We start from the raw sequence: 57671 nt of genomic DNA on the forward strand, positions 1-57671 counted from the left end.
GGCACAGATCGTCATCAATCATTGGCTTAAGCAGTACAACCACACACGTCCGCACCAGGCTCTGAACATGCGACCACCAGTGCCAGAAACTCTAATCAGAAATGGCACAGAACTTGGGGGCTAGACAGTTATGCTGTCCTCATTAGGCGGCGCTATTTTTTACGCCTTAAAAACATGGCCTTTGAAGGTGTGCCCCAGAGGGGTGCTAGGCGGGGTGCTGCCCCGGGAATTTGGGTGTAAGCGGACATTCGCTGCGCAGAGCACCGAGGTCTGCTTTGCGGACGAAGCCGCCATTGGCCAGAGAGCGTTTGATGACTGTCGAGCGGGAAAAGGCGGTCGTCCACCGGCTGAAATTTCCAAGCTTACAATGGAGTCGGCGGACCAGACACAAACCGAACTCGCTTGGGCGTGCATTGGATGTGACGGGTGTCCTGATTGACTGGTGACCGAGGCGCATTGAGCGCCCCGATATCTTCATTTGTATCTTTGATGGGGTTCAGCTCTTGGCATGCTCGCAGGTTACGTTTGGGTTGAACGGCATCAAAACCCCCATAGGGTTCTCTCGGAACAGCCAAACGTGTTGGTCGTAGTGCGGCATGAAGCCATGGGCTTCATCACCCGCCGTGTTCGGATCATCTGCCATGTGATCCCACGCTCGGCCGTTGAGCATTGGCACATCACCCATTCCTGCGGCCTTCCATGCGGCCTCGAAGACAAGGTTCTCAACAGCAACGAGTTCGAGTGATCCGTCGGCCTGCGGCTCGTAGATCAAGATCGACGGCTGCGACCAGTCGGTGTAGGTCGACTCGCCATTCACACGCGGTTCAGTCCCTGTGATCTTTAGCATTGCCGGGTGAATATAGTGGATGCCCATTGCGCCAAGTTCAGCGGGTAAGCCCTCTGCTTCCGCTGAGACACAGTGGTTGTCTGGCGTGATGTAGCCTTCTGCTAGAGCCACGTTGATATCACTGTATTTCTCGACGCTCGCACGCATCGCATCAAGATCGACTTCATCAGCCAAGACCGACATTGGTGCCAAGGCAGCGAGCAGCGTCAGGATTGATGTCTTCTTCATTTTTCCCTCCAAGTTACCTGATTGGCCGAGCATCAGTCTTGAGTCGGCACAACCAGAGTACCACGAAAACGAACAATCTGCTTCGTTTGCCAGTTCAGCCGACAATTCTGCTAGGGTTGATTGAAAGTCATGGGTTGCACGCAAGGCTCTGGATATATGATTAGGAGGTCCATCATCTCAACACGTTCGACATTGATGACCGTAGCGCTTCTGGCACCGATCGCAGCGTATGCTGAAGATGCGGTCCCTCCTGATTGGGCCGATGTGAGTGCGATTTTCAAAGAACGATGTGTAATGTGTCACTCGAAGGTCGCTGGTGCCTCCAAAGGCCTTCGGTTGGACGAATATGATGCCGTGCTTGCTGGAAGCGAGCGAGGTGCGGTTCTTGTTCCTAGGAATGCCGTAGGCAGTGAGTTGGTCCGTAGATTGCGTGGTGAGACCACTCCCCGCATGCCGTTTCTAAGTCGCCCTCTTCCAGACGATCAGATCGCTTTGATCGAAAGTTGGATTGCCGCCGGCATGCCGCACTAGAGCGAGGTTAGTTAGTCCGAAACTGCAGCTCGGCGATAGGTTCCAACTAACTGCGTGATGGGCACCCCTTTTGGGCTCCTAGCCGCCGTTCGCTGCACTTTGCACCAATGACCGCTTTGGGTCGTTGCTCACTTCACTCCACCCACACCCTCTCCAAAGCCTCCCGCATCACGTCAATCGCATAGCCTGACCCATAGTTTGCCGCCACAGTGTTGGCGCTGTGTCCCAGGATGGCCATTGAGAGGTGCTCAGGACAGCCAGAGTTGCGCAGCTTGTCCTTCATGCGGTGCCGGAGGGAGTGCATGGTAATCTTCTTGTCCGCGATGACGGTCCGCAGCCGCTTCATCAGCATGGCTGAGGCACTGTCGTTGCCACGAGGTTTGGCGTAGGCGGGGAAGATGGGGTCGGTATCGGAGAGCCCAACCTGATGCTCTCTGAGGCACTCTGCAGCTCTCTGGGACAGCGGGATACTTCTGCTGGAGGTCTTAGTCTTGAGGCCTCGGCGGTCATTGGGCCGGATGTGCAGGATGGCGTTATCTAGGTCCACATCTTTGGCCTCCAGCCCTGTGATCTCCGCCAAGCGGGCCCCTGTGTCTGTCAGGAGGAGAAGCAGAGCCTTGGCAGTGTCGTTACTGGCAAAGGCAGGTCCCATGAGTGTGAGTTGTTCATCCGTAATGGGAAGCCGATCAGTGCTACTGCTTCCCGCCCCCTTGATCTTGATCGCCTGGAACACATTCCTGAAGTCCAGGTCATGTTCCAGCAGAGCGTGATTGATGGCCGCCTTCACCACACCAAGGTTCCGCTGCACAGAGTTGGGGGACATACGCGCCAGCAAGACGTCACGATAGGTGTTGGCATCAGCGCGGGTGAGGTCTTGTAGCTCTGTCCACTCATAGCGGTTCTTGCCGAGGCTCAGGATGAGGTCTTTACGGATACGGTCCAGCCGTGTGCCCAGGCCATTGTCTGCATCCTCTGCTTTATAGGCATAGTATTCATCGAGGACCCGAGAGAGCGACATGGGTGCTGCCTTGGAGGTGGCGGCTCGGATCTGCTGTGTGACACCTTTGGGCACAGCGTGCTCGACATCCTCAGCAAGGTCCTGGAAGTCGTCGTACTCTGGCCACTCAGGGTCGACAGCTCCTTCGATGAACATGGACTGGTGCCGTTCTCCCAGCCGCTCCCGCACCAACTCTCTGGCTCGTTGCTCATCTGTGGTGCGCCGTTCTCGATCAAAAAGGGCCTCAATATCCGCGTGAACCTTGGGCAAAGCACGAAGGGCATCTTGATAGGTGTTGCCCAGCTGGCGGTACACGGTGGCCTTAGAAATCACCTTCCGCAGGTCTTTGGGAACATTCCTTTTATACCGGAAAGAGCCGTTGGCCCGGCGGAACATGTAGCGTGGGAGCTTGAGCGGCATTGCCTGATCCATGCTGAGTAATCTCAGCCGCAGGATCACCCGGCGCAACCTAAATCGACCCGCCAGACCCGACAAATCTCAGACCAAACCTGACGAAAGTGGTCCTAAAAGCGGTCCCGAAAATGGTCCCACAAAACGCCAATCGCCAAGTTTTGCTTGGTTTTCTTCAAGTTATCGGGGGGTTGCTGGTGCCCAGGAGAGGACTCGAACCTCCACATCGTTGCCAATACTAGCACCTGAAGCTAGCGCGTCTACCAATTCCGCCACCTGGGCAGGTGTCGTGAGCGGGGGAAATACGCCGCGATCCCGTGCCTGTCAACGGCCAATCACACGGCGAAATGCGCCTTGTCCGTAGGACGGTGCGGCGTTACACCAAAGGACGAATTGATAAGGACCGGACGCATGTCGAAACTTGTAACAATATATGGCGGATCAGGCTTTGTGGGCCGGTATATTGCGCAGCGGATGGCGCGTCAGGGGTGGCGCGTGCGTGTTGCGGTCAGACGACCGAATGATGCGCATTTCGTAAAGCCATACGGCGTCGTCGGTCAGGTCGAGCCGGTGTTTTGCAACATTCGCGATGACGATAGCGTGCGGGCCGTTATGTCGGGCGCGGAGGCCGTGATTAACTGCGTCGGTACATTTGATGCCAAGGGAAAGAACAATTTCGACGCCGTGCAGGACGAAGGGGCCGAGCGAATCGCTCGAATTGCTGCGGAAACGGGCGTTGCGCGGATGGTGCATATCTCGGCCATTGGGGCCAAAACGGATGCGCCAAGTCGCTACGGCCAGACGAAGGGTCTAGGAGAAGACGGCGTCCTGGCGGCCATGCCAAACGCCGTTATCCTGCGGCCTTCGGTTGTCTTTGGACCCGAGGATCAGTTCTTCAATCGGTTTGCGGCCATGGCGCGGATGTCGCCGATTGTGCCGTTGTTCGGTGCGGATACGAGATTTCAGCCGGTCTATGTCGATGACGTGGCGGCGGCGGCGGAGCTGGGTGCGACCGGCAAAGCAGCGCCGGGGGTTTACGAGCTTGGTGGCCCCGAGGTCGCGACATTCCGTGCGTTGATTGAAACAATGCTGCAAGTGATCCGCCGCCGTCGCCTTGTCGTCGGTTTTCCATTCTGGCTGGGCCGGTTTCTGGCGACCGTGACCGGAGCGGTGTCCGCTTTGACGGGTGGTCTGGCACCTCAGCCCGTGACCGACGATCAACTGAAAGAGTTGACGCGCGACAATGTCGTTGGTGGGAATGCTCAAGGTTTTGAAGCACTTGGGATCACTCCAAAATCGCTTGATGCGATCCTGCCAAGCTATTTGTGGATGTTCCGCCCGTCGGGCCAGTATGCTGAACTGAAAGAAAGCGCGCGTAACCTGAAGGGTTAGGCGTAGGCGATCCATAGCAACACAAGACCGAGAATGACGCGGTAGATCACGTATGGCGTGAAGCTGATGCTGCGCAAAAGGCGCATCATCATCGCGAGGGCCGCAAGCGCCATTATGAATGCAAAAACCACTGCGATTGTGGCGTCTTTGGCGGCGGCAGCGTCCATTGTGAAGGCAACTTCTGCCCCGAGCAGGACGCCCGAAGCAAGGATCGTTGGGATCGACATGAGCATGGCGAGACGGGCGGCGTCCCCGCGCGCGTAGCCGAGGCGACGCGCGGCCGTTATGGTAATGCCCGAACGGGATGTGCCGGGGATCAGAGCGAGGGTTTGGGCCAACCCCATGGTGATTGCGTCTTTGATGCCCCAGTGTTCAGCGGTTTTTTCGGTTGGCCCCGTTTGGTCTGCCCAGTAAAGCACCAACCCGAAAATCAGGGTCATCCAGCCGACGACCATCACCGAGCGGAGCGTGTCGTCAAAACCGGTAAGCTTGAAGATGAGCCCAACGAGAATGACGGGAATCGTCGCGATGATTAGGCAAAGTGCCAGCCAGGCGTTCTGGTCGTCGATCTGACGACGGACGACTTTGGGAAGGCCAAGAAGGACACGCTTCACGTCCGTCCAGAAGTAGAGCACGACCGCGCCGAGCGTACCGACGTGAACGGCGACATCAATGACCTGACCCTGATCGTCCATTCCTGTCAGGTTGGGCAACAGAATGAGGTGCCCTGAACTGGAGACGGGCAGGAATTCGGTGATACCCTGGATTACGGCGACAAGGATAAGATGGAGTATGGGCATAGGGCTCGCTGCGGTGCGGAATTTTGCGCCACTCTAACTCACTGAGATTCGTTGAAAAGAATCCATTTAGGTCACGTACCGGACCTAAAATTACGCGACTGCGGCATAAAACCATACAATACCGTGTCGAAAAACGCTATTTAGGTCAGCACTACTGCCTTTTCTTTTTACAGAACTGCGAATATCAGGGCGTTCTGGAATTTTTGGAAGAGGTCCGGGTCATGGCCGAGAATGCGATGCTTAAGTTTGTCTCAACACCACGCGACATGCCTGAAAAGCGTGATGCCACGGTACGCCGTGAGGATTTCCATGAGATTTACGCCGAGTACGCGGACCAGAAGGCCAAAGAGCAGGCAAGCCGGTGCAGCCAGTGTGGCGTGCCCTATTGTCAGACGCATTGCCCGCTGCACAACAATATCCCGGACTGGTTGAAACTGACGGCCGAAGGGCGACTGCGCGAAGCCTATGAGTTGTCGCAGGAAACCAACGCTTTCCCCGAAATTTGTGGGCGGATTTGCCCTCAGGACCGGCTTTGCGAGGGCAATTGCGTGATTGAGCAATCCGGCCACGGCACAGTGACGATCGGGTCGGTCGAAAAATACATCACCGATACGGCATGGGAAAACGGCTGGGTGCAGCCAATTGCTCCGCGCGCCGAGCGGAGCGAGAGCGTTGGGATTATCGGCGCGGGTCCAGGCGGATTGGCAGCGGCGGATCGACTGCGCCGCGCGGGCGTGCAGGTCACGATCTATGATCGCTATGACCGCGCCGGCGGCTTGCTAACCTACGGTATTCCGGGCTTCAAGCTGGAGAAGGACGTCGTGATGCGGCGCAACGAGCAGCTTGAAAAGGGCGGCGTTGAATTCGTGCTGAACTGCAATGTCGGCGAGGACATCACTTTTGACGAATTGCAGGCCAAACACGACGCAATCCTCATTGCTACAGGCGTTTACAAGTCCCGCGAGCTGGACGCGCCGGGTGTTGGAGCGGAAGGAATTGTGCGGGCGATCGACTATCTGACGGCCTCGAACCGCAAGTCCTTTGGCGATGAAGTGCCGGAATTTGACGCAGGCTTGCTGGATGCGGAAGACAAGCGCGTCGTCGTGATCGGCGGCGGCGACACGGCAATGGACTGTGTTCGCACGGCGATCCGTCAGGGCGCGGAAAGCGTGAAATGCCTCTATCGCCGCGACAAGGCGAACATGCCAGGCTCGCAGCGCGAGGTGCAGAACGCGGAAGAAGAAGGTGTGGAATTCGTCTGGCTATCGGCGCCCAAAGGGTTCACTGGCGATGAGGTCGAGGGCGTGATGGTGCAGAAGATGCGCCTTGGCGCGCCGGATGCGACGGGCCGTCAGGTGCCGGAGCTGATCGAAGGGTCGGATTACGTCGAAGGCGCAGATCTGGTGATCAAGGCGCTGGGGTTCGAGCCCGAGGACCTGCCGAAACTGTGGGGCGTAGATGGTCTTGAAGTGACGCGCTGGGGCACGATCAAGGCCGACTACAAAACGCACGTAACCAACATTCCAGGTGTCTATGCGGCGGGCGACATTGTGCGTGGCGCGTCATTGGTTGTCTGGGCGATCCGCGATGGTCGCGAAGCCGCAGACGCGATTTTGGATCAGTTCAGCGGGGCGGCTCAGGTGGCCGCAGAGTGACGTCGGTACAACGTCGGTATGACGTCGGTGCGCCCGTTCGCAGGGTTAGGGATTTGGAAACCACATGGGACAGCATCGCTGACCGTTCGGGTTAAAGGGAAGTGAAGATGGCTCGGAAGACCGGACAGTGTCTGTGTGGCGCGGTGACGTTCACCGCTGTCGTCGGCGATGCTATCCAGGCTTGCCATTGCGTCCAGTGTCAGCGCTGGACCGGCGGCGGTCCCTACTTTGCCGTCGAGGTCGAGGCACTTGAATTGTCGGGTGGAGACGTGCTGCGCGAATATCACGCAAGCACCTGGGGCGAGCGCGTGGTTTGCGGCACCTGTGGGTCGACCGTTTACTGGAAGATGCAAGGCAAGGCCCCGCGCACGATTGCGGCGGGTCTTTTGGACGATCAGTCCGGCCTGCGCGTGACAGAAGAGATTTTCGTCGATTACCGGCCGGGGTGGCTGCCGCCTTTTGAAGGTGCGGCACAATCCACTGAAGCGCAGGAAATGGCGAAACTGGAAGAATTTCTGGCCGGTCAAACTTGATGAGACAGGCCGCAAGACACCTCCAAATTGCAGGAGATTTGACATGACGACATATGATGCAAACTGGGCCGCCGCCGAAGAAGAGCGTCGCAGGTGGATGAGCGAGCATTCTCTGTTTCGCGCGGACGACGAACATGCGTCGTGCGGCGTGGGCCTTGTGGTTGCGATCGACGGCAAGCGGTCACGCAAGGTCGTTCAGAACGGTATCGATGCGCTGAAAGCTGTCTGGCACCGGGGTGCGGTCGATGCCGACGGCAAGACTGGCGACGGTGCGGGCATTCACGTGCAGATCCCTTATGCGTTTTTCGGCGACATGATCGAACGCACCGGCCATGCGCCGCGCGAAGGTGAGATGCTGGCCGTGGGTCAGGTGTTCCTGCCCCGCACGAATTTCGGCGCGCAGGAAACCTGCCGGACGATCATCGAAACCGAAATTCTGCGGATGGGCTATTACATTTATGGCTGGCGTCACGTGCCGGTGAAGATCGATGTGCTGGGTGAGAAAGCCAACGCGACGCGGCCCGAGATCGAGCAGATCCTGATTTCCAACTCGAAGGGCGTGGATGAGGAGACGTTCGAGCGCGAGCTTTACGTGATCCGTCGTCGGGTTGAGAAAGCGGCGGCGGCGGCGCAGGTACCGACTTTGTATCTGGCATCGCTGTCGTGCCGGTCGATCATCTACAAGGGCATGATGCTGGCGCAGGATGTGGCCGAGTTTTATCCCGACCTGAAAGACGAACGTTTCGAGAGTGCCTTTGCGATCTATCACCAGCGGTACTCGACGAACACCTTCCCTCAGTGGTGGCTGGCGCAGCCGTTCCGCATGTTGGCGCACAACGGCGAGATCAACACTCTGAAGGGCAACGTGAACTGGATGAAGTCTCACGAGATCCGCATGGCGTCGAGCGCGTTCGGCGATATGGCCGAGGACATCAAGCCGATCATTCCGCAAGGTTCGAGCGACTCGGCAGCGTTGGATTCAGTGTTTGAGGTGTTGGTGCGCGCGGGGCGGACTGCGCCGATGGCCAAGACGATGCTGGTGCCGGAAAGCTGGTCGAAGCAGGCGGTGGAACTGCCGCAGTCGTGGATCGACATGTATTCCTATTGCAACGCGGTGATGGAACCGTGGGACGGGCCTGCCGCCTTGGCGATGACGGACGGGCGCTGGGTTTGTGCAGGACTGGATCGCAACGGATTGCGCCCGATGCGGTATACGGTGACAGGTGATGGTCTGCTGATTGCGGGGTCCGAGACAGGGATGGTGCCTACGAACGAAGGCACGGTCGTCGAGAAGGGCGCGCTTGGTCCCGGACAGATGATCGCCGTCGATATGGCGACCGGCAAGCTGTTCCACGACACTGAAATGAAGGAGGTTCTGGCCGAAGCGGCGCCATTCAGCGAGTGGATTTCCAAGGTTGCCGAGATGGACGAGGTTCTGGCCAGTGTGACGGAGAAGCCCGTGTTCACGGGCAACGAGTTGCGGCGGCGTCAGGTGGCTGCAGGTTATTCGATCGAGGAGCTGGAGCAAATTCTTGCGCCGATGGCGGAGGATGGCAAAGAGACGCTGGCCTCGATGGGTGATGACACGCCGTCCGCAGTCTTGTCCAAGATGTACCGGCCGTTGAGCCATTACTTCCGGCAGAACTTTAGCCAGGTGACGAACCCGCCAATCGACAGCTTGCGGGAATTCCGGGTGATGAGTCTGAAGACCCGTTTCGGGAACCTGAAGAACGTGCTGGATCAGGACAGCAGTCAGACCGAAATCATCGTGCTGGACAGCCCTTTCCTTGGGAATGCGCAGTTTGACCGCCTGAAAGAAGCGTTTGACGATGGCATGGTCGAGATCGACTGCACCTTCCCTTCTGGTGGCTCGCAAGGCGCGCTTCAAGCCGCTCTGGAGCGTATTCGCGCCGAAGCCGAGGACGCGGTGCGTTCGGGGGCCGGGCATCTGGTTCTGACGGATCAGGCATCGGGCGATGGCAAAGTCGCGACGCCGATGATCCTTGCGACCAGCGCGGTGCATTCGTGGCTGACCCGCAAGGGTCTTCGCACCTTCTGTTCGCTGAACGTGCGATCTGCTGAGTGCATTGACCCGCATTACTTCGCGGTGCTGATCGGCTGCGGTGCGACTACGGTAAACGCGTATCTGGCCGAAGACAGTATTGCGGATCGGATCGAACGCGGGCTGATCGACGGCACATTGACCGAGGCCGTGGCGCGGTATCGTGCCGCGATCGATGCGGGTCTTTTGAAGATCATGTCAAAGATGGGCATTTCGGTCGTCTCGTCCTATCGCGGTGGTCTGAACTTCGAGGCTGTTGGCCTCAGCCGTGCTTTGGTCGCCGAGTATTTCCCCGGCATGCACTCGCGCATCTCGGGCATTGGTATCGGCGGTTTGCAAAAGAAGGCCGAAGCGGTTCATGCCAAGGGCTTCGCGGGTGACTCTGTCTTGCCAATCGGCGGCTTTTACAAAGCCCGTCGGACGGGCGAAACGCACGCTTGGGAAGCAACGTCGATGCATCTGTTGCAGGCGGCCTGTACCAAAGCGTCCTACGCGATGTGGCAGCAATACTTGGCCAAGATGAAGTCGAACCCACCGATCCATTTGCGCGACCTGCTGGACATCAAGCCGATGGCCAAGCCCGTGCCGATCGAAGAGGTCGAAAGCATCACGTCGATACGCAAGCGGTTCGTGACGCCCGGCATGTCACTTGGGGCGCTCAGCCCTGAGGCGCACAAGACGCTGAACGTCGCGATGAACCGCATAGGTGCGAAATCCGACAGCGGTGAAGGCGGCGAAGATCCGGCGCACTTTGTGCCAGAGCCGAACGGCGACAACCCGTCTGCGAAGATCAAGCAAGTGGCCTCGGGGCGTTTTGGCGTCACGGCGGAATATCTGAACCAGTGCGAAGAGCTTGAGATCAAGGTTGCTCAGGGCGCCAAGCCAGGTGAGGGTGGTCAGCTTCCGGGGATGAAGGTCACCGAATTGATCGCGCGTCTTCGGCACTCTACGCCTGGCGTGACGCTGATCTCGCCACCGCCACACCACGACATCTATTCTATCGAGGATCTGGCGCAGCTGATCTATGACCTGAAGCAGATCAACCCGCGTGCCAAGGTGACCGTGAAGCTGGTCGCGGCATCGGGGGTCGGCACGATTGCCGCTGGTGTTGCCAAGGCAAAGGCGGATGTGATCCTGATTTCCGGCCACAACGGCGGCACGGGTGCCTCGCCCGCGACATCGATCAAATACGCGGGTTTGCCGTGGGAAATGGGCCTGACAGAAGCGCATCAGGTTCTTTCGATGAACAACCTTCGCAGCCGCGTGACATTGCGGACCGACGGTGGTTTGCGCACGGGCCGTGACATCGTCATGGCAGCCATGATGGGGGCCGAGGAATTCGGTATCGGCACCGCCGCGCTAATCGCGATGGGTTGTATCATGGTTCGTCAGTGCCAATCGAACACGTGCCCTGTCGGCGTCTGTACGCAGGACGAGGAGTTGCGCAAGAAGTTCACCGGCGACGCGGACAAGGTGGTGAATCTCATTACCTTCTACGCACAGGAAGTCCGCGAGATTCTGGCGTCGATCGGCGCGCGATCTCTGGCGGATGTGATTGGCCGGGCGGATCTCTTGTCTCAGGTCAGCCGAGGTGCGGCGCATCTCGATGATCTCGACCTGAACCCGCTTCTGATCACGGTCGATGGCGCGGAACAGGTTGACTATGCCACGGCGAAAGAACGCAACCCCGTCGACGACACACTGGACGCCGAGATCGTGCGCGACGCGGCTCGGTTCCTGGATGACGGCGAGAAAATGCAGCTTGGGTATTCTGTACGCAACACGCACCGGACTATTGGCACACGCACGTCCAGTCACATCGTCAAGCGGTTCGGTATGCGGAATTCTCTGCAACCCGACCACCTGTCGATCCGTCTGGCGGGCTCTGCCGGTCAGTCGCTTGGGGCTTTTGCGGCACCAGGCCTAAGGATCGAAGTGTCGGGCGATGCGAATGATTATGTCGGAAAGGGTCTGTCGGGCGGCACTTTGGTCGTGCGGCCACCGAAGATCTCACCTCTGGTAGCGGCGGACAACGTCATCATCGGCAACACGGTGCTTTATGGTGCGACGGACGGCTATCTCTTTGCCGCCGGACGAGCGGGCGAGCGTTTCGCAGTGCGAAATTCGGGCGCGAAAGTTGTGGTCGAGGGCGTCGGCTCGAACGGGTGCGAGTATATGACCGGCGGAGTTGCTGTCATCATCGGCAGCATCGGTCCGAATTTCGGCGCAGGGATGACCGGCGGCATGGCCTATCTTTATGATCCTGACCGGACCGCGCTTTCCATGATGAACCTTGAGACGATTGTCACCGTTCCGGTGAACGAAGGCGTCTATGAAGACGAACTGAAAGGCTTGATCCAACGCCATCATCAGGAGAGCGGCAGCGCACGCGCCGCCGAGATCCTGCAACACTGGGACGAGGAAAAGCTGCACTTCCACCAGATTTGCCCGAAAGAGATGCTGAATAAGCTGAAGGTGCCGCTTCGGGGTCTCGATATGGCGGTTCCGGCGGAATAATCGTTCAAGCGTCAAAGAAAGCATGCGCGGGCCCTCGGGTCCGCGCATTTTGATTCAATTTGTCGGTTTTTTGGGATAGCCCATGGCGGTCATGCCCGTTCAACGAGTCATATTCGCGCATCTGGCGGGCCACCAAAGCTCGGGCGCCAAGATCATGCGCTGCGACCAGTTGGCGGCAATGGCTTCCGAGCATCTGGACATGCGGCGCTGGTCATTCGAAGTGCTGGCGATGCCACGCGACGGACAGCTGCGCAAACAGAGGCTGATGACAGATCACGTCCGTGGCGCAGTTGTCATCTTCCTGAAACGCGCGTGGAAGGTGCTTTCCCCGGACCATCTGATGCATTGGCGCGAAGCCGCAAAGGCGCTGGCGATCGATTATGTCGACGCACGCACCACGCCTCAACCCGGCGTCGAAATCGACGTGCATATCGCGGCCTCCGGCACGCTCGAGCGCTATCTCAAAGCCCAATTCAACGGCGCGCGGGTGATGCGGCTGGACCATCATGCTGATCCAGGTCTGAGACGCGGCCCCCCCGGGCAGTCCTTCCGGCTCGCCTATTTCGGACGTGAAAGTAACAGGACGCTTCCCGCGTCATTGCAGCACAAAGTCGACACTCCTGAATACAACGGTCTTGCACTCCCAAGCGACATCCAAACGGCGATGATGCAATCGAACATGCACTACGCCGTGCGCGACATGGAAAACGCGGACTACCGAACGTCGTTCAAACCCTTCACCAAAGGCTTCAACGCCGCCGCCGTGGGCGCTCACATCCTGGTTAATCGCCAGGTGGATGACTCGATCGACTGGCTCGGAGCCGACTACCCTTTCCTGATCGACGATTGCAGTGTTGAAACCATTGCAACAGCCATCGACGCGGCGGAGAGCCTGTTCGGGACACAACACTGGACCGATGCGCTCGCACCGATCGAGGCCCTAAGGCAGACCGTGCACCCCGAAAAGATAACCCATCAGCTTGAACAGATCCTGGAATCGATCGCGCCGTAACACGTTCTTTTTGGCAAAAATATCCAAACCGCGGCCCCGAAGGGGGCGCAAAACAAGAAAATCGGCGGAACCTTTCGATTCCGCCGACCTTTGAATACGTTTTCGCGCCTTAGTTACGCGGCAGCCGCGCGGCTGACCAAAACGTCGTCAACCTGCTTTTGTGCCTCTAACTCGTCCGAGCCGCCAACAGCTGCGATCTCGCGAGTCAGACGTTCCAAAGCGGCTTCATAAAGCTGACGCTCTGAATAGCTTTGCTCGCGCTGGTCGTCGGCACGGTGCAGATCGCGAACGACCTCAGCAATCGCAATCAGATCACCCGAGTTGATTTTCTGTTCGTATTCCTGCGCGCGACGCGACCACATGGCCTTCTTGACGCGGGCCTTGCCCTTTAGGGTGGTCATCGCCTTGGCCACGACGTCAGGCGACGACAGCGTGCGCATCCCGACATCAGCCGCCTTGTTCGTTGGAACGCGGAGAGTCATTTTGTCCTTCTCGAACGAAATCACGAACAGCTCAAGCGTCAGCCCGGCGATGTCCTGCTCTTCGATCGAGATGATCTGCCCGACCCCATGCGCCGGGTAGACGACGAAATCGTTCGGACGGAATTCCATTTTCTTAGGCTTGGTCATGCAGATTTTTTCCTTATCAGCCCCAAAAGTTACGGCGACAGAAGCACGTCGGGAACACACACATCCTCCCGTCGTTCTGACCCTGTCGATGTCGGTATTTCAGATACAGCTCTTGTCCAGAGCTGCGAAAACCCGCGCTATGTAGAGAGTATATAGCATAAAATTAGGCTTTTTCCAAGGCACATGCGAAAACCCATATACGCCGTTGCGTCACAGCGGTTTTGGACGCCGAATCCGCACAGGCGGACGACCGAATCACCCTTGTCAAAGCTAGCTTAACCGCCCTCGCCCGGGTTCTCCGAGAACAATTCCATCTTACCGGGCTTGCCGTCCATTTCGTCGGCTGCCGGCAGCGGGTCTTTCTTGGTGATGATCACCGGCCAAAGCTCGGAATACTTCCGATTGAATTCGACCCACTTTTCCATGTCGGGTTCGGTATCCGGGCGGATCGCGTCCGCGGGGCACTCAGGCTCGCACACACCGCAGTCAATGCATTCGTCGGGATGGATCACAAGCATGTTTTCGCCCTCGTAGAAGCAATCCACGGGGCAGACTTCGACACAGTCGGTGTATTTGCAGGCGATGCAGCTGTCGTTGACAATATAGGTCATGAATTGGTCTCTTGAAACGAGTTAGGACTGCCTAGCCCAGCAGGAAACCTCATTCAAGCGGGCCGGTTCGGTAAAGACGCTCATTGCGACGATCTTTCCCGCTTGGGCGGCCTTTGCCCTCGAAACGCGGATTCTGCTGGCCTGGCTCTTCGGGCGGCGTGAGGTCGGTGTAAAGCGTTTGCGCTTCTGGCGCCGAGCCGCGTCGGGTTGACAGAGCTACTATGCGGATGATGCGCACACGCTTTGCTTGCGGGAAGGTCAGTGTAAGGCCCGGACGAATGGCGTGACTGGGCTTGGACACGCGGTCTCCGTCGATGCGCACATGCCCTGCCGAAACGAGTTTCGTCGCAAGGCCGCGTGTCTTGAAGAACCGGGCGTGCCAGAGCCATTTGTCGAGGCGTTGAGTCGGTGCGGGGTCACTCATGGAGCGGCGGATGGCGGGCGCTGCCCCCCGGCCCCCCCCGGGATATTTCTGAACAAAAGAAGGATTGGAGCCTCACGGCCTCAGTTGTCTTTCTTCGTGAGCCCCATGAGCGCTGCGGCAAAGGGGTTGTCAGGATCGATGGCTTTTTCCTTGCGCGGTGGTCGTGCTTCGAATCTCCGGGGGCCGTCTGCGCCCGGTTTGCCGCGCGGCTTGCCTTTGCCTTTTGGTTTGCTACCCTGTTTGCCTTGTGGGCGTCCGCCTGAGCGCTGTTGATGGCGACCACGGTTTCCGGCCCAGACGAAGGTGTAGAAGACTTCCACGCGGTCCGCGTCAATTGCCGCGTCGGCGCTGGTGCCCACGGGAACTTCGGTATCTGCGGTTTCCGGTGGAGGCGCGCCTTCGACCTCGGCTTCTTCTCTTGTATCGGCCGATTGCTGTGTCTCGTCGATCGGCGCGCGACCTTCGTCAATCAGGTTTTCGGTACCTTCGGGGATGGACGCGTCCTGAGGCGTGGCAGGCGTTTCGGTGACCGTGCCGAGGGCATCGTCGTGTCTGTCCATCACGGGCGTGTCGGCTGCGTCGTCAGGTGCGGCCGCTTCTGGAACGACGGCATCAACGGGAGCCGGCTTTTCGCGTTCGCCGCGCGTGGCGGTATAGCCGAGGCCCGCCATGAGGTTGGCGAATTGCTCCAGCGTCATGCCGGTGATCGAGAGCATGTCGGGGTTGGCCTCAAAGCCGCCCCGGCTGTCTTCTTTACGCAGCATGTCGGCGAGGCGCTCCAGCATATCGATGCGGATCGAGCGGTCGCCCGCCTGTTTGTAGCCCGCCTTCAGCGCATGTTCGGCGGGTGTGCCGGCGGCTGTCGGGATCGTTACGAGGCCCGGGGGCGGGCTTTCGGGGAATTCGTCGAGGTTCTTCGAGAGCGCCCAGAGGACCAGCCGCAAGCGGGTCGGGGCCGGTTTCAACAGGAGCGGCATGAAGATAGTGAACTGACCGAAACGCACACCGTGTTTGCGCAGGACTGAGCGCGCATCCTGATCGAGGGCTTTTACATCGTCGGCCACATCGCGACGATCAACCACGCCGAAGTTCTCGACCATGCGAAAGCCGAAACCGCGCGCCAGACCCGTGAGCGTTTCATCGCGCTGAATATTCATCAGCGGCTCAAAAAGGGCGGCGATCTTGCGGTCGATGAAGTGTTGCAGGCGGCGTTGGACTTTTTCGGCGACGTCTGTGCCGGCTTCGTCGTCGACAAAGGCCTGCGCGCGCGGTTTCAAAGCGTCATCGCCGGCGACAAGTTTGCCGACAGCGTGCTCGCCCCACATGAGGCCACCTTGTTCGGTGAAGTCAATTTCAGTGTCCGGCGCGTTATAGAAACGGTCGGCGCGCAGGTGAAACTCGGGTTGCAGCGCCTGAATGGCGGCGGCGCGCACAGTTTTGGCTTCGTCTCCGGTCGCAGAAGCGTCCTGATGGAAGCGGAACCCTTCGATACGGCCGATGAACTGATCCTCGACTGTGACTTCACCTTTATCGTTAACTTTGGCCACCAGGCCCTCCTTCTGTTTCAACCGGCGAAGCAAGACGGATGTCCGCCGGTCGACAAATCTTTGTGTGAGCGCCGTGTGAAGCGCATCTGACAGGCGGTCTTCTACAGCGCGCGTGGCCTCGCGCCAATGACTTTCGTCACGGCACCATCCGCTGCGCTGTGCGACATAGGTCCATGTGCGGATATAAGCGAGGCGTTTTGACAGGGCGTCGATGTCGCCGTCGGTGCGGTCGATACGGTTGATTTTCCCGGTGAGCCATTCTTCCGAAACTTCGCCGTGTTCGTGCAGGAACCCGTAGATGGTTTCCAGCAAATGCGCATGCTCCTGGTGGCTGATACCGCGGAAGTCGGGGATGCGGCAGACGTCCCAGAGCAGTTTGACCGATGGCCCGTCACTGGCGCGGGCGCGGACTTCGGCGACTTCGGCGAGGGACTTCAGGGCCATGAGGTCGTCGGCTTCGCGGGCGCGGACCAGCCAGTCATCGCTGGCTGCCTGTTCCAGAGAAGCGATAAGACGGTCGATCGTGCCGAATTCCAACCTGGAATTGCGCCATTGCAGTTTCTTCATTGGCGTGAAGCTGTGGGACGTGATCGCCGCGACGACGTCGTCTTGCAGAGGCGGTGCCTCTCCGGTGACGCCGAAAGTTCCGGGGGTCATGTAGCGCCCTGCGCGGCCTGCGATCTGAGCAAGCTCGTTGGGTTGAAGCTGGCGCATGCGGCGGCCGTCGAATTTTCTCAGGCCCGAGAAGGCGACGTGCGTGATGTCCAGGTTCAGGCCCATGCCGATCGCGTCGGTGGCGACGAGGTAATCCACGTCTCCGTTCTGGTACATCTCGACCTGTGCATTACGCGTGCGTGGACTGAGAGCGCCCATAACGACGGCCGCGCCACCTTTCTGGCGGCGCAGAAGTTCGGCGATGGCATATACGTTATCGACGGAAAACCCAACGATGGCAGCGCGGGCGGGCATACGGCTGATCTTCTTCGAGCCAGTGTAAGTGAGATCGGAGAACCTTTCGCGTCGAGTGAATTGCGCTTTCGGCTCGAGCGCCACAATGGCGCCACGCATTGTGTCTGATCCCATGAACAGGGTCTCATGCTGGCCGCGAGCGCGCAAAAGCCGATCGGTGAAGACATGACCGCGTTCGGGGTCGGCACAAAGCTGGATTTCGTCGACGGCGAGAAAATCGACGCCCATACCCTCGGGCATCGCTTCAACCGTGCAGACCCAGTATTGCGTGCGCTCGGGGACGATGCGTTCCTCACCCGTCACCAGTGCCACAACAGACGGGCCACGCAGTGCAACGATGCGGTCATAGACCTCGCGAGCCAAAAGGCGGAGCGGCAGGCCGATAACGCCCGTGCGATGCGCAAGCATACGCTCGATCGCATAGTGCGTCTTGCCGGTGTTGGTGGGGCCGAGGACCGCGACAATGCGGCCTTGGGATTGAGACATAAGAAAGATTCTCGGGAAATTCGGGTTTGGAGGGTTAAAGCTGATCAATCCCCTTGGGGCAAGCGCGTCTGTTTACCAATCACAAACAATAAAGTTTACTAAACGTTAACCAAGTCCAATTTGGGCCCGATTCGTAGGCTAAGGTGCAAGGGTAGTAAGCATATTGTTGTGTAACCAGTTGAGTGAATTGCCTTATGACATGTGGATTCCGGCACTGTAAGGGAAAGCATGAATGTCTTTTGAAAGACACATCGCCCTGCCCCGAATATGAATGTTCTCAAACCTTGATGGAAGTTGGCCGCACGCGCAGTCGGATGACGTCTTATTCCCGAAAAGGGTTTGTTGACGTGGACGCGCTTGTTGGCGTCGATGCAGGCGTGATGGCCCGCAAACAGTCCCGCCAAACCGTCTTTTAGCACCTGTTAGCCGTCAGTAGCCGGCAGGATTGCTTCCAGAACTGCGTATGCGCTTTCGCTGTTCCACTCGGCGTCACCGCGCATACGTGCGATCTCGCGGCCTTCGGGATCAAGGATCAGGGTGATCGGAAGGCCCAGAACACCCATGTCGCGGGCTAGGCTTGAGCGTGGGTCAAGGTACTTCGGCAGGTTATTAACGCCGATCTCCTCAAAGAAACGGTCAATCGCGACCTGGAGGTTGCGGCCCGTGGCGATTGTCACGACTTCAAACGTATCGCCGCCGAGATTTGTCTGAAGTTCCGACAGCATCGGCATTTCCTTGCGGCACGGCGCGCACCAGGTCGCCCAGAAGTTGACCAGCACATATTTGCCCTCAAAATCAGCCAGCGTGTATTCGCCACCGGACGGATCGGTGAAGCTGTTGGTCGACACCGGCGTCGGGTCGGAGAAGATCAGTTTCTTCATCGTGCCTTCACGGGCCGCTTCTGCCGCCGCAATATCCGCGTGAGCGGTGTTTGCACCAAGGACAAGGGCCGTGTACAGGACGGCAGAGAGTAAACGCATGGGTCCCTCCGAAGGACAATTACCGATGACCGACAACGCAAATTCAATGTGGGGCGGCCGCTTTGCCGCCGGACCGGACGCGATTATGGAGGCGATCAATGCCTCAATCGGGTTCGACAGACGACTGGCCGCGCAAGACATTGAAGGTTCGCGCGCCCATGCCGCCATGCTGGCGTCCACGGGCATCATTGAACCTAGCGACGCCGAGGCGATCCGGGAAGGTCTCCTCACGGTGTTGTCAGAGATTGAAACGGGGACGTTTCAGTTTTCGACCGCTTTGGAAGACATTCATATGAATGTCGAAGCGCGGCTGAAGGATTTGATCGGCGAGCCCGCCGGGCGACTGCACACGGGACGGAGCCGGAACGATCAGGTGGCCCTCGATTTCCGCATGTGGGTGCGCGATCAGTGCGATGCGGCGATTGTCGGGATTGAGGCTTTGCAAAAGGCGCTGTTGGTGCAGGCCGAGGCCGGTGCCGACTGGGTGATGCCGGGTTTCACGCATTTGCAGACGGCGCAGCCGGTGACATGGGGACATCACATGATGGCTTACGTCGAGATGCTGGGCCGGGATGCCTCAAGATTTGCCGATGCGCGGGCCAGGATGAACGAATCGCCTTTGGGCGCAGCTGCGTTGGCGGGAACGTCTTTTCCGATTGATCGTGAAATGACGGCAACGGCGCTGGGCTTTGACCGGCCTGCGGCGAATTCGCTGGATGCGGTGGCGGACCGGGATTTTGCCTTGGAGTTTCTGTCGGCCTCGACGATTTGCGCGATGCACCTCAGCCGGTTTGCCGAGGAATTGGTGATATGGTCGTCAGCTCAGTTCCGGTTTGTCACGATGTCGGACCGGTTTTCGACCGGTTCCAGCATCATGCCGCAAAAGAAGAACCCGGATGCCGCTGAACTGGTGCGCGCCAAGATCGGGCGGATCATGGGCGCGACGGTGGGTCTGTTCACTGTGATGAAGGGGTTACCACTGACCTATTCCAAGGACATGCAGGAAGACAAAGAGCAGGTCTTTGATGCCGCTGACAGTCTGATGCTGGCCTTGGCCGCAATGGAGGGCATGGTCGGCGATATAACTGCGAATGTTGACCCATTGCGCGCCGCCGCCGCGAGCGGGTTTTCGACGGCGACTGATCTTGCTGACTGGCTGGTGCGCGAGGCGGGTTTGCCGTTTCGGGATGCGCATCATGTGACGGGGCGTCTGGTGGCTCTGGCCGAAGCAGAAGGCTGTGATTTGCCGGATCTAACCCTTGATCAGATGAAATCCGCGCACGGCGCGATCACATCAAGCGTGTTTGACGTGCTTGGCGTGGACAATTCGGTGGCAAGTCGCACATCCTATGGCGGAACCGCGCCCGATCAGGTGCGCGCACAAATCAAACGCTGGAAGGAACGTCTTGCATGAAGAAAATCACCCTTTTGATCGCTTTTCTTGGAATGGCGGCTTGTGAGAACCCCCAGCTTGGAATTGGCGCTACCTTTGGCAGCGGCGGCGTCAGCGTCACGCCTTCGGTGTCCGGCAACGTCGGCGGCGCGCGGGTCGAGGTCAGCGGATGAGAGCGCTTCTGGCGCTTGCGTTTCTGGCACTGGCGGCTTGCGGTGCCGATGGTGCGCCTGAACCGGTGCCGGGCGGCATCACTGTAAGTGGCGAGGCGAGAATCGGCGTCAGGGGTTCGCTTTGATGTCGCCGCTTCGAATGGTTTATCTGGCGCTGGCGATCTGGGGTGCGATACATCCCATGTACTATTTCGTGACCTATATGCGCGAGACCGGGACGGGTCTGGGTGGTCTGATTGACGCTTGGTATGTGAATGCCTCAACGCATGGCTTGGTCTGGGATCTGACGATTGCGGCGATAACCTTGACGGTGTGGATCATTGCCGAGACCATTGTGCGCAAGAACTGGCTTGGTCTTGTCGCGATCCCGGCGACTTTTTGCATTGGCGTCAGCTGCGGGCTGCCGCTGTATCTGTTCCTGCGCACGCGTAACCCGGAGTAACGGCATTATGAAGAACACATTGTATCAGGGCGATTTGCCGGATGATCTGGACCTTGGCGACATGGTAGCGATCGACTGCGAGACGATGGGGCTGAACCCGCATCGCGACCGGCTGTGTCTGGTGCAATTGTCGGGTGGTGACGGGAATGCGCATCTGGTGCAGATCGCCAAGGGGCAGACGCGCGCGCCCAATCTTGAGCGGCTTTTGACCGATCCGAAGGTGTTGAAGCTGTTTCATTTCGGACGCTTCGATATTGCCGCGATGTATCATGCGTTTGGCGCGCTGACGGCGCCGGTCTATTGTACCAAGATCGCCTCGAAACTGGTGCGGACTTATACAGACCGGCACGGGTTGAAGAACCTTCTCGATGAATTGTTGAGTGTCGATATCTCGAAATTGCAGCAGATGAGCGACTGGGGTGCGGCCGATTTGAGCGAGGCTCAGTTGGCCTATGCTGCGTCGGATGTTTTGTACCTGCACGGGTTGCGCGACAAGCTGAACGAACGGCTTGAACGGGAAGGTCGGATGGATTTGGCCGAGGCTGCTTTCGCGTTTTTGCCGACGCGCGCGCGGCTAGATCTGGCGGGTTGGCCCGAGATCGATATTTTTTCGCATTAGGGGCTTTCAGCCCCCGGTCCGCTGACGCGGCCCTCCCCCGGTGGTTTTTTGGACCCAAAAAACAGTAAGAATCGGCGGGAAGATGAGCATCGGGGCACTTGCCGGTTTCGGAGGGGTTCGGGCGGGCCTATATGAGCAGGACGATGGCTTCTGTTGATAACGCATATTCAAGGCTGGTGCTTTGGCTGAAGGTGGCTCTGCCGCTTGTGGCGCTGGCGATATTGTCGACGTTGTTTCTGGTGGCAGAGACGCTCGATCCGGAATCTGCAATCCCCTATGCGGACGTGGACGTGGATCAGATTCTGCGCGATCAGGGGATTACGACGCCTTCCTTTGGAGGAGTGACGTCGGATGGGGCGGCGGTGTCCTTGCGGGCGGCCGCGCTGCGACCGGGCGAAAGCCTGCGCGACGAGCTGATCGCGACCGCGCTTGAGGCGACAATTGTTCTGCCCGGCGGCACAACGATCCGCATCTCCAGCCCCAAGGGTACGATAGATATGGCCGCAGACGTCGCGCTCTTGCAGGGCGGGGCGCGATTTGAAAGTTCGATCGGATATACCATCGAAAGTGCGGATATCGTGACCCGTTACACCGAGGTGCGCGTGACGACCGGTGGCACGGTGACCGCAACTGGTCCCGGTGGGCTGATTACTGCCGGGACGATGGGACTGGAACGTGATCCCGACACCGAAGCCTATGTTCTTGTTTTCAAGGACGGCGTTCGCCTGATATACGACCCGCAACCTTGAGGAGCCGCCGCGCGTGACCCGTTTTCTGATCGTTCTCATCTTTGCCGTCGGCTTTCCTGCTGTCTTGATGGCGCAAGGCACTTCACTGGCAATCGGAAGTGGCGCCTTTGACGGCGGCCAGCCCGTGGAAGTGTCAGCGGATGCGCTGAGTGTGGATCAGGCCAGTGGGGCAGCGACTTTCGAAGGTAACGTCCTGGTGGTTCAGGGGGATGTGCGGCTGTCTGCAGGTCAGGTCGTTGTGCTTTACGCCTCGGATGATGCAGGAAGTCCCAGTGGTATTGCCCGTCTCTTAGCTTCGGGCGGCGTGACGTTCGTCACTCCGACAGACGCCGTGGAGGCCGTGACCGCCGAGTATTCGATAGCTGACAGCACGGTGACGCTGACCGGTGACGTGCTTTTGACCCAAGGCGCCACGGCCATTTCCGGCGAGCGTCTGGTAATCGATCTGAACTCTGGCAGTGGCCGGATGGAGGGCCGGGTGCGCACGATCATCGGCGGGAGCAACAACTGATGGCGCCGGAACTGACCGTCGCACAGGGTGATCAGGGGCTGAAAATCCGCAATCTGCGCAAGGCCTATCGCAAACGCGTGGTCATTCGCGACGTCAGTCTGGATCTCAATCGCGGCGAAGTCGTCGCGCTGTTGGGGCCGAACGGCTCGGGGAAGACGACGTGTTTCTATTCGATCGCGGGTCTGGTGATGCCCGATGGCGGACAGGTCCTGATTGATGGTCATGACGTGTCGACCTATCCGATGTATCGTCGCGCGAAGCTGGGCATCGGCTATTTGCCGCAGGAACGCTCGATTTTTCAAGGACTTAACGTAGAGGATAATATCCTAGCCATCCTTGAGATCGTCGAAAAGGATCGTACCAAACGGCGAGAGCGACTGGACGAACTTTTGAATGAATTCTCGATAGCCCATCTGCGCCGCACTCCGTCCGTGGCCCTGTCGGGCGGTGAGCGGCGGCGATGCGAAATCGCGCGCTGTCTGGCTGCGAACCCAAAGTATCTTTTGCTGGACGAGCCATTCCCGGGTATCGATCCTATTGCCGTCGGAGATATTCGCGATCTTGTCATGGACCTTAAGAAGCGCGGGATCGGCGTCCTTATCACCGACCACAACGTTCGCGAGACGCTTGAAATCGTTGATCGCGCCTACATTCTGCACGACGGCGGTGTTTTGATGAGCGGCACCGCGGAAGAGGTCGTAGCGGACGAAAAGGTCAAGCGCGTTTATCTTGGCGACAGCTTTCGAATTGTCTGAAACAGGCAATCCGCCCATTGACACCACCCGTGGATTTATCGCCAAATGGGGGTAATGACGGACCAACTGTCCCTGACCGACTGCCCCAGAAAATCGCCGAAAGCGCGGTTGGCTCTCGGTTATCCTCCAGCCATTAACAACCTGTTTAAGTCCCTGTTCTAGGGTCTTAATCGACTATTAACTGCCCAAAGGGAGACCCATATGCGTTATCAGATCACGGGCAAGCAGATCGACATCGGTGAGGCCCTTCAAACCCATGTGAAGGACAATCTGGCCGAGGTTTTTGAGAAGTATGCAGGTCGTCCAACCGATGCGATGGTCGTATTTTCACGCGACGCCCACGAGTTTGTCTGCGAAGCGACGGTGCATCTTTCGACTGGTCTGACGGCCCAGGCCAAGGCGCATGCTACTGAAATATATGCTTCTTTTGACGGTTGCTCCGAGAAAATGGAAAAGCAGCTCCGCCGATACAAGCGCAGGTTGAAAGATCATCACAAAGATCGCACGACTCCGGTTGAATTAATGCAAGGGTCCTCGTATATCCTCGCGGCATCGGATACGCCGGAAGAACTTGAGCCTGATACACTGCAGCCCATGATCATAGCTGAAATGGAAACGTCCATTCCGACGTTGTCCGTTGGAGAAGCGGTGATGCAAATGGAAATCGCAGGGGCTCCGGTTCTGGTGTTCCGTAACGATAAACAAAAGACAGGCGTCAATATCGTATATCGGCGTGACGACGGGAACATCGGGTGGATTGACCCAAACTGAGTGAATAGCGTATGGGGCGGCGCCATTGGCAAAACCCTAGGAGAAATGTGCGATGATTGATCTGGCGACGATTTTGCGTCCGGACGCGGTAAAAGCCTTGCATGGCGTGACCAGCAAGAAACGCCTGTTCCAGGAGATTGCTGACGTCGCCAGCAGCATCAGCGGTGTCGAACTGACCGATATCTGTTCCGCCCTGCAGGAGCGCGAGAACCTTGGGCCGACCGGCGTCGGCCATGGCATCGCGCTTCCGCATGCGCGCCTTGCTGGGATCACCAGTGTTTTCGGTGTGTTCATTCGTCTTGAAAAGCCGCTGGATTTCGACTCGGTCGACCGGCAGCCGGTTGATCTGGCATTTGCGCTGCTTGCGCCGGAAGATGCCGGTGTCGAACATCTCAAGGCGCTTGCTTTGGTGTCACGGACGATGCGCGATACGAATGTCTGCGGTAAGCTTCGGGCCAATAATAATCCCGCCACGCTGCACACGATCCTGACAGAACGGCAGAACGTTCAGGCCGCCTGAGCCGCATCCCAGCGTTCGAAACCGAACATCATGAAATCGCGCTGGTATGCTGCGCGGATCGCGTCGTCGATCGCTCCGTCCCGGACGTCGGACAGGGAAAAGGGTGCGGGGGCTGCGAATTCGGATTTGATTGCAGGAGCCGGGGTTTTCGCGTCCTTTGCGACTTGCGCCAGTCCGATGGCAAGGTCGGATTCCCGTATGACACGGTCGGGAATCGCAAAATCCGTGATGGCTTGCAGCAATATACCCTGACTGGCCCAGGTGTTGTCGACGCGAAGCGATGTCTGACCGCCTAGATTGCCTTTGAGAAAGGTCAGGAATGCAAGAAATGCCGCGCGCTGGTCTACTGGCGTCCAGAGCGCGTCCGGCCCATTTTGCGGCAGCGGCACGTCGTATCGCTTGATAAGCGCATCGCGCAAATCGGCGTAAGCTTCAGCTCCGGCCGGCAGAAGATAACGGCAGAACGCATCGTAGGCGCGCGGCAAGGGGTGGCGCACAATGGTGAAAGAACGGTGTCCCGGATGCTGGCGCTTCCAGCGGCGCATGTCACGTTGGGTAAGGTTGGACAGGACTTCGCCCTTGGGGTCGACCATTTCAAGCCAGCCGGGCACGGGATCAATCCCTGCGCCACGGATCGGCATATAGAGAAGCGGCGCGTTCGCGCAGGCACGAAAGAACTTCAGGCCCGGCCCACGACCGGGTTCGCGCGATGGCGCGCCTCCGATATCCGGCGCAGCAAGACGTCCAAGAGCGGTTTCTGCTTCGTCCGGATTCGTAAGGCGATCGGAAAGCGGATCCGGGTTCTGTACTTTTGCCCGGATGCGGCCCGGCTCTTTGGGACCTCGGGCGCCCAGGAAATCACCAAGCCCTGAAATCACGTCCTCATCCGCAAGATCGTCGTAATCTATATGAAATGCCGTCTGACCTGTCGTTTGGAGAGACCGCGCAATCTGGCTTTGGAACAGGGCGAGTGTTTCGAGAAATTCGGTGTATTCCTGCGCGTCGAACTGCACTTTTGCGGCGCGGGCGGTGGTCAGGTCTCCAAGCCACCACTGGCCTGTCTTTCGGGCGACCTTCAGCGACACGTAGCTGTCGATCGGGCGGCGGGAGAGGATGATCTTGGCCGCACCCGGATCGTTCAGCACATGAGCAATCACGCGCGGATCATGGTCATGAAACAGGCGGAAACCGGGCAGACCCTTGTCTGACGCAACCATCGCGTCGATCGCGCGCAAGGGGTCCGCTTCGCGCGCGGCCATGGACAGATCGAAGGCCGAGGTCTGCTTGGGACGGCCGAAAAAGTGCGGATTGAACAACTCTCCATGGGCAGTGATGCCCGGAAAGGCGGAGAGGTGCTCTTCAAGGAGGTTCGACCCCGTGCGCATTCCGCCGAGGACGACCCAGTAGCGGAAAGTCTGCGCTGGCATCCTAGCCAAGCTCCTGCGCGTTCCGGCGATCAAGCGGCTCTTGAGGCAGCACAACCGGGCCAGCGGTATGCGGGTCCATTCCGATGTTGCGCAGTTCGGTCAAGAAGGCGGCCAGTGCGTCCATATCATGCAGCGACGGCATGATCGTCAGCGCGGCGGCACCCGGCACCGAGTGATCTTCAAGCACCGCTCGCAGTGGTTCGGCAGGGGCGTTCAGGACGTCGGCAAGGCTCCAGATGCGCACACGGGCGCGCGTGCGTCTCTCGCGCAAAAGCTCCATCATCCGAACTTCGCGCTGTTGCAGACGCGCGGCTTGTCGGCGCAGGGCTTGCACAGGTTTTCCCGAGCGCAAAAGCGGCATCGCCCATGCGCCGCTGATGACCGCAATCGAGGCGTTGGGGTCGCGCGCAAGAAACCCGGTGATCTTCTGGTTGTCGCGCGCGGCGAAAAGGAACGCTGGGTAAGCCTCGTGGGCTGACCAGATGATGTTGGCCAGAAACGCCTCCGGGTTGTAGTCGCGCAATCGCGTCGCGGCGGTTAAACCACCTGCCGAGTGATCGGTTCCGTCTGCGAAATCCGCGCTTTCGGGGGAAAACAGATGCCCTTGCGTCCTGGCACCAAGGTTGGAGGTCACCCAGTCCGGGAAGTCACGGTATATGTCGTCAAAACCGTGGAATACGGCATAAGGTGCGGCGGTCAGCGGACCTTCGAAAGACGCGCTTGGAAAACGTCCGGCATTGTTGAGGCCGGGGCGGCCAGTGGTTCGGCGCGCGACTGCTGCGGCAAAGGTCCGGTCGATTTCGCTTTGGGCTACCCTGCGCCGGGCCTTGGGCTGTTGCGTGCCAAGGAACGCGCCGTAAAGCTTGCGCGCGCCGGGCCAGATCTTGCGCGCAAAGAACGCCGGACTGCTTTGCAACAGCCCCAGATGATCATCGTAAAACAGATGCGGTTTGCCTTGGAAGTCGAACTTCGCCAGAGTCAGGCTTCGGCTTTCGATCTGGCGCGCGTGGCGGCGGACCAGAGTGGCGTAGTAGCTTTCATCGGGGATCCAGACGCGCGAGAAGAACTTGTCATAGTGGGGGGCTTTCTCATCGCCGAGAATACCTTGCAGCGTCTTGCGCGTCAGGCACCACCATTGCGATCCCATATGCGGCGCGATGCCGTCGGGCGTTTTTCTGCGGAAACCGAGGCGGCGCTGCGCCTGGACCCAGAGATCAAACATACGGCGCTGGCGCTTCCAAGCGAAAGGGAACGTCAGTGTGAAACGTTCTTCGCTGAGACCCCCCTTGGTCCATGTAACGTCTTCGATGGTGACGCTTTCGATGTAATCTGTGTCAGGGTTGGCATCGAGGTGCGCCACCAATTCCGACACCGGGCGGATCGGCAGGCAGGCGCCCGAAATCAGGTAGACGTGGCGCACGTCCGGCGCATGCGCCAACAGGTAGGCGCTGGCGCTTCGGCTGGCTTCGACCAGTGACCACTGGCCCCAGTCGCAGGCAATGCGGGGGGCCAGATGGATACGGGGCTGGCCAGAAACGCGGCGCACCAGATCGAAGAAGTCCGCTGCATCAGCCCGTTTGTCGACATGGATCACGACGGGGCAACCCTGATCCGCCAGATGCAACGCCACTTGAGCGGCCCGGTCCAGAGCCGCGTGCGCCATCATGACGAAACCGACGCTCATGCCCAATTGCCTTTCGACATGAGGCCCAGCGTTTCGAGGCTTTGCCAGCCTTCGAACCGTTTGGACCAAGGGGTCCACAGGCCCTCGGTGCCTTCGTCTTTCAGGTAATAAGCGTCGTATTCGCGGCCGCGCGCAAAGTGCTGACGGCGCTCGACCTCCTCGGCGGCTTTGTCGGCAAGCGTGTCAAGAAACTTGGCGTGCAGCAGACAGCCCGTCGCCTTTTCGCCGCCGGCTTCATCGTACACCCGGTTCAGACCGCGCGGCAAAAGCATGTGGGTCGAGCTGACGTAGGCGAACTTGCGGTTCCATTTGACCAGCGGGATTTTATTCAGCGACGGTGCCTGATGTGGGGCATTCTCGAAATAGGCCCGCGCACGCGGGCCGCCCTGGATCCAGAGATTGCCATATTTGTGGTTCTTCGAGATCATGTAATTCGCGGCGTCGAACCATGGCGCTTGCGCGAAGGGGTCGTCGCCTTCGCGGTAGGTTTCAGCCGACAAGGGCCCGCGCGGGTAGAGGTCTAGCAGCAGCGTGCCGAACGTACGGATGTCGGACTGGTCAAGCCAGCCGCACAACGCCGGCAAAGGGCGCGTGTCGCAATACGGGTAAACCAGGAATTCGTCAGGATCGAGCGTCAGCGTCCAGTGACCGTGACCATATCTGAACTTCAGCCAGTTGAGCCAATCCGTGCCGAACCGGCTTTCGCGATACCAGGCGTCCGTGTGCCAGAGCGATACATCCGGCTGGTCGGCAAGGTATTCTGCCCCGCCGTCGGACGAGCCATTATCCACGAACAGGAAGTGATCAACGCCCAGCGCGCGGTAGTAATCGAGGAAATACGGAAGCCGTGGCTTTTCGTTGCGGATCGTAAGGAACGCAAGGATCGCCTTGGGACCGATCTGGCCCGTCCGATCAGCCACCGGAGTCAGTTCGCGGCGCTTGCGGATGGCACGAAATTGCCGTTTCCGGCGTTCGATCCTGAATTTCAGTGCGGTTGTAATTCCCACGTGCCCTGCCCGACTGCTCTCGCCGGACCCAGCCACGGGACACGACGATTAATCTATTAGTTCGAAGACACGATCGAAGTGTTTTTCCCACGTCGGCAGCCCGTAAGCGAGCAGTTCAGTGCGGCGTTTCGCCTTTTGCGCCAAGTCTTCGGTGGCCAACCCCCGTATGGCCTGGAACCACTGATACATATCCGCCGGATCTGCGTAAATAGGCATGTCGCCCAGAAACAACTCTACTGTGCGCAATGGCGCAGAAATCGACGGAACGCCTAGTGCGGTCGCTTCGAACGGTGGCAGGCCGAAGCCTTCGGCATGACTTGGGAACAACAGGCCTGTCGCGCCGGACAGTTGCGCTTTCATCTCTTTGTCCGGCAGCGACCCCAGTTCGAAGACCGTTCGGCCGACGTGAGGTGAGTGGTCCAGCCAGTCAAAGACCGTCGGGTTCTTCCAGCCCCGTGCGCCGATAATCCGCAATTCGGGGATTCGGCTTTCGTCCATTTTCCGGTGCATCCGGTCCCAGATGTCCAGAAGCAACTGGTGGTTCTTGCGTGGCTCGATTGTTCCGAGAATGACGAAATACGGTTTGTCGCCCTTGGCGGGTGTCGCGGGACGGCCGCCAATATCGATCCCAAGCGGTGAAACGGTGACAGGCACCCGATGGCCGGTGCCGACCATGCGTCGCTCGATGTTTTCACGCACTTCGTCCGACGGGACAATAATGTGGTTGGCAAAGTTGATCGTGGCCGTCAGGCGTTCGACAAACTTCGCGCGGCTTGCTTCAGTCTGATATTCCGGGTGGTCGATGGGGATTGTGTCGTGAATCATCACGATCTTGCGGTTGTCCGGCATTTCCATCATCGCGCGGAACGTCTGGCTGTTGATATTCGTATGACCGACGTTGATGTAAGCAAGGCCATTCGGCATGCGCCACATGATCTTGCGGATCGACAGGCTGGACGACCGCGACGAGGCGATTGCACGGATCGTCGAGGCAAGGTCCGCTCCGTCAAGGTCTGTGCGGTCAAGGTAGTCCGGCAGGCGCGGCAGGCGGTCCGGTTCGAACATCAGAAATCCGCGCGGCGTGCGGATAAGGGCCCAGCCACCCCGGCGAATGGTTTCTTCCAGATACGCACGTTCCACCCGGTCTATGCCGGTGGAAGCTCGCGGACCTAACCGCGAGAAAGTCCTGCTAAGGTCAAGGACGGGGGTAGCCAAATATCGTTGCCTGCTCGCTTGGTGTTTCGGATTATTAAGACTACTCGGCCGCCCGGATCAATGGAGATATCTCGCGCAGATAGGCGGCAAACTCGTCCTGTAATTCTTCTCGTGCCAGCGCAAAACTGACGGTTGCCTGAAGGAACCCTGCCTTCGAGCCGCAGTCAAAACGCTGCCCTTCGAACTTGAGGCCATGCACGCGGCGTCCGGCGGTTATTTCGGCGGCGATCGCATCGGTCAGTTGGATTTCACCACCGGTCCCGGACTTTTGATTGTTCAGAGTCTCAAGAACATCGGGCGTCAGAATATAGCGCCCGATTACCGCAAGGTTGGAGGGTGCGCCCTCGACTTTCGGTTTCTCGACCATTCCGCGTACCGATACCAGAGAGCCGCCGTTGGCCTCTCCGTCGAGGATACCATAGGACGACGTCTTTTCGCTCGGCACCTCCATTGTGGCGACCATGCTGCCGCCGGTGGATGCATAGGCGTCGACCATCTGTTTCAGGCACGGTTTGTCCGCCGCGATCACGTCATCTGGCAGGATCACCGCGAAAGGCTCGTCTCCGATCAGCCGACGCGCGCACCAGACAGCATGGCCAAGACCCATCGCCTTGTGCTGGCGGATATAGGCGATCGCACCACTTTCCATATTCGTCGACTTCAGAATTTTCAGCAGCTCGTCCTTGCCGGACTTTTTCAGCGAAGACTCAAGCTCGGGCGCGTGATCGAAGTAATCCTCAAGCGCGTTTTTGCCGCGCGAGGTGACGAAAATGAACTCGGTGATGCCCGCTGCGCGGGCTTCGTCAATGGCGTACTGGATCAAGGGGCGATCCACCAAAGTCATGATCTCTTTGGGAACGGACTTCGTGGCGGGAAGGAAACGCGTTCCAAGCCCGGCTACGGGAAATACAGCTTTCGTTACACGTCGATTCAACTTAGACACACAAACCTCATGCAGGCTTAACGGGCCGAACGGACACACCGCACGCCCCAAAGTTACGATACAGGGTGGTCAACATCCCCACCGTACCCTGCGTAGGTTAATTTTCACCGATCCCCCTCTGCAATGCAACTCGGCCGGTTTCTTCTTCCACACGTTCGGCAAATCTGCACCACCTGAATGCCGATCCGTCCCGAAGGCTGGGCCCGAACTGGCCACCAGTCTGGACCCAGACGCCGGGTTCAACAAATGTCACATGGTGACGCAGGGTGGTGCGCGAAAAGCGAAAGACGCTGGTGCGTTGATCTGCAGGCATTTTCGCACGTTTGCCCAGAAACCGCTCGGCTATGACACAATGCCCCGGTGGGGTGGCCGGAAAGCGCAAAAAGCCCTCGGGCTGCGCATCGAACGGCCTGAAAGGCGTCAGATCCTCAACGTTTCCGGCATTCCAACCTGCCTTCAAAGTCTGAGAAAGCCGCGAGATATCACGTGGTTCGCAGGTTCCGGCGACCATGTGGCGCAGAAGCCGACGTCTTTCACGGGCCTGCAACCACTGGAAGGCCTGATCGGTCGCCCTGCCGTGTTTTCTAAGAAACAGCGCCGTGCTGCGCCCCATATCGAACAAGTCCCGAGGTCGACGCGCAGGCGTGCGACGCGCCGAAGGGGCGGTCGCGTGGTGGACTTCGGCCAGCGGCGCAACGGCGGACTTGTGGCCTGCCACAGCAAGTCGAAGCGACACATCCGTGTCGTCCAGATAGTACCGAAAGGCCTCATCGAAGCCGCCGATGTCGCACAGTGCGGCGCGGCGGATCGCGAAATTTGTGCCAACCAACTTCACGGCGCGTCCCGTTGAGATTTCGGGAATGAAAGGCGTCATATCCGGCGATTGTTCAATGTGGGTCTGGGCGTGAGCGTCCACCGATTCGGCACGGGACTGGAAGCTTATGCCGTTGCGGCCACGGACATAGCCGACCGACGCGGACGCTCCCGTGGCGGCCAGCGACTGCGTATGAAAGCGCAGCCAGAGCGGTTCGGGAACCGCATCGTCGTCGATGAACGCCACAATATCGCCAGCCGCCTGCGCCAATCCAAGATTGCGTGTGCGCGCGATGTTCGCCTCGTTGGCTTCAATGATCTTAACAAGTGAAAGGGCGCGATGTTCGCCAATCGCCTGCAATCCTGAGGCGTCAGCGGCGATAATGATTTCGAAGTTTGGATAGTCGAGTTGAGTCAGCGCGGTCAGACAGCGCCGCAACCACATGGGTCGCTGGTGGCTGGCGACGATGACGCTGATTGAAGGAGCATCCGTCGCGGCCATGCGCTATTCCGGTTTCAGATCAACGCCGCGCGAATAAGCCAGGAAATGCGGGTTCCGGAAGTCGGCCTTGCCATAGCGCAGCGATTTCAGCGTCGATCGGTCCACCACCTCGCCGCCTGCCCCACGCAGGACCGCATCACCGGCAGCCGTGTCCCACTCCATCGTCGGGCCGAGGCGCGGATAGAAGTCAGCTTCGCCGACCGCAACGAGGCAGAACTTCAGCGACGAACCGGCCGCCACGCTGTCTGCCACGTTGTAGCGGTCGATATAGGACTCAAGTTCAGGGCTGCGGTGCGATTTCGAGGCGACGACGCGCAACGCCGTGTTATCGGGCGCACCGACGCAAAGCCGTGTCACCGGTCCTGGAGTATCCTTGGCGAACTCGCCGGTTTCCTCGACCGAACCGCCGGTGGCGGCGGTGTAGAACAACCGCCCCTTGGCCGGTGCGAACACAACACCAAGTGTCGGCACGCCATCTTCGACAAGCGCAATGTTGACGGTGAAATCGCCGCGCCGCTGCACGAATTCCTTGGTGCCGTCCAGCGGGTCAACGATGATGAAGGTCGACACCGACTGATTGTGCGTCTCGGATTGTTCTTCGGTCACAAGCGGAATCTTCTCAAATGCGGCGCGCAACCCCGCCGAGATCACCCGGTCTGCGGCCTCGTCGGCCTGGGTCACCGGGCTGTCGTCGGATTTGGCGCGAACGTCGAAATCGTCGCGGCCATAGACTTCCATGATCGCGTCACCGGCCAAAATCGCGAGGCGGCGAAATGTTGCAACCATGTCGGCTCGGTCATAATCCGCCATCGGGCATCCCTTGGTTCTGGAAAACTCTGCTGTCTCAGGGTTATGATGTTCGAACGGGGCAACGACAAGAGGCGACGGCGCAAAGACGCTGCGGTTCTGGTCAGGATTGAGCGAGACACTGGATGTTTCAGGCAGAAGGCAGATCATCAACTGTGCAGGGTGCGGCGACGCTTCTTGTGCTGGTCTACCATAATTCCGTGCGTTCGATCCGCAAATCCCACCGAAACGCGGCCATCGCGATCCTGTTCAACATTCTGCAAAAGCTGGTCATGGTTCTGGCTTTCTTCCTTCTGCTCGATATTCTCGGGCTGAGGCGACTGGCCATCCGGGGCGACTTCCTGCTTTACGTCATGTCCGGCATTTTCGTCTTTGTTGCCCACGTCAAGTCGGTCGGAGCGGTCATGGGGTCAGAAGGCCCGACGTCGCCGATGATGCAGCATCGCCCGATGAATCAGGTCATTGCGGTATGTGCGGCGGCGCTGGGCGCGCTTTACATTCAGGCCGTATCGATGATCGCAATCCTGCTGGTCTATCATCTGGTCTGGACGCCAATCGAGATTTTCCAGCCCTTTGGCGCCGCCATGATGCTGTTGCTGTCGTGGTTCTCTGGCTGTTCCGTGGGCATGGTGTTGCTGGCGTTGAAACCCTGGTTCCCGAAAACGACGGCCATCTTCATGCAGATCTACTCGCGCGCGAATATGTTTGCGTCAGGCAAGATGTTTGTGGCCAACACGTTGCCCGCGCATATGGTTGCCCTGTTCGACTGGAATCCGCTGTTCCATATCATTGATCAGGGGCGCGGTTATATTTTCGTGAACTACAACCCGATGAAATCTTCGCTGATGTATCCGTTCTGGGTATCCTTGGCCCTGCTTGCGATCGGGATCATCGGGGTCTTCTACACATCACGTCACGCGTCGCTCAGTTGGGATGCCGCGCGGTGATCCGCGTCTTTTGCATACTTCTGGCGCTGGTCTCTCCTGCGGCGGCCTCGCAACATTCCTGGCCCGCGCTTCATGATGTGATCGGTGTCGACGAGGGCGACGTCCTGAACCTGCGCGCCGCGCCGGATATCACAGCCGAGGTGCTGGACACGCTGTCCGCCGATGCCTCGGATATCGAAGTCATCCGCCCGAATGAGGACCTGACCTGGGGTCTTGTCAATGTGGGCGAGCGCACGGGCTGGGTGTCACTGACGTACTTAGCACAGCAAGCCAGACAGCCTGCTTCCGCCTTCGTCGACATAACACAATGCTTTGGCACCGAGCCGTTCTGGTCGCTCAGTTACAAACAGCCCGCGATACGCCTGTCGATGCCGGATGTGCCGCCCGCCGAGGGTTTTATTTCGGGACTTTTCAAATCCCGGTCACAATCGGACCGATACTTCTATCGTGGCAGCATGATGACGCCCGATGCGGGACCGATCGAGGTCGATTTGTCCATCCGGCTGCGCGCTTGCAGCGACGGCAGGTCGGACCGGGCCTATGGGATTGAGGTCGATATGCTGGTCACGGACAACAATACCGAAGACGGCTTTCGCCAGCCCGGACTGTTCTCGGGCTGCTGCACTATTGCGCCACCCGCAGAGTGACGTTGATACGCCCGCCCTCGGGTAACACTTCGCCCTCTCCGAATTTGATACGGTCGATCCCGTGAAAGGCCAGCCGCGCTTCGCCCGCTAGGACCGCCACATCCCCGGAGTTGAGCCAGCGGCTTTTGGTCGGATCCTTCCGCGAATGCCCGCCAACGCGAAACAACCCCGGATCGCCGAGCGAAATTGACACCACAGGCCAGCGCGGATCGGCCTCGTCCTTGTCCTGATGCAGACCCATCTTCGCTCCCTCGCCGTAGAAATTCACAAGACAGCTGTCAGGGTCGCGATCCACACCGGATACCGCGCGCCAGACGGCAAGAACCGACGCGGGAATATCCGGCCAGGCGCCTCCATCTGCGTGGCACGGCGCATAGCGATAACCCGCCTTGTCCGTGACCCAGCCTACTTCGCCGGCGGCGGTCATCCGTACACTCATCTTTTGACCACCCGGCGTTTCATATTGCCGAAGCGGCGCCGCCCGCGCCACATCACGCAACTCTGCCAACATCGCCGACTGCGCCGCGTCGTCCAGCCACCCAGACCAGATCGTCACTCCGTTCAGATCGACTGGCGCGTCCGGTTCCGTGTCAAACAGATCAACCATTGAAAAAGATTCCTATAATTGGACCAAAACCCCCGCCACCACGGCTTGCAGGCCCATATTCACCTCCCTATATACCCCACGAAGCCGTGATGAACCGTTTGGGGGAGTCACATTCCTTGGGATGGGACCTGAGGTGCCATAATGGGCCCGGGCCCCAACAATCGCCAGAGTTAGAGGATTTAGAGCATGGGTAAAGTCATCGGTATTGACCTTGGTACCACCAACAGCTGCGTCGCCATCATGGACGGCAGCCAGCCAAGGGTCATCGAGAACGCAGAAGGCGCACGCACGACACCGTCGATCGTGGCTTTCAAAGACGACGAACGCCTCGTCGGTCAGCCTGCCAAACGCCAGGCCGTCACCAACCCTGAAAACACCGTATTCGCGGTGAAGCGCCTGATCGGCCGCCGGGTGGATGATGATGCGGTTACAAAAGACAAGGCAATCGTCCCTTACGACATCGTCGATGGCGGCAATGGAGACGCATGGGTCAAAGCCGGTGAGAAGAAGTATTCTCCTTCACAGATTTCGGCCTTTATCCTTGGCAAAATGAAAGAGACCGCCGAGAGCTATCTTGGCGAAGAAGTCACGCAAGCCGTTATCACGGTTCCTGCGTATTTCAACGACGCCCAGCGTCAGGCCACCAAGGACGCCGGCAAGATCGCCGGTCTGGAAGTGCTGCGGATCATCAACGAGCCGACAGCCGCCGCACTTGCCTATGGTCTCGACAAGAAAGAAACGAAAACCATCGCGGTCTATGACCTTGGTGGCGGTACGTTCGACATTACCATTCTTGAGATTGACGACGGTCTGTTCGAAGTGAAATCTACCAACGGCGACACGTTCCTCGGCGGTGAAGACTTCGACATGCGCATCGTCAATTACCTCGCCGACGAGTTCAAAAAGGAACACGGCGCGGATCTGAAGAAAGACAAGATGGCGCTGCAGCGTCTCAAGGAAGCTGCTGAAAAAGCGAAAATCGAGTTGTCTTCGTCCAGCCAGACCGAGATCAACCAGCCGTTCATTTCGATGGACAAGGAATCGGGCCAGCCGTTGCACATGGTTATGAAGCTGACCCGCGCCAAGCTGGAAAGCCTGGTGTCTGACCTGATCAAGAACTCGATCAAGCCATGTCAGGCGGCTTTGAAAGACGCTGGCCTCTCGACCTCCGACATTGACGAGATTGTTCTCGTCGGTGGTATGACCCGTATGCCGCGCGTCGTCGAAGAAGTGACCAAGTTCTTCGGAAAAGAGCCGCACAAGGGTGTGAACCCGGACGAAGTGGTTGCCTTGGGTGCTGCCATTCAGGCCGGCGTTCTGCAGGGTGATGTGAAAGACGTCGTTCTTCTGGACGTGACACCGCTTTCGCTTGGAATCGAAACGCTCGGTGGCGTGTTCACACGCCTGATCGACCGCAACACGACGATCCCGACGAAGAAGTCGCAGATCTTCTCGACCGCGGAAGATAACCAGAACGCCGTGACGCTGCGCGTGTTCCAGGGCGAGCGCGAAATGGCCTCCGACAACAAATTGCTGGGCCAATTCAACCTTGAGGACATCCCGCCAGCACCACGCGGCATGCCACAGATCGAAGTGACCTTTGACATCGACGCCAACGGCATCGTTGAGGTGACCGCAAAAGACAAGGGCACCGGTAAAGAGCACAAGATCACGATCCAGGCATCCGGTGGTCTTTCGGACGAGGATATCGAAAAGATGGTCAAGGACGCCGAGGCGAACGCCGAAGCCGACAAGGGCCGCAAGGATCTCGTCGAAGCCAAGAACGCGGCAGAAAGCCTCATCCACTCGACCGAAAAGGCGATGGAAGAGCACAAAGACAAGGTCGACCCAACCACGATCGAAGCGATCGAGCTGGCGATTGCCAACCTGACCGAACAGATGGAAACCGAAGATGCGGGCAAAATCCGCGGCGGCATCCAGAACGTGACCGAAGCGGCAATGAAGCTGGGCGAAGCGATCTACAAGGCGCAACAGGAAGAGTCCGGTGAGGGCGAACCTGAAGAAGAAATGCGCGGCGTAGATGACGACATTGTTGATGCCGACTTCGAAGATCTCGACAACGACAAGCGCGCTTAAACGGCGACGCGTCTGACGCGAAAAAGGCCGGCCTGACATGTTCGGGCCGGTCCTCGCGTTCCAAGGGGACGACACCAGATGGCAAAGCGCGATTATTACGAGGTGCTCGGGGTCTCGAAGGGCGCGTCGGCGGACGAAATCAAGAAGGGCTATCGTCAGAAGGCGAAAGAGCTTCATCCTGATCGCAACTCCGGCAATCCAAACGCTGAAACCCAGTTCAAGGAAGCGAACGAAGCCTATGAGGTTCTAAAGGACGCCGACAAGAAGGCGGCCTACGATCGCTTTGGTCATGCCGCTTTCGAAGGCGGCATGGGCGGCGGGCGACCCGGCGGTTTTGGTGGCGGCGGACAGGGAGATTTCGCCTCCGCATTCTCGGATGTCTTCGACGATCTGTTCGGCGATATGATGGGCGGACGTCGTGGCGGCGGTGGCAATCGCGCGGTGCGAGGCTCGGACTTGCGCTATAACTTGCGGATTTCATTGGAAGAAGCCTTCTCCGGCCTGCAAAAAACAGTTCAGGTTCCAACGGCAGTAGGATGCGACGTCTGCAGTGGAACCGGCGCTCAAGGCGGTGCCGAACCCACATCCTGCCCAACCTGCTCCGGCATGGGAAAGGTGCGGGCGCAACAGGGTTTCTTCACAGTAGAACGTACCTGCCCGACCTGCTCGGGCATGGGCCAGATCATCCAGAATCCCTGCAAGAACTGCGGCGGCGCAGGCCGTGTTGAAAAGGGCCGCTCGCTTTCGGTCAACATCCCCGCTGGCGTCGAAACCGGCACCCGCATCCGCCTTGCTGGCGAAGGCGAAGCGGGCCTGCGCGGCGGCCCGACGGGTGATCTCTACATCTTCATAGAGGTCACTGAACATAACCTGTTCCAACGAGACGGCGCTCAGCTTTACTGCCGCGTACCTGTGTCCATGACCATCGCGGCCATGGGTGGCGATATCGAAGTGCCAACCATCGACGGTGGTCGCAGCCGCGTCAAAGTCCCCGCAGGCAGCCAGTCAGGCCGACAAATGCGCCTGCGCTCCAAGGGTATGCCAGCGCTGCGCGGCGGTCCGGCTGGTGATATGCTGATCGAATTGGCGGTCGAAACACCGGTCAATCTGACATCAAAGCAAAAAGACCTCCTGAAAGAATTCGAAAAGCTGTCCGAGGAAAACAACCCCGAGACGTCCGGCTTCTTCAAAAAGGTCAAAACGTTCTGGGACAGCATGAAGGGTTGAACCTGCCCACCGGTAAAGCCCGGCGCGCTTTGTATGAAATGCAGCGCCCTTCCCTAATTCCGGGCCACGTGGGCACGATCCCTCCAAACCAACCTGAACACTCGCGTTAACGGTAACAGACGTTAAGGTTAACGCCCCCCTTCTTCTGTTTCAAAGTATCCTGGGGGAGCGCACAGCGCGGGGGCAAAGCCCCTATGAAATCGTTGAAATCCGAACCGCCATTAACGTGATCTTCACCGCAAACCGGTCAGCCTCATCCCATGGCCGAACCATCTCTCAATGACCCCCCGCTTCCGCTCTTCGAAGGGCAGGAACTTATCGTGACCGGCGCGAAGGGACAGATGCCCTCCTATATCGCGAACCACCGAAAGCGTCTGCGCGACCGCTTCACAAAGGCCGGGACGAACGCCTTGCCCGACTATGAATTACTTGAACTTGTCCTTTTCCGTTCCCTTCCGCGTTGCGATGTCAAACCCGTGGCCAACCGACTGCTTCAGACCTTCGGCGATTTCAATCGCGTCCTGTCGGTGTCAACTTCGCGCCTCACCGACGTCCGCGGCGTCGGCGCAGCCGTTGCCAGCGACCTCAAACTGATCGAAGCGGCGGCCCACCGCATGGCACAGTCCCGCATCCTGCAATTGCCGGTTTTGTCCTCATGGGATGCCCTTCTGGACTATTGCCGCACAGCCATGGCACACCTTGAAACCGAGCAGTTCCGCGTGCTTTTCCTGAACCGCAAGAACGTCCTGATCGCGGACGAGGCGCAGGCAAGGGGTACAGTCGATCACGTCCCTGTCTATCCGCGCGAGGTCATCAAGCGCGCCCTGGAACTCAATGCCTCGGCGCTGATCCTGATCCACAATCACCCCTCCGGCGACCCAACTCCCTCGCAGAGCGATCGTGAAATGACGACACAAATCGAAAGCGCGGCGCGGGCGCTTGGACTTACCGTTCACGACCACCTGATTATCGGGAAGTCCGCCGAATTCTCGTTTAAAAGTGCGGGCTATCTTTAGCGCGCGGCCAGCCGAACATCATTGAACAACATGGTCAGCGACACAATATCCCCAAGGTTATCACAGCTTGGCATCGTCAATCGCACCTCGCGCGAACTGAGCCCTCCCAGCGGATCGCTCTGAAGCGCCAAAACATCTGCAATCCGACCGCAAGTCTGCGACGTTACCTCGGCTTCGGCCAAAAGGCGAACTGAAGTGGCGCTAATTGGAAAGGTATACACCTCGGCCATCGCTCCTGAGCCGTCGCCAAGCTGCGTCATGAATCCCGTCGTGCTGCCGAGATCGGCAAATCCGTGTTTGGCCGCGTGAATATGGCCCTCTGCGCCGAAGTCTGCGTCACCGACAAAGGCATGAAGTCCAAGCACTTTTGAACCGCCCCAGACAAGCGCGCCGCGCGTCAGCCGTCCCGCTTCCGGCACCGATACTGAAACGCTTTCGCTCAAACCGTCGGGAAACCGAACCGCGACAACTGGTGTCGCCGTCAACGCAGGAAGATCAACGGACAGACGACCGTCTTCATCAAGAGCCCAGTCCACCACCATACCGGCTTGCGCCACGGTAACGACCTCTCCACCCGAACAGGGTGCCGCGATCTCCAGCCAGATCAGTCCGGCGTCCCCGGCAATCGCGTCGACTTCGATGCGACAAGGCGCGCCAAGGGGCCGCGCGGAGGCGTCCTCCTGGGGCGGTTCGGGAAGAGGCGGGTCATCGGTGATGCGATCACTCGGAGCGAACTCAGGCGTCTTGAAAGGCGTGAGGGTTGCGGCGGGCGGAACCGGAAGACCCGGAGCTTGCGAAGCGCGGCGCAAATCGCGCTCAACCTCCTTCGCGCCGCTGCGCACGGCAACATGCATGTCCCGCGCCAGCACATTCTGCATGATATGCCCTGCAGAAAACGCCAAGAGCATAACCGACACAATCAAGATGACGCGCCGCCGGGTTGCGGTGTTCAAAACGCTCAAGTCTGCCTCCGTTTCAGTGCACGTAAACGCACCGGGCCAGTCGTTTGTGCCAGCCATCCGTTGAGAAAACCTTACCCCAAATCAAACAGCGCCGCGCATCATTCGACACGCGGCGCTGAATTTATCAACAGTTTGAAGCGATTACGCCACAGGCTTTCAGAGCGAGCCGTGGCAGTGTTTGAACTTCTTTCCTGATCCACACGGGCAACTGTCATTGCGCCCCGGATTGCCCCAACTCGTCGGATCATCCGCGACAAAGCCGGCGTCAATCGCCTCTTGCGTCGGCGCAGGCAAGACCGGCTCGGCAACTGCTGGCGCGGCAGCCGCCCTTTGTTGGGCAAGCATCTGCTGCATCATAGCCTGCTGCTCTTCTTCCGACATGGGACGGATCTGCGCAAGTTTCTCGGTAACTTCCCCGCGCAGGCCATCCAGAAGACCTTCGAACAACTGGAACGCCTCGGTCTTGTATTCGTTCAGCGGGTCGCGCTGCGCGTAGGACCGGAAGCCCACAACCGACCGCAGATGCTCAAGCGTCAGAAGATGCTCGCGCCATTTGGCGTCCATGGTCTGCAAAAGGATCTGCTTTTCAATCGAGCGCATATTGGACGCGCCGAATTGCTCGCCTTTTTCTTTCATGAAGGCCGCGGCAGCTTCGTAGAGTCGATCGCGGATTTCCTCGTCATCCACGCCCTCTTCATTGCCCCAGTCAACCACCGGCACCGAAATGCCCAGTCTTTCCAGCAAAACCGCAGCCAGACCTTCTGTATCCCACTGATCCGCATAGGATTTCGGAGGAATATAGGTGTCGACCAGATCGTCGATGACCTGATCCCGCATGTCTTGAACGATCTCTTCAAGCTCATCGGCTTCCATGATCTCGCGCCGCTGACCAAAGATGACCTTTCGCTGGTCGTTCATCACATCGTCGAACTTCAGCAGTTGCTTGCGAATGTCGAAGTTGCGCCCTTCGACCTTTGCCTGCGCACGCTCAAGCGATTTGTTCACCCACGGATGCTTGATCGCCTCGCCTTCGTTCATGCCCAGCGTGGACAAGACCTTGTCCAGACGCTCGGAGCCGAAAATCCGCATCAGGTCGTCTTCAAGGCTCAGGAAGAATGACGACCGGCCCGGATCACCCTGACGACCGGAGCGACCACGCAACTGGTTGTCGATCCGACGGCTTTCGTGGCGTTCGGTTGCAAGTACATAAAGACCTCCCGCCGCGATGACTTTCGCCTTGTTGTCCGCCACCTCGTCTTCAATCCGTGCGCGCAGCGCCTCGGGATCAGCCTCGGGGTCTTCCGCCAAAGCCTGAAGCACGCGCATTTCGACGTTACCGCCAAGCTGAATGTCCGTGCCGCGACCAGCCATGTTGGTCGCAATCGTCACCGCGCCAAGCTTGCCGGCGTCTGCAACAATCTGCGCTTCCTTCTCGTGCTGGCGGGCGTTTAGAACGTTGTGAGGGATACCCTCTTTTTCCAAAAGCTGCGCCAGAAACTCGGAACGCTCAATCGAGGTCGTGCCGACCAGAACCGGCTGCCCGGTTTCGTTGGCGGCCTTTATCTCTTTCACGATACCGTCGAATTTTTCCTGAGCGGTGCGATAAATCTGGTCGTCTTCGTCGACGCGCGCGACCGGACGGTTCGTGGGAATTTCCACTACCCCCAGCCCATAGATCTCGGCAAATTCGTCCGCTTCCGTCGACGCCGTGCCGGTCATTCCAGCCAGCTTGTCGTAAAGGCGGAAATAGTTCTGGAAGGTCACCGATGCCAGAGTGACGTTCTCGGGCTGAATGCTGACGCCTTCTTTCGCCTCAATCGCCTGATGCAGACCATCGGACAGGCGGCGGCCCGTCATCATGCGTCCCGTGAATTCATCAATCAGCACAATCGAGTTGTCGCGGACGATGTAGTCCTTGTCCTTGGTGAACAGCTTGTGCGCCCGAAGGCCCTGATTGACGTGATGCACGATCGTTGTCGATTCCGGGTCGTAAAGCGACTGTTCCGCTGGAAGCAAGCCCGTCTCGTGCAGGCGTTGTTCCAGAAACTCGTTGCCCTCATCCGTGTAGGTTACGTTGCGGGTCTTTTCATCCAGCGTGAAATGCTCTTCGGCAATCTCGGGGATCAGTTTGTTGATCGTGACGTAAAGCTCGGAGCGATCCTGGGCCGGACCCGAAATGATCAGTGGTGTCCGCGCTTCGTCGATCAGGATCGAGTCGACTTCGTCCACAATCGCGAAGTAATGCCCGCGCTGCGCCATATCGATCAGGTTCGACTTCATGTTGTCGCGCAGGTAATCGAAACCAAGCTCGTTGTTCGTGGCGTATGTAATATCGGCTTTATACGCCTCTTTCTTTTCGTCCTCGGGCTGCTGCGGATACACCGCACCCGTCGTCATACCCAAGGCCGCAAAGACCTTGCCCATCCACGCGGCGTCACGTCGAACCAGATAATCGTTCACCGTCACGATGTGGACAGCGCCACCCGTCAGGGCATTCAGATAGGCCGGGAAGGTGGCCACAAGGGTCTTGCCCTCACCCGTCTTCATCTCGGCGATATTACCGCGGTGCATGAAGATGCCGCCGATAAGCTGCACATCAAAGGCGCGCAGCCCCAAGGCCCGTTTTGCCGCCTCGCGACAGTTCGCGAAGGCCTCGGGAAGGATGTGCTCAAGGCTCTCGCCCTCGGCCACACGCTTTTTGAATTCTTCCGTCTTGGCGATCAGCCCAGCGTCATCAAGCGCGGCAAAGTCCGGCTCCAGCGCGTTGATCTTGTCGACGATCGGCCCAGTGGCCCTTACCTGTCGATCGTTTGCGGTCCCAAAGACCTTTTTCGTAATCGTTCCGAATCCAAGCATCTGCCAACCTTAACGTGCGTGTCTGACGAGAACGTGTGAGGAGTTCCGCTTGCCCGTAACTCTGGCCCGCCATAGAAGGGCAAAACGAAACCGCTCACCCGAGTTCAACGGGATGTAAGCGCGCGGTTTCACACTGTCAACGTCGCCTACCGCTGCGGCACCGAGAGAGGGTAAATAATGGCTTTTAAACAGACGTTTTCTGCAGCTTGTGTTGCGCTTTTCGCGCTATCTACGCCAATCCACGCTGAGGGTCACGCATCCGCCGATACGGTTGTGGCGACGGTGAATGGTGTGGATATCACACTGGCGCACATGATCGTGTTGAAACAGCGCCTGCCCGCTCAGTATCAGTCACTACCGGCGGACGTGCTCTTCAACGGCATTCTGGATCAACTGGTGCAGCAAACTGTTCTGGGTCAATCGGGCGACGGCCTGTCCCCCGGATCGCAAGCCACGCTGGAAAACGAGGAGCGTGCCTTGCGCGCTTCCGAGCTGATCCAGGGCATCACCGACGAGGCGATCACGGACGAAGCTCTTCAGGCGGCCTATGAGGAAACCTATGCTGAGATCGATGCCGAAACCGAGTACAACGCCTCGCACATCCTCGTCGAAACCGAAGAAGAGGCTTTGGCCATCATCGAGGAAATCGCGGCAGGTGCAGAATTCGCTCTGGTGGCGCAGGAAAAATCAACCGGACCTTCCGGCCCGAACGGCGGCCAGCTTGGCTGGTTCGGTACCGGCGCAATGGTCGCTCCGTTTGAAGAAGCGGTCGTCGCGATGGAGGCAGGCACAGTGTCCGCGCCTGTCCAGACGCAGTTCGGCTGGCATGTCATCCGCCTGAACGAAACCCGCGTGACCGAAGCCCCGCCACTTGAAGCCGTGCGCGGTGATCTGATCGCTCAGTTGCGCCAGGTGGCCGTGGAAGCCCGCGTCGCTGAATTGACCGAAGGCGCCGATATCACGCGCATCACAATCGAAGAGATCGATCCGGCACTGCTCGACGATCTTTCCCTGCTGGAGAAATAAACCATGGCTGGCCCCTTGCCTGTCTCCCCTTTGGCACCAAAGGGCGGTTTCCCCGACCTTCCGGTGATCGACGGCGTCCGCTTTGCGACAATCGCGGCGGGTGTCAAATATCAGGGTCGCACTGACGTCATGCTGGCCGAACTATCGCCGGGCACGACAATTGCGGGAACTTTCACGCGCTCGAAAACACGGGCTGCGCCCGTGCTGGACTGTCAGGAAAAGCTGGGCGGGCCGTCCGACGGTGCTGCGGCTATCCTCGTGAACTCGGGTAACTCCAACGCATTCACCGGCATAAAGGGTGTGGAGGCCGTGCAAGCGCTGACGGCAACGGTGGCGTCAACAATCAACGTTCCGGCAGCGCGCGTCTTTACCTCGTCGACCGGCGTCATCGGTCAGCCCTTGCCCTACGAGCGGATCACACGCGTCATCTCTGATCTTGGCAACTCACTGAAAGCCGACGGCATCGCAGACGCGGCCAAAGCGATCATGACAACCGACACCTTTCCAAAGGGCGCGGCGCAGACCGTCGAAATCGACGGCAAGACAGTCTCTATCGCGGGGATTGCAAAGGGTTCCGGCATGATCGCCCCCGATATGGCGACGATGCTGGTCTATATCTTCACGGACGCAAAAGTCGGTTTTGACGATCTTCAGCCTCTGGTGTCTGGCCTGTGCAACGGCACGTTCAACTGCATTACGGTAGACAGCGATACGTCCACGTCGGACACGCTTCTTGTTGCTGCAACCGGCGCGTCAGGTGTGGACGTTGCGGGCAATGGCCGCTTTGCGGCCGCCCTTTTCGACGTCATGAACGATCTTGCCAAACAGGTCGTTCGCGACGGCGAGGGCGCAACGAAGTTCGTGACCGTTTCGGTAAATGGCGCGACCTCGGACGCGGACGCGAAACAAGTCGCGATGGCCATCGCCAATTCGCCACTTGTCAAAACCGCGATTGCCGGAGAGGACGCAAACTGGGGTCGCGTTGTCATGGCCGTCGGAAAATCCGGCGCAGAGGCCGACCGCGACCGCTTGTCGATCTGGTTCGGAAAAGTCGAAGTCGCCCGGAATGGTCAGGTTGCTGACGGTTATGACGAGGCTGCGGCCACCGAGCATATGAAAGGCGACGAAGTGTACATTGGCGTCGATCTTGGTATCGGCGAAGGCAAGTCGACCGTCTACACTTGCGACCTCACCGCACAATATATCGCCATCAACGCAGACTATCGGTCGTGAAATCAGTGCTCGTCTCTGCGGTCGCACTTGTCGACCCTGACGGGCGCGTTCTCATCGCCCAACGCCCGGAGGGCAAGTCCATGGCCGGCCTCTGGGAGTTTCCCGGTGGAAAGGTCGAACCCGGCGAAACGCCGGAAGCAGCCCTGATTCGAGAACTTCGAGAAGAACTTGGGATCGACACATGGGCCAGTTGCCTCGCGCCGTTGACCTTCGCAAGTCATTCCTACGACGATTTTCACCTCCTCATGCCGCTCTTTGCGTGTCGCAAATGGCAAGGCACGCCAGTGGCGCAGGAAGGCCAGACACTAAGGTGGGTATTCGCCCGTGATCTGCGCGAATACCCGATGCCCCCCGCCGATATTCCGCTGATCCCAATTCTGCGCGACTGGCTATAGGCGATCGTATCGTGAGCATTTGCGCACTTTGTGCGCACAATAACTTGTATCAATTGTAACAGTTTCGTGTAATTTTATCTCACCGATGGCGGGGGCGACGGTGTGATTAGAACGATCCTTCTGGGAAGTTGCGTGTTTGTGCAGGGGCGCTTTGTCCACGCGCTCTCGGACGGACGTATTGCTATCAAAGTGGGCCAACGACTTTTTTACGGACGCCCGGTCTGACCCCTCATCCGAAGCGGTAAGCTCACGGAAACCTGTGCGAACCTACAGGTTAAGGCAAAGGCGCGTCGTCAAGGAGACGGCGCGCCTTTTGCTTTTTCTGGCACTTCCTACAGCCAAATACGCGCTGAATAGAGCTTTGAGCGATCTTTTCGGTTTTGCGCTCCCGCACGCCCCTGCTGTCGGGCGATTTCCTGTTCGCGGGCCCGTCGATCGGTTGCGCCGTTCATTCCGGCAAAGACAAAATGGCTGAGTTTCATGGCGTCGGTTCCTTTTGCTTGTCATTTTCATCTGGTTGGTAAGACTGAGAATGACCGTCCGGCTTCTCTGGTGATATCGGACAGATGTCCCAAGTCAGGTGCTGGCGTGCAGAAAGTGATAGGACAGATGACCCGACGTGCCGGAAAATGACGCCCGTTCGCTTCATCGAAACGCACGATGGGCTGTCGCTTGCGTGGTCCCGAACCGGAAAGGGGCCGCCTTTGGTGAAAGCGGCAGCTTGGTTGACGCACCTTGAGTACGATGCCGAAAGCCCGGTCTGGTCTCACTGGGTGCGCTTTCTTGAAGGCCATTTCGACTATCTGAGATACGATGAACGCGGTTGCGGACTGTCGGACCGCAAGACCGGGGCGCTGAACCTGACGTCGTGGACGAATGACCTTGAACGGGTCATAGATGCCGCCAAAATACCAAAGCCCTTCGCGCTTCTGGCAATGTCCCAAGGCACCGGCGCTGCTGTTGAATATGCGGCCAGACATCCTGAAGACGTATCGCATCTGATCCTCTGTGGCGGGTATGCGCGCGGGGTCAATCACCGCAACAACCCCGAAGCCGCGAAGTTCTATGCGGCGATCATCGACGTGTTCCGTATGGGCTGGGATTCGTCAAACCCGACCTTTCGCGAGGTTTTTACCAAGCGGTTCATCCCCGATGGAAACCCGGAGAAAGTCCAATGGTTCAATGATCTTTGCGGCCGCGCCACGTCTCCCGAGATCGGAGCCGAATTGCTTGCTGCACGAGGTGACATGGATGCAACCGCAGCCCTGAGAAACGTTGAATGCCCGACTCTGGTCATTCACGCCAAGGGCGACAACATTGCACCGCTGGAAGAAGCGCGCTTTCTGGCCCGCTCAATTCCGTCCGCTGAACTTGTCGTGCTGCCGTCCAACAATCACATCCTTCAGGAACAAGAGCCGGCCTGGGAGGCATTTTGCACGCAGATTCTCGCGTTCGTTGGAGCATCCGCGCCCGAGACCTCGAACCCGCTCACACCCCGCGAGCGTCAGGTTCTGGACGGGATTTGCGCCGCGAAGAGCAACAAGGAAATCGCACGCGATCTTGGGGTGAGCGACAAGACGGTGCGCAACCAGATCACTGGCATTTTCGCCAAACTCGGTGTCAGCACGCGCCAGGAAGCCATTCTGAAAATGCAGCGTCCCTGAAACGAAAAAAGCCCCGCTGGATAGCGGGGCTTTTTCCAAACTGTGACGCCGTTTACTTCAGCGAACGCTCGACCTCTTCGCGCTCGAAGATCTCGATCACGTCATCGGGGCGGATATCTTCGTAGTTCTCGAACGCCATACCGCATTCCTGACCGGACTGAACCTCGGGCACTTCGTCCTTGAAGCGCTTGAGGGTCTTCAGCGTCCCTTCGTGGATCACAACATCGTCGCGCAGAAGACGCACACCCGCCGAACGACGCGCAACACCTTCAGTCACAAGACAACCGGCAACCTTGCCAACATTAGAGACCTTGAAGACCTCTTTGATCTTTGCGTAGCCGATGAACTTTTCGCGGACCTCGGCGGACAACAGACCCGATGCGGCCGCTTTGACGTCGTCCACAAGGTCGTAGATCACGCTGTAATAGCGGATTTCAACGCCCTTCTGGTTGGCCGAATTCCGCGCCGGAGCATTGGCACGCACGTTGAAGCCGATCACAGGCGCACCGCTGGCTTCCGCCAGACCGATGTCGCTTTCGGTGATCGCGCCAACGCCGGAATGAAGAACGCGGACACGCACTTCGTCGTTGCCGATTTTCTCCATCGCCTGCACGATCGCTTCCGCGGAACCCTGCACGTCGGCTTTGACCAGAATTGGCAACTCGCTGACGTCTTCGTTCGCCTTGGCGTTGGCCATCAGCTGATCCAGCGTGACCGCCGCACCTGCTGCTGCGCGTTTGTCCTTGGCGGCTTTCTCGCGGTACTCCGCGATTTCGCGCGCCTGCGCTTCCGTTTCAACAACGTTCAACACGTCGCCTGCTTCCGGCGTGCCGTTCAGACCCAGCACCTCGACAGGCACGGATGGTCCAGCCTCTTTCACACGCTCGCCATGGTCGTTTTCCATCGCGCGCACACGGCCCCACTGCTCGCCCACGACGAAGATATCGCCCTGACGAAGCGTGCCGTTCTGCACAAGAACCGTCGCGACAGGACCGCGACCTACATCAAGTTGGGCTTCGATTACCGCACCGGTCGCGGCGCGATTCGGGTTGGCCTTCAGTTCCAGAATCTCCGACTGAAGCGCAATCGCCTCAAGCAGATCGTCCAGACCCGTGCCGTTGATCGCAGACACTTCGACGTCCTGCACATCGCCCGACATTTTCTCGACGATCACTTCGTGCTGAAGCAGATCGGTCCGCACCTTGTCAGGGTTGGCATCCGGACGGTCGATCTTGTTGATCGCCACGATCATCGGCACTTTGGCCGCTTTCGCATGGTTGATCGCTTCGATCGTCTGCGGCATCACCGCATCGTCGGCTGCCACAACCAGAACAACAATGTCCGTCACTTGCGCACCACGCGCCCGCATTGACGTGAATGCCGCATGGCCCGGAGTATCGAGGAACGTCAGTTTATTGCCGCCCTGTTCGACCTGATACGCACCGATGTGCTGCGTGATACCGCCAGCCTCACCTGCCACAACCTTTGCGTTGCGGATCGCGTCCAGAAGCGATGTCTTGCCGTGGTCAACGTGACCCATAACGGTGATTACAGGAGGACGATCCTGAAGATCCTCTTCCTTGTCTTTGACCGTCTCGATGACCTGCTCGACATCCGAGTCAGAGACGCGCTGCACCTTGTGACCGAATTCCTCGATAATCAGCTCGGCTGTATCGGCGTCAATCGTCTGGTTCTGAGTCGCCATGATACCACTGGTCATCAGCGATTTCACCACGTCGGCCACACGCTCGGACATGCGGTTTGCAAGTTCACCAACGGTAATCGCCTCGGGCAATTGCACCGTACGCATGACCTTTTCACGCTCGACAGTCCCGCCCATCGCCTTTTGACGGGCGCGTTCCTGTTTGCGCTTCATGGCGGCCATGGACTTCTGACGTCCACCTTCACCACCGGTCAAAGCCTGGTTCAGCGTCAGCTTGCCGCCACGACGACCACCGTCATCGCGCGTTGGCTTCGCCTTGCGGGTTTCGCGATCATCGCCGCGGTCGCGACGCGGTGCCGCTGCCGGTTTGGTCGCATTGCTGCGAGGGGCAGCGTCAGGTGTAGGCTCGGACGGAACCGCAGGCGCATCGGCGCGCGCTTTGGCTTCGGCCGCTTCCCGCGCAAGGCGCTCGTCTTCCTCGGCCTTGGCCTTGGCACGCTCTTCGCGTTCGCGCTCTTCCTGTTCCTTGGCTTCGGCTTCGGCCCGGCGGCGATCACGGTCTTCCGCGCGCGCCTTTTCGTCGGCTTCGCGCGCCTCCGCTTCTTCCGCTTCAACAGCTTTGGCCGCGGCCAAAGCCTTCATACGACGCTCGAGTTCGGCGTCGGAAATGCCTGCTGGACGCTTGGATGGGTCCGACGCAGGCGAAGACGCCCCGCCTGCACCACCAGCCGATTTCGCCGCGCCGGGCTTAGGAACCACGACACGCTTACGTTTGGTCTCAACCACGACGCTCTTGGTCCGGCCATGGCTAAAGCTTTGCTTTACCTGTCCTGGACGGCTGCCGCGCAGCCCCAGAGTCTTTTTGCCGTCATTATCGCTCATATGGTCTACTTTACCTTTCCGGTAGCAACGCCACCGTCCACTTCGCGAACGCCAGATAGCCGGATGGCGTCCTCTCTGATCCGTTCAGTGAGTCCGCCAAAACCGAGCGCCGCATGTATCACACGTTCGCGCCCAAAGGACAAACCCAATTCTGAGGCTGTTAACACCTCGAAATAACTACCCCTTCCGCCCGGGGCATGGAGCTTTGACTTGCCTCTTTCCGACCCGTCAGAGGCCTGAAAAAGGATGCGCGCTTCTTCCTTGCCAAGCCAGTCACGCACCTTTTCGTAACCGGCAATCGCGCGCCCCGCTTTGCGTGCCATCGACACGCCGTCAATCAACCGACGCACCAACAAGGCTTCCACATCGGCCACCAGCGTTTCAGGCACTGTGACCGCCTGTTTTGCCGCCCGCGCGAACAAGCCCTTCTTCACCGCCGTCTCAAGCGCGGCACGATCCGCCGCGACCCAGATGCCGCGCCCCGGAAGTTTCTCCAGCACATCCGGCACGACAAAGCCGTCCGGAGACACCGCAAATCGGATCAGCCCACGCTTGGGCTGCGCCTCGCCCGTGGCGATGCAGCGACGTTCAGGATCGTCGCGCGTCTTGTCCTTGCCACCGCGTGACATGGGCACCAACCGAGGCCTGAGATCAGGCCCCGACCTCCTGCTCTTCACCGTCTTCACCATCTGCGGCGTCGTCGGTTGCAAGATCCGCAGGATCGACCCAGCCAAGCTGGATACGTGCGGTCATGACCAGTGTCTGCGCTTCCTCTAGCGAAACGTCGAATTTCTCGAGAACGCCGTCGTCCTTGACGCGCTCGCCGTTGACCGTAGTCCAGCCGCCAGCCAGCTCCCAGTCTGCGCAAGTTGCAAAGTCTTCCAGCGTTTTCACATCGTCTTGTGCAAGCGCCTCAACCATTTGGGGTGTCAGACCCTCGAAATCAATGAGGCTGTCCTCGGCGCCCAATTCGCGGGCATGTTCAAGCGCCTTCTTGTTCTCGGCTTCCAGATAATCGCGCGCACGGGCCTGAAGCTCGCTTGCGGTATCTTCGTCCACGCCGTCGATGACCAGAAGCTCTTCTGCCTCGACGTAGGCGACTTCTTCAAGATTGGTAAAGCCTTCGGACACCAGAAGCTGCGCGAAGAATTCGTCCAGATCCAGCGTATCCATGAACAGCTTAGTGCGCAGCTCGAACTCGGCCTGACGACGCGCTGATTCTTCTTCTTCCGTCATGATGTCGATGTCGAGATGGGTCAACTGAGACGCCAGACGCACGTTCTGACCGCGACGACCGATCGCAAGGCTCAACTGTTCTTCCGGTACGACGACTTCGATCTTGCCGGCTTCTTCGTCCAGAACAACCTTGGACACCTCAGCAGGCTGCAACGCATTCACAAGGAACGTCGGTGCATCTTCATTCCACGGAATGATGTCGATCTTTTCGCCCTGAAGTTCGTTCACAACGGCCTGCACGCGCGAACCACGCATACCAACGCAGGCACCAACCGGGTCAATCGAGCTGTCATAGGAAATCACAGCGATCTTCGCGCGACTGCCGGGATCGCGGGCCACGGCCTTGATTTCGATGATACCGTCGTAGATCTCAGGCACTTCCATCTTGAACAGCTCGGCCATGAATTCCGGTGCGGTCCGTGACAGGAAGATTTGCGGCCCACGGGCTTCGCGACGCACTTCCTTGATGTAGCAGCGAATACGGTCGTTCGGACGATAGCTTTCGCGACCGATCTTTTCGTTGCGGCGCAGAACAGCTTCGCCCCGGCCCACGTCGACGATAACGTTGCCATATTCTTCGCGTTTGACCTGCCCGTTGATGATCGTGCCTGCGCGGTCCTTGAATTCTTCGTACTGACGATCCCGCTCGGCTTCACGGACTTTCTGCAAGATCACCTGCTTGGCCGACTGCGCCGCGATCCGGCCCATTTCAACCGGCGGAACTTCGTCCACAATCGTGTCACCGATCTTGGGATCATCCAGATATTGCTTGGCCTGCTCGACGGTCAGTTGCGCCTGATAGTTCTCAAGCTCTTCCTCTTCCGGATCAATCACGGTGCGCACGCGCGTGAACGTCGCCTTGCCAGTCTTGCGGTCAATCGACACGCGGATGTCCATCTCGGCGCCGTAACGCGACTTCGCGGCACGGGCGAGGCTTTCTTCCATCGCTTCGATCACAAGACCGGGGTCGATCATCTTCTCGCGCGCGACCGCCTCGGCCGTTTGCAGAAGTTCAAGCTGGTTTGCGGAAGTGATTGCCATTCTCAGGTCTCCTCGTCGCCATCAATGATGGTCTGTATTTCGTCGAATTGTTTTTCGTCCACGTCGCCCGCGTCTTTCCGGGCCCGCAAAACATCGCGGATCAGGTCGTCGGTCAGCACCAGTTTGGCATCCGACAACCACTCGTATTTCAGCCCGATCGTCGTCGGTTCACCATGAACTTCGATCTCGATCAGAACGTCACCGTCTTCCGTGCCCTGAAGCACACCCTTGAAGCGGCGGCGACCGTCGATCATTTCGGTCGTTTCGATCTTCACTTCGTACCCGTCCCAGGCATCGAAATCCTTAAGACGCGTCAATGGTCGGTCGATACCGGGCGAGGACACCTCAAGCGTGTATGCGTCCTCAAGCGGATCCTCGACATCGAGAGTCGCACTCACTGCCGTCGAAATCTTGGCGCAGTCATCAACCTCAATCCCGCCTTCGGGCTTGTCGGCCATGATCTGCAGCGTCTTCGTCTCTCCGCCCATCAGGCGCACGCGGACCAGTTCGAACCCCATGTCTTCAATGACTGGGGTAATGATCTCGGCCATCCGGCGATCCATCGAGGTTTTGGCGATCAGTTCAGACATCTATCTTTCGGTCGTAAGCATTGAGCACAAAAAAACGGGCGCGCGGCCCGTGAAAATTTCCGGTGGAGCGTCGGGGGTGGAAGCCGAAGCGCCGCTGTTGAGGAGGCATATACGCCCGAGGTCCCGGTTCCGCAAGGGGAAACCGATGTTATCGGCGCTAAAGCCGCCCGGCGCGCCGATACTGCCCTCCGTCAGAACGGGGGCTCACCCCCATGGTCAATCTACCTCACTGGGATCGCCCGTAGCCCACGCAATGCTAAGTCCTCGATCCATCTCAAGCATCGTCGCCATGTCGTCCGCATCAATCTCGAACGAAAACAAATCGAGGTTCTGCGCCATGCGGGTGGCGTTCAAACTCTTCGGTAAAACCGCATAGCCATTCTGAACACCCCAGCGAAGCAACAGCTGCGCTTCGCTGACACCATATTTTTGCGCCATCACCTGAAATGGCGCATCTACGCCACCCACCTTCATTTCATCCGATTTTGCGCTGTCCTGACCCGGCGCGCTTCGCCAAGTCGAAAGCGGCGCAAGGCTTGAATAGGCTATTGGCTGGATTCCCAAAGCACGCATTTTGCCAATCAGGTCCGTCTTTTGTGACCACGGATGGAGTTCAACCTGATTTGCATCCGGCATGGGCAAACCAGCGGCTTCGATCTCGTCCAAATGGTCCGAATTGAAATTGCTTACTCCAGCGGCGCGCGCACGTCCCTGCGCTTTCAATTCAAGAAGCGCCTCCCACTCCGCAATACGATGCGCGCCGCCATAGGGCGCGTGGATAAGGTACAAATCGACGTAGTCGAACCCGAGCGTCTCAAGGCTGTTCTCGAAAGCGGCGAGTGTGGCTGGACCGTCTGCCGGCTCCTGCCCCCAGGCGGGATTGCCGGGCCACAGCTTGGTCGTCACGAAAATGTCTTCGCGCCGCAAACCCTTAGCTTCGATACCGGCTCTAACGCCTTTTCCGACACCTTCTTCATTCTGGTACCCCTGCGCGGTGTCGATATGCCGGTATCCCGTCTCTATTGCGGCCTTCACAGCCTCCGGGGTCTGGTCGTTGGTGATAAGATAAGTCCCAAAACCGACGGCAGGCATCGTTGTCGTGGCGTTCAGTGTAAAGTCTGAGGTTGTCATCTTGCGCACCCTGTCTCCAAGTTTCGATTTCATAACCTCAAACTAGACGCGACAGGCGTACCACGCCTGCCAATTCATCCAAGAGTTCTGCCTGTTTCTCCGGACGCTCGGATTTTTGAGTGCGCTGGATGGGATCAGGAGTTAGTGTAGACTATGGAAATCAAAGATCTCATAGCCCCCGCAGAAAGGCACGCAACCCGTTTTTCCAAGGAAAATAGCGCATTGCCTGGGTGTTTCGTCTTTCGGAGAGAGATGCCAAGCGATTTTGAAGCCGTCGTCTATGATCCCGTTATCTGCCTGATCTTACAGCGCGGCAAAACTTTGAACGCCGGTGGCACTACCGTGTCCATGACTGCGGGCGACGCCCTGCTGGTCAGCCACGACATGCCGGTATCGTCTCGCATCACCAAGGCGTCACGGGTAAGCCCATACCTGGCACTGATACTGTCTCTCGATATTTCGATCCCACGCAGCCTCTACGAGCTTGTTGGCGTGCAGGACACCAGATCATCGGTTCCCGCTTTGTCGCTATTTCGCGCCAGTCAGGATCTGGTGGACCCCATGAGCCGCTATCTGGCACTTGCCGACGATTCATTGGCTGCCGAAGTGCTTGGGCCATCGGTTCTTCGCGAAATTCACTTCCGCCTTCTGATCTCTCCTGCGGGCGGCATGTTGCGCAATCTCCTGTCTGTTGGCAGTCACGCCAGCCGCATCGCAAAGGCCATTCGTGCAATCCGCGAGGACTTCCGCGCGCCACTTTCAATATCTCACCTCGCAAGCCTCGCCGGGATGAGCACCTCTTCATTTCACGAGCATTTCAAAGCCGTCACGGGAACGTCGCCACTGCAGTACCAAAAGGACCTGCGGATGATTGAAGCCCGCCGACTACTTGCGGAAGGCCGGGTTTCGGTATCCAGCGCCAGTTTCGAAGTTGGCTATGAAAGCGCGACGCAGTTCAGCCGGGAGTTCTCACGAAAATTCGGCACACCGCCAAGCCGAATCGCCGAGATCGCGTTGCGCACATTTTGATTTAAGTCCGGGCATATCCAAACTAGAACGGGCGTCCTCAACTTTGGCCGCATCCATGACCTTTTCAACCCACGATCAAAACCTGTTCAAACTGCGCCTTGAACGCTCGCGCCGCGATCTTTTCGACATGCTCGAAGCGCTTTATGGCCGTCACCCAAGCTATTCGGACGTCCGAGCACGGCTTGAAGCCGCCATGCTCGAAGCCTGGGAGGATCGCCCGGACGACCTGAAATGGCTCGACATGAAGCGCGACCTTGAGCCCGACTGGTTTCAACGCCCCGACATGGTTGGCTATGTCTTTTACATTGACCAGTTTGCCGGTGATCTGAACGGAGTCCTTGGCAAACTCGACTATCTCGAGGAAATGGGCGTCACATACGTTCACCTCATGCCCTGCCTGAAACCGCGCCCCGGCGACAGCGATGGCGGTTATTCCGTCATGGATTACCGTCAGATCAACCCGAAATACGGAACAATGGAAGACTTCGAACGCGTCGCCGCCGCCCTGCGCGCGCGCGGCATGTCGCTCTGCATCGACCTTGTTCTGAACCATACCGCCCGCGAACACGCATGGGCCGAAGCCGCGCGCAAAGGCGACACCGACAAGCAGGCCTATTTCCACATCTTCGAAGACCGCGCCCTGCCGGACCAATACGAAAAAACCCTGACCGAAGTCTTCCCCGAACACGCCCCCGGCAATTACACCTTCGACGACACGCTACAGAAATGGGTCTGGACCACGTTCAACACCCACCAATGGGACTTGAACTGGGCCAACCCCGAAGTCTTCCTCGAGATCGCCGAAGTCATGCTCTACCTCGCCAACAAGGGTGTCGATGTACTGCGACTGGATGCAGTGGCCTTCATGTGGAAACGCATGGGCACGCGATGCCAGTCCGAGCCCGAAGTCCACATGATCTTGCAAGCGCTGCGTGCCGTCTGCCGCATTGCCTGCCCGGCGGTCATCCACCTTGAAGAGGCCATAGTCGGCCCCGAGGAAATGCTACCCTACCTCGGTCGTGGCGCTCATGACGGAAAAGAGGGTAACCTCGCCTATCACAACTCACTTATGGTGCAGTTCTGGTCCGCTCTGGCGACCCGCGATACGTCTCTTATGACACATGTTCTGCGCACGCATTTTCCGACACTACTGCGCAATGCCACTTACGCTACGTACATTCGTTGCCACGACGATATCGGCTGGGCGATCACCGACCAAGACGCCGCCGAAGTTGGCGCAACAGGCCACGGCCACCGCGCATTCCTGCGTGATTTCTATACCGGGGATTTCCCCGGCAGCTTCGCGCGCGGCACGCTCTTCGGGGTTAACGAACAAACCGGTGACAGTCGCATTTGCGGCAGTTTCGCCTCGCTCACAGGTCTCGAAACGGCCCTCGAAAGCGGCGACAAGATCGCCATCCAACGCAGCGTTGATCGCATACTCCTGGGCCATGCTTTGATTGCCTCCTTCGGAGGTATACCGCTGATCTACATGGGTGACGAAATCGCCATGCTGAACGATTCCGGCTATCTTAAGGATCCGGAAAAGGCGCACGACAGCCGTTGGATCCACCGCCCAAAGATGGACTGGAACCGAGTATCCTCAGCGAAAGCGGACGGCAGTGAAACCGCAGAAGCACTTGTGTTTCAGGGCACGCGCACCATCATGAGCCGCCGCAAGGCAACTCCGGAACTTCACACAGGCCACCCGACCCACATCATTGATACACCGGAACCCGGCCTCTTTGCCCTGACCCACGAAGCTCCGACCGGCGCCCTCCTTTGCCTTTTCAACTTTACCGAAAACTGGACCTCAGTGCCCGGCGAATGGGCCTTGACCCACGGTGTGCGCGACCTGCACGACGCTCTCTCCGACAACCCCGTAGCACTGAAGAACGGAAATATAGCGCTCGCCCCTTATGCGCGTGTATGGTTGCGATAGCCAATTCGGAGCAGGCCTCATGACAGACACCGGCAATGCAAGCGAACGTGACTTCTGGTCCGGACCCTCTGGCCAAAGCTGGGTAACCTCGCAGGAGGAAATGGATACACAGCTCGCCGAAGTGGCGGACCTTGTGATGCGTCATGCTGAACCGCGGAAAGGTGAGCGAATTCTGGATATCGGGTCGGGCGCCGGTGCTTTGTCTCTGATGGCCGCAGAGGCCGTTGGCCCGACCGGCCACGTGCTGGCCACGGACATCTCGAAACCTCTTCTGGACTGTGCCAACAAGCGCGGTCGCGACCTGCCGCAGTTTCAAACGCTCCTTGCGGACGCCCAGATCACCGACTGGCCTGATATGGACTACGATTTGGCGATCTCACGCTTTGGCGTCATGTTTTTCGCCGATCCCCCTGCGGCCTTTGCCAATATCGCCCGCGCCCTGAAACCCGGTGGCCGCATCGCGTTCGCTGCATGGGCGCCGCCCAGTGACAATCCATTCTGGAAAATCCCGACACAGC

53 protein-coding genes and 1 tRNA gene (1 of these 54 running past the window's edge) are annotated in these 57671 nt (G+C 58.8%); 29 read left to right on the top strand and 25 right to left on the bottom strand.

Features of this window, described 5'->3' with window-relative positions; all coding sequences use genetic code 11:
• The first annotated feature begins 13 nt into the window (after positions 1–13).
• Complete coding sequence (locus tag BOA8489_RS21110) at positions 14–124, top strand: integrase core domain-containing protein (protein WP_370807277.1); 111 nt, start codon at positions 14–16, stop codon at positions 122–124.
• Between the two features lie 372 nt (positions 125–496).
• Here the strand turns inward: BOA8489_RS21110 and BOA8489_RS14865 are convergent, their stop codons facing one another.
• Positions 497–1075, bottom strand: coding sequence for a hypothetical protein (locus tag BOA8489_RS14865; RefSeq protein ID WP_245813885.1), 579 nt, complete (start codon positions 1073–1075; stop codon positions 497–499).
• A 156-nt stretch (positions 1076–1231) separates the two neighbouring features.
• On the opposite strand from BOA8489_RS14865, the gene BOA8489_RS14870 reads away from it, so the two are divergent.
• The gene (locus BOA8489_RS14870) at positions 1232–1606 is read left to right on the top strand and encodes a c-type cytochrome domain-containing protein (protein ID WP_176440324.1); all 375 of its coding nucleotides are present in this window, start codon (positions 1232–1234) and stop codon (positions 1604–1606) included.
• 133 nt (positions 1607–1739) lie between these two features.
• On the opposite strand, the gene BOA8489_RS14875 is transcribed toward BOA8489_RS14870, so the two are convergent.
• Positions 1740–3035, bottom strand: a complete 1296-nt coding sequence (locus tag BOA8489_RS14875; RefSeq protein ID WP_093975099.1) for a tyrosine-type recombinase/integrase — start codon at positions 3033–3035, stop codon at positions 1740–1742.
• 174 nt (positions 3036–3209) lie between these two features.
• A tRNA-Leu gene (locus tag BOA8489_RS14880) sits at positions 3210–3296 on the bottom strand.
• A gap of 129 nt (positions 3297–3425) precedes the next feature.
• Here BOA8489_RS14880 and BOA8489_RS14885 point away from each other — a divergent pair.
• Positions 3426–4406, top strand: coding sequence for a complex I NDUFA9 subunit family protein (locus BOA8489_RS14885; protein WP_093975100.1), 981 nt, complete (start codon positions 3426–3428; stop codon positions 4404–4406).
• On the opposite strand, the gene BOA8489_RS14890 is transcribed toward BOA8489_RS14885, so the two are convergent.
• Positions 4403–5206, bottom strand: coding sequence for an undecaprenyl-diphosphate phosphatase (locus BOA8489_RS14890; RefSeq protein WP_093975101.1), 804 nt, complete (start codon positions 5204–5206; stop codon positions 4403–4405). The two genes, BOA8489_RS14885 and BOA8489_RS14890, sit on opposite strands and share 4 nt — an antisense overlap.
• A gap of 221 nt (positions 5207–5427) precedes the next feature.
• Here BOA8489_RS14890 and BOA8489_RS14895 point away from each other — a divergent pair, with 221 nt between their 5' ends.
• The 4 genes from BOA8489_RS14895 (at position 5428) to BOA8489_RS14910 (ending at position 12985) form a co-directional block, all read left to right on the top strand.
• Entirely contained in the window at positions 5428–6861 is a 1434-nt protein-coding gene (locus tag BOA8489_RS14895) for an NAD(P)-dependent oxidoreductase (protein ID WP_093975102.1), read from the top strand.
• A 107-nt stretch (positions 6862–6968) separates the two neighbouring features.
• A complete protein-coding gene (locus BOA8489_RS14900) occupies positions 6969–7394 on the top strand; it encodes a GFA family protein (protein WP_093975103.1) in 426 nt (141 codons plus the stop codon).
• A 43-nt stretch (positions 7395–7437) separates the two neighbouring features.
• Positions 7438–11973 (top strand): glutamate synthase large subunit, encoded by a 4536-nt coding sequence (gene gltB / locus BOA8489_RS14905; protein ID WP_093975104.1) that lies wholly within the window; start codon positions 7438–7440, stop codon positions 11971–11973.
• Between the two features lie 82 nt (positions 11974–12055).
• Positions 12056–12985 carry a hypothetical protein gene (locus tag BOA8489_RS14910; RefSeq protein ID WP_093975105.1) on the top strand — a complete coding sequence of 310 codons (930 nt, stop codon included), beginning with the start codon at positions 12056–12058 and terminating at the stop codon, positions 12983–12985.
• A gap of 113 nt (positions 12986–13098) precedes the next feature.
• Here BOA8489_RS14910 and BOA8489_RS14915 read toward each other — a convergent pair whose 3' ends face one another.
• The 5 genes from BOA8489_RS14915 to BOA8489_RS14935 form a co-directional block, all read right to left on the bottom strand.
• Positions 13099–13614: a CarD family transcriptional regulator gene (locus tag BOA8489_RS14915; protein ID WP_093975106.1), complete on the bottom strand. Its 516-nt coding sequence runs from the start codon at positions 13612–13614 to the stop codon at positions 13099–13101.
• 275 nt (positions 13615–13889) lie between these two features.
• Positions 13890–14225, bottom strand: coding sequence for a ferredoxin FdxA (gene fdxA, locus BOA8489_RS14920; RefSeq protein WP_093975107.1), 336 nt, complete (start codon positions 14223–14225; stop codon positions 13890–13892).
• A 49-nt stretch (positions 14226–14274) separates the two neighbouring features.
• Complete coding sequence (locus BOA8489_RS14925) at positions 14275–14649, bottom strand: RNA-binding S4 domain-containing protein (protein ID WP_093975108.1); 375 nt, start codon at positions 14647–14649, stop codon at positions 14275–14277.
• Between the two features lie 80 nt (positions 14650–14729).
• The gene (locus tag BOA8489_RS14930) at positions 14730–17651 is read right to left on the bottom strand and encodes a helicase-related protein (RefSeq protein WP_093975109.1); all 2922 of its coding nucleotides are present in this window, start codon (positions 17649–17651) and stop codon (positions 14730–14732) included.
• A 422-nt stretch (positions 17652–18073) separates the two neighbouring features.
• On the bottom strand, positions 18074–18631 hold the full coding sequence (locus tag BOA8489_RS14935) for a TlpA family protein disulfide reductase (protein ID WP_093975110.1): 558 nt from the start codon (positions 18629–18631) through the stop codon (positions 18074–18076).
• Positions 18632–18656: 25 nt separating this feature from the next.
• On the opposite strand from BOA8489_RS14935, the gene argH reads away from it, so the two are divergent.
• From argH to BOA8489_RS14975, 10 genes are all read left to right on the top strand, one after another.
• Positions 18657–20045 (top strand): argininosuccinate lyase, encoded by a 1389-nt coding sequence (argH, locus tag BOA8489_RS14940; protein WP_093975111.1) that lies wholly within the window; start codon positions 18657–18659, stop codon positions 20043–20045.
• Positions 20042–20197 carry a hypothetical protein gene (locus BOA8489_RS20515; RefSeq protein WP_176440325.1) on the top strand — a complete coding sequence of 52 codons (156 nt, stop codon included), beginning with the start codon at positions 20042–20044 and terminating at the stop codon, positions 20195–20197. The genes argH and BOA8489_RS20515 overlap by 4 nt, the downstream gene beginning before the upstream one ends.
• Positions 20194–20322 (top strand): hypothetical protein, encoded by a 129-nt coding sequence (locus tag BOA8489_RS20960; protein ID WP_281256202.1) that lies wholly within the window; start codon positions 20194–20196, stop codon positions 20320–20322. The genes BOA8489_RS20515 and BOA8489_RS20960 overlap by 4 nt, the downstream gene beginning before the upstream one ends.
• Positions 20322–20639: a DUF2834 domain-containing protein gene (locus tag BOA8489_RS14945; RefSeq protein WP_093975112.1), complete on the top strand. Its 318-nt coding sequence runs from the start codon at positions 20322–20324 to the stop codon at positions 20637–20639. Before BOA8489_RS20960 ends, BOA8489_RS14945 begins: the two co-directional genes overlap by 1 nt.
• A 7-nt stretch (positions 20640–20646) precedes the next feature.
• A complete protein-coding gene (locus BOA8489_RS14950) occupies positions 20647–21258 on the top strand; it encodes a ribonuclease D (RefSeq protein WP_093975113.1) in 612 nt (203 codons plus the stop codon).
• A 143-nt stretch (positions 21259–21401) separates the two neighbouring features.
• Positions 21402–22007 carry a hypothetical protein gene (locus BOA8489_RS14955; RefSeq protein WP_141138312.1) on the top strand — a complete coding sequence of 202 codons (606 nt, stop codon included), beginning with the start codon at positions 21402–21404 and terminating at the stop codon, positions 22005–22007.
• A 13-nt stretch (positions 22008–22020) separates the two neighbouring features.
• On the top strand, positions 22021–22518 hold the full coding sequence (locus BOA8489_RS14960; protein ID WP_245813887.1) for an LptA/OstA family protein: 498 nt from the start codon (positions 22021–22023) through the stop codon (positions 22516–22518).
• Positions 22518–23273, top strand: a complete 756-nt coding sequence (gene lptB / locus BOA8489_RS14965; protein WP_176440326.1) for an LPS export ABC transporter ATP-binding protein — start codon at positions 22518–22520, stop codon at positions 23271–23273. Before BOA8489_RS14960 ends, lptB begins: the two co-directional genes overlap by 1 nt.
• 201 nt (positions 23274–23474) lie before the next feature.
• Positions 23475–24044: a ribosome hibernation-promoting factor, HPF/YfiA family gene (gene hpf / locus BOA8489_RS14970; RefSeq protein WP_093975116.1), complete on the top strand. Its 570-nt coding sequence runs from the start codon at positions 23475–23477 to the stop codon at positions 24042–24044.
• A gap of 55 nt (positions 24045–24099) precedes the next feature.
• Positions 24100–24564, top strand: a complete 465-nt coding sequence (locus BOA8489_RS14975; RefSeq protein WP_093975248.1) for a PTS sugar transporter subunit IIA — start codon at positions 24100–24102, stop codon at positions 24562–24564.
• Here the strand turns inward: BOA8489_RS14975 and BOA8489_RS14980 are convergent.
• The 7 genes from BOA8489_RS14980 to cysQ form a co-directional block, all read right to left on the bottom strand.
• Positions 24552–25991 (bottom strand): hypothetical protein, encoded by a 1440-nt coding sequence (locus tag BOA8489_RS14980; RefSeq protein WP_093975117.1) that lies wholly within the window; start codon positions 25989–25991, stop codon positions 24552–24554. The two genes, BOA8489_RS14975 and BOA8489_RS14980, sit on opposite strands and share 13 nt — an antisense overlap.
• A 1-nt stretch (position 25992) precedes the next feature.
• Entirely contained in the window at positions 25993–27675 is a 1683-nt protein-coding gene (locus BOA8489_RS14985; protein WP_093975118.1) for a DUF5927 domain-containing protein, read from the bottom strand.
• Positions 27672–28682 carry a glycosyltransferase family 2 protein gene (locus BOA8489_RS14990; RefSeq protein WP_093975119.1) on the bottom strand — a complete coding sequence of 337 codons (1011 nt, stop codon included), beginning with the start codon at positions 28680–28682 and terminating at the stop codon, positions 27672–27674. Before BOA8489_RS14990 ends, BOA8489_RS14985 begins: the two co-directional genes overlap by 4 nt.
• 48 nt (positions 28683–28730) lie before the next feature.
• Positions 28731–29822, bottom strand: coding sequence for a glycosyltransferase family 4 protein (locus tag BOA8489_RS14995; protein ID WP_093975120.1), 1092 nt, complete (start codon positions 29820–29822; stop codon positions 28731–28733).
• Positions 29823–29937: 115 nt separating this feature from the next.
• Complete coding sequence (galU, locus tag BOA8489_RS15000; protein ID WP_093975121.1) at positions 29938–30831, bottom strand: UTP--glucose-1-phosphate uridylyltransferase GalU; 894 nt, start codon at positions 30829–30831, stop codon at positions 29938–29940.
• A gap of 106 nt (positions 30832–30937) precedes the next feature.
• A complete protein-coding gene (locus tag BOA8489_RS15005; protein ID WP_093975122.1) occupies positions 30938–32155 on the bottom strand; it encodes a glycosyltransferase family 2 protein in 1218 nt (405 codons plus the stop codon).
• Positions 32156–32158: 3 nt separating this feature from the next.
• A complete protein-coding gene (gene cysQ, locus BOA8489_RS15010) occupies positions 32159–32965 on the bottom strand; it encodes a 3'(2'),5'-bisphosphate nucleotidase CysQ (protein ID WP_093975123.1) in 807 nt (268 codons plus the stop codon).
• 122 nt (positions 32966–33087) lie between these two features.
• Here cysQ and BOA8489_RS15015 point away from each other — a divergent pair, with 122 nt between their 5' ends.
• The gene (locus BOA8489_RS15015; RefSeq protein ID WP_093975124.1) at positions 33088–33909 is read left to right on the top strand and encodes an ABC transporter permease; all 822 of its coding nucleotides are present in this window, start codon (positions 33088–33090) and stop codon (positions 33907–33909) included.
• Entirely contained in the window at positions 33906–34556 is a 651-nt protein-coding gene (locus BOA8489_RS15020; protein WP_093975125.1) for a hypothetical protein, read from the top strand. Before BOA8489_RS15015 ends, BOA8489_RS15020 begins: the two co-directional genes overlap by 4 nt.
• Here BOA8489_RS15020 and BOA8489_RS15025 read toward each other — a convergent pair.
• Entirely contained in the window at positions 34534–35163 is a 630-nt protein-coding gene (locus BOA8489_RS15025) for an alpha-ketoglutarate-dependent dioxygenase AlkB (RefSeq protein ID WP_093975126.1), read from the bottom strand. The two genes, BOA8489_RS15020 and BOA8489_RS15025, sit on opposite strands and share 23 nt — an antisense overlap.
• 186 nt (positions 35164–35349) lie before the next feature.
• Here BOA8489_RS15025 and dnaK point away from each other — a divergent pair, with 186 nt between their 5' ends.
• The 3 genes from dnaK to radC all read left to right on the top strand — a co-directional run bounded on the left by dnaK (position 35350) and on the right by radC (position 39503).
• Complete coding sequence (gene dnaK / locus BOA8489_RS15030; RefSeq protein WP_093975127.1) at positions 35350–37260, top strand: molecular chaperone DnaK; 1911 nt, start codon at positions 35350–35352, stop codon at positions 37258–37260.
• A 78-nt stretch (positions 37261–37338) separates the two neighbouring features.
• Positions 37339–38487, top strand: coding sequence for a molecular chaperone DnaJ (gene dnaJ / locus BOA8489_RS15035; protein WP_093975128.1), 1149 nt, complete (start codon positions 37339–37341; stop codon positions 38485–38487).
• Between the two features lie 260 nt (positions 38488–38747).
• Entirely contained in the window at positions 38748–39503 is a 756-nt protein-coding gene (radC, locus tag BOA8489_RS15040) for a RadC family protein (protein ID WP_176440327.1), read from the top strand.
• On the opposite strand, the gene BOA8489_RS15045 is transcribed toward radC, so the two are convergent.
• Entirely contained in the window at positions 39500–40465 is a 966-nt protein-coding gene (locus BOA8489_RS15045) for a hypothetical protein (RefSeq protein WP_093975129.1), read from the bottom strand. The two genes, radC and BOA8489_RS15045, sit on opposite strands and share 4 nt — an antisense overlap.
• A gap of 156 nt (positions 40466–40621) precedes the next feature.
• Entirely contained in the window at positions 40622–43321 is a 2700-nt protein-coding gene (gene secA, locus BOA8489_RS15050; RefSeq protein ID WP_093975130.1) for a preprotein translocase subunit SecA, read from the bottom strand.
• A gap of 177 nt (positions 43322–43498) precedes the next feature.
• Here secA and BOA8489_RS15055 point away from each other — a divergent pair, with 177 nt between their 5' ends.
• Genes BOA8489_RS15055 through mutT form a run of 3 tightly spaced genes read left to right on the top strand, consistent with a single transcriptional unit; the run spans position 43499 to position 45975 of the window.
• The gene (locus BOA8489_RS15055; protein WP_093975131.1) at positions 43499–44347 is read left to right on the top strand and encodes a peptidylprolyl isomerase; all 849 of its coding nucleotides are present in this window, start codon (positions 43499–43501) and stop codon (positions 44345–44347) included.
• Between the two features lie 3 nt (positions 44348–44350).
• The gene (gene argJ, locus BOA8489_RS15060; protein ID WP_093975132.1) at positions 44351–45580 is read left to right on the top strand and encodes a bifunctional glutamate N-acetyltransferase/amino-acid acetyltransferase ArgJ; all 1230 of its coding nucleotides are present in this window, start codon (positions 44351–44353) and stop codon (positions 45578–45580) included.
• Positions 45577–45975: an 8-oxo-dGTP diphosphatase MutT gene (mutT, locus tag BOA8489_RS15065; protein WP_093975133.1), complete on the top strand. Its 399-nt coding sequence runs from the start codon at positions 45577–45579 to the stop codon at positions 45973–45975. The genes argJ and mutT overlap by 4 nt, the downstream gene beginning before the upstream one ends.
• Before the next feature lie 332 nt (positions 45976–46307).
• Here mutT and BOA8489_RS20520 read toward each other — a convergent pair whose 3' ends face one another.
• Complete coding sequence (locus BOA8489_RS20520) at positions 46308–46457, bottom strand: hypothetical protein (RefSeq protein WP_176440328.1); 150 nt, start codon at positions 46455–46457, stop codon at positions 46308–46310.
• Positions 46458–46604: 147 nt separating this feature from the next.
• Between BOA8489_RS20520 and BOA8489_RS20840 the strand changes: the two genes are divergently transcribed.
• Entirely contained in the window at positions 46605–47639 is a 1035-nt protein-coding gene (locus BOA8489_RS20840) for an alpha/beta fold hydrolase (RefSeq protein ID WP_281256204.1), read from the top strand.
• Between the two features lie 52 nt (positions 47640–47691).
• On the opposite strand, the gene infB is transcribed toward BOA8489_RS20840, so the two are convergent.
• The 5 genes from infB to BOA8489_RS15100 all read right to left on the bottom strand — a co-directional run bounded on the left by infB (position 47692) and on the right by BOA8489_RS15100 (position 54182).
• Positions 47692–50184, bottom strand: coding sequence for a translation initiation factor IF-2 (infB, locus tag BOA8489_RS15080; protein WP_093975136.1), 2493 nt, complete (start codon positions 50182–50184; stop codon positions 47692–47694).
• 5 nt (positions 50185–50189) lie between these two features.
• Positions 50190–50813: an RNA-binding protein gene (locus tag BOA8489_RS15085; protein ID WP_093975137.1), complete on the bottom strand. Its 624-nt coding sequence runs from the start codon at positions 50811–50813 to the stop codon at positions 50190–50192.
• Positions 50814–50835: 22 nt separating this feature from the next.
• A complete protein-coding gene (nusA, locus tag BOA8489_RS15090; RefSeq protein ID WP_093975138.1) occupies positions 50836–52461 on the bottom strand; it encodes a transcription termination factor NusA in 1626 nt (541 codons plus the stop codon).
• 2 nt (positions 52462–52463) lie between these two features.
• A complete protein-coding gene (rimP, locus tag BOA8489_RS15095; protein WP_093975139.1) occupies positions 52464–53051 on the bottom strand; it encodes a ribosome maturation factor RimP in 588 nt (195 codons plus the stop codon).
• A 216-nt stretch (positions 53052–53267) separates the two neighbouring features.
• Entirely contained in the window at positions 53268–54182 is a 915-nt protein-coding gene (locus BOA8489_RS15100; RefSeq protein WP_093975140.1) for an aldo/keto reductase, read from the bottom strand.
• 153 nt (positions 54183–54335) lie between these two features.
• Between BOA8489_RS15100 and BOA8489_RS15105 the strand changes: the two genes are divergently transcribed.
• The 3 genes in view from BOA8489_RS15105 to BOA8489_RS15115 are tightly spaced (at most 55 nt apart) and all read left to right on the top strand, a layout consistent with a single transcriptional unit that may run on beyond the window.
• Positions 54336–55211, top strand: coding sequence for an AraC family transcriptional regulator (locus BOA8489_RS15105; RefSeq protein ID WP_093975141.1), 876 nt, complete (start codon positions 54336–54338; stop codon positions 55209–55211).
• Between the two features lie 55 nt (positions 55212–55266).
• Positions 55267–57153, top strand: coding sequence for an alpha-amylase family protein (locus BOA8489_RS15110; protein ID WP_093975142.1), 1887 nt, complete (start codon positions 55267–55269; stop codon positions 57151–57153).
• 19 nt (positions 57154–57172) lie between these two features.
• Positions 57173–57671 carry the 5' portion of a class I SAM-dependent methyltransferase gene (locus tag BOA8489_RS15115; protein ID WP_176440329.1) on the top strand. 356 nt of this gene lie beyond the right edge of the window, so 499 of the gene's 855 nt are visible here — the first part of the coding sequence; the start codon lies at positions 57173–57175; its stop codon lies beyond the right edge, outside the window.

The organism is Boseongicola aestuarii (assembly GCF_900184815.1).
Lineage (GTDB): Bacteria > Pseudomonadota > Alphaproteobacteria > Rhodobacterales > Rhodobacteraceae > Boseongicola > Boseongicola aestuarii.

Bases quoted from the DNA above. Each gene is read 5' to 3' on its own strand.
- BOA8489_RS14865 (WP_245813885.1), bottom strand. From the start codon at position 1,075: ATGAAGAAGACATCAATCCTGACGCTGCTCGCTGCCTTGGCACCAATG.
- BOA8489_RS14875 (WP_093975099.1), bottom strand. From the start codon at position 3,035: ATGGATCAGGCAATGCCGCTCAAGCTCCCACGCTACATGTTCCGCCGG.
- cysQ (WP_093975123.1), bottom strand. From the start codon at position 32,965: ATGGCGGATTATGACCGAGCCGACATGGTTGCAACATTTCGCCGCCTC.
- BOA8489_RS14930 (WP_093975109.1), bottom strand. From the start codon at position 17,651: ATGTCTCAATCCCAAGGCCGCATTGTCGCGGTCCTCGGCCCCACCAAC.
- BOA8489_RS15105 (WP_093975141.1), top strand. From the start codon at position 54,336: ATGGAAATCAAAGATCTCATAGCCCCCGCAGAAAGGCACGCAACCCGT.
- BOA8489_RS14985 (WP_093975118.1), bottom strand. From the start codon at position 27,675: ATGAGCGTCGGTTTCGTCATGATGGCGCACGCGGCTCTGGACCGGGCC.
- BOA8489_RS15085 (WP_093975137.1), bottom strand. From the start codon at position 50,813: ATGTCACGCGGTGGCAAGGACAAGACGCGCGACGATCCTGAACGTCGC.
- BOA8489_RS14900 (WP_093975103.1), top strand. From the start codon at position 6,969: ATGGCTCGGAAGACCGGACAGTGTCTGTGTGGCGCGGTGACGTTCACC.
- BOA8489_RS20840 (WP_281256204.1), top strand. From the start codon at position 46,605: ATGACGCCCGTTCGCTTCATCGAAACGCACGATGGGCTGTCGCTTGCG.
- BOA8489_RS14870 (WP_176440324.1), top strand. From the start codon at position 1,232: ATGATTAGGAGGTCCATCATCTCAACACGTTCGACATTGATGACCGTA.
- BOA8489_RS15005 (WP_093975122.1), bottom strand. From the start codon at position 32,155: ATGGCCGCGACGGATGCTCCTTCAATCAGCGTCATCGTCGCCAGCCAC.
- BOA8489_RS14980 (WP_093975117.1), bottom strand. From the start codon at position 25,991: ATGCCAGCGCAGACTTTCCGCTACTGGGTCGTCCTCGGCGGAATGCGC.
- BOA8489_RS14935 (WP_093975110.1), bottom strand. From the start codon at position 18,631: ATGCGTTTACTCTCTGCCGTCCTGTACACGGCCCTTGTCCTTGGTGCA.
- BOA8489_RS15025 (WP_093975126.1), bottom strand. From the start codon at position 35,163: ATGGTTGATCTGTTTGACACGGAACCGGACGCGCCAGTCGATCTGAAC.
- argJ (WP_093975132.1), top strand. From the start codon at position 44,351: ATGGCTGGCCCCTTGCCTGTCTCCCCTTTGGCACCAAAGGGCGGTTTC.
- gltB (WP_093975104.1), top strand. From the start codon at position 7,438: ATGACGACATATGATGCAAACTGGGCCGCCGCCGAAGAAGAGCGTCGC.
- BOA8489_RS14915 (WP_093975106.1), bottom strand. From the start codon at position 13,614: ATGACCAAGCCTAAGAAAATGGAATTCCGTCCGAACGATTTCGTCGTC.
- dnaK (WP_093975127.1), top strand. From the start codon at position 35,350: ATGGGTAAAGTCATCGGTATTGACCTTGGTACCACCAACAGCTGCGTC.
- BOA8489_RS14895 (WP_093975102.1), top strand. From the start codon at position 5,428: ATGGCCGAGAATGCGATGCTTAAGTTTGTCTCAACACCACGCGACATG.
- BOA8489_RS14955 (WP_141138312.1), top strand. From the start codon at position 21,402: ATGGCTTCTGTTGATAACGCATATTCAAGGCTGGTGCTTTGGCTGAAG.
- hpf (WP_093975116.1), top strand. From the start codon at position 23,475: ATGCGTTATCAGATCACGGGCAAGCAGATCGACATCGGTGAGGCCCTT.
- BOA8489_RS15100 (WP_093975140.1), bottom strand. From the start codon at position 54,182: ATGACAACCTCAGACTTTACACTGAACGCCACGACAACGATGCCTGCC.
- rimP (WP_093975139.1), bottom strand. From the start codon at position 53,051: ATGTCTGAACTGATCGCCAAAACCTCGATGGATCGCCGGATGGCCGAG.
- BOA8489_RS20515 (WP_176440325.1), top strand. From the start codon at position 20,042: ATGAAGAAAATCACCCTTTTGATCGCTTTTCTTGGAATGGCGGCTTGT.
- argH (WP_093975111.1), top strand. From the start codon at position 18,657: ATGACCGACAACGCAAATTCAATGTGGGGCGGCCGCTTTGCCGCCGGA.
- BOA8489_RS15110 (WP_093975142.1), top strand. From the start codon at position 55,267: ATGACCTTTTCAACCCACGATCAAAACCTGTTCAAACTGCGCCTTGAA.
- BOA8489_RS14925 (WP_093975108.1), bottom strand. From the start codon at position 14,649: ATGAGTGACCCCGCACCGACTCAACGCCTCGACAAATGGCTCTGGCAC.
- BOA8489_RS14885 (WP_093975100.1), top strand. From the start codon at position 3,426: ATGTCGAAACTTGTAACAATATATGGCGGATCAGGCTTTGTGGGCCGG.
- infB (WP_093975136.1), bottom strand. From the start codon at position 50,184: ATGAGCGATAATGACGGCAAAAAGACTCTGGGGCTGCGCGGCAGCCGT.
- BOA8489_RS14945 (WP_093975112.1), top strand. From the start codon at position 20,322: ATGTCGCCGCTTCGAATGGTTTATCTGGCGCTGGCGATCTGGGGTGCG.
- nusA (WP_093975138.1), bottom strand. From the start codon at position 52,461: ATGGCAATCACTTCCGCAAACCAGCTTGAACTTCTGCAAACGGCCGAG.
- BOA8489_RS14910 (WP_093975105.1), top strand. From the start codon at position 12,056: ATGGCGGTCATGCCCGTTCAACGAGTCATATTCGCGCATCTGGCGGGC.
- BOA8489_RS15055 (WP_093975131.1), top strand. From the start codon at position 43,499: ATGGCTTTTAAACAGACGTTTTCTGCAGCTTGTGTTGCGCTTTTCGCG.
- secA (WP_093975130.1), bottom strand. From the start codon at position 43,321: ATGCTTGGATTCGGAACGATTACGAAAAAGGTCTTTGGGACCGCAAAC.
- dnaJ (WP_093975128.1), top strand. From the start codon at position 37,339: ATGGCAAAGCGCGATTATTACGAGGTGCTCGGGGTCTCGAAGGGCGCG.
- BOA8489_RS14890 (WP_093975101.1), bottom strand. From the start codon at position 5,206: ATGCCCATACTCCATCTTATCCTTGTCGCCGTAATCCAGGGTATCACC.
- BOA8489_RS14950 (WP_093975113.1), top strand. From the start codon at position 20,647: ATGAAGAACACATTGTATCAGGGCGATTTGCCGGATGATCTGGACCTT.
- BOA8489_RS15015 (WP_093975124.1), top strand. From the start codon at position 33,088: ATGTTTCAGGCAGAAGGCAGATCATCAACTGTGCAGGGTGCGGCGACG.
- radC (WP_176440327.1), top strand. From the start codon at position 38,748: ATGGCCGAACCATCTCTCAATGACCCCCCGCTTCCGCTCTTCGAAGGG.
- BOA8489_RS20520 (WP_176440328.1), bottom strand. From the start codon at position 46,457: ATGAAACTCAGCCATTTTGTCTTTGCCGGAATGAACGGCGCAACCGAT.
- fdxA (WP_093975107.1), bottom strand. From the start codon at position 14,225: ATGACCTATATTGTCAACGACAGCTGCATCGCCTGCAAATACACCGAC.
- BOA8489_RS20960 (WP_281256202.1), top strand. From the start codon at position 20,194: ATGAGAGCGCTTCTGGCGCTTGCGTTTCTGGCACTGGCGGCTTGCGGT.
- lptB (WP_176440326.1), top strand. From the start codon at position 22,518: ATGGCGCCGGAACTGACCGTCGCACAGGGTGATCAGGGGCTGAAAATC.